Raw genomic sequence first — 57,671 nt, 5'->3', positions numbered from 1 at the left:
ATGGAATGGTAAATGTAGCTGCGGTCACCACTGCGTGATATCGAGACGTAATTAAAAAATCAAATTTTGATATATGTAATAGTGCTTCATCTAAGTTACCTTCATCCCATTCTGAGTATTCGGAGTTGGAGCTATCGAGTGCAGAGCGGAATGCTGAATCTTTAATTGGGCTCATGATGTAAAACGCATAGCTTATATTGCGCTTTTTTAGCGTCTGTTTTATGTTGCTTATGACGTTGTTAAAGTCAAACCCAGGCCAGTCCCTCAAAATAATTAATGCTTTAAGTTTGCGGGTGTCGCTTAATCTTTCTTCGCCTATTTTTTTGGTATTTAATTTTGTGTACAGTTCGGGGGTATAGCCAATATCTGCGCCGTAATAGAAGTTTTTTCCTCTAAAGTTATTACAGTGTTCTAGACTGACTTTGTCTCTGACCGACACAAAGTAGGCGTCGCAGATTTTTTTTTGAAGTCTATCACTTGGCGCGATTTCGAAAGGTCCAAACCCAACGTTCAGCATTATTGATTTTTTCGATAGTATTCGCTTGTGAGTTAAGTGAAATACTATTCGGTCTAAAAGTGGAAATTTTTTTTGGGGTGGTAACGCGAATGTATAAAACTGTGTTCCGCCTGCAAATACATTATATTTTGTTTTAATTATTCCGAATTTATCTTTCTGGATGATTTTGATGTCCGGGAAGCGCGACTGGATTTGCAGGCTTAATTTGTCATTTGTTTTAGAGATGATTTTTATTTCGCGTTGAGGTATGTTGTTTTTTGTAAGGAGGTTTAAGTACCCAAGCAATAATAAGTCGTCGCCAAAGTTCCCCTCTCCAAAAGCACCTGAGATACATATTTGTGAAATGCGGAACATGGTAGGCCTATTTTGAGTCTTTTAGTTGGTGGCGGAAGAGTAATGCGTTGTGCTTTATCTTCAGAAGGTCTTTAAGATCTTTGTCGAGCCAGTCAATTAGGTAGTTGGCGAAGATGGTGCATGTCAGCGTAGCAATGGCTGCGCCGATAATTCCGTATATAGGGATTAAAACGAAATTTAGTATGATGTTTAGAATCGCAGAGGCTATTGTGCGTGTTGCAATTTTTTTCTCCATGCGCTCAGCACTAAAATAGCGAGCGGAAACTGACCCTGTGGCAGAAAAGACAGCAGTCCACATCATTATAGTTAATACTAGTGCTGCTTCTTTATACTCATCGCCAAAAGATAATTTGATAATATATTCGCTTGTGAAAGTAGTGATGATGGCAACAAGCATGCATGTCCATATGATCATGCTGAAAAATTGTGTGAGTCTTAGTTTGTAAAAGGAAGAGTTTTCTTGTTTTAACTTTGAAATGATAGGTAGGAGAGAGATTGTTAGTGTATAAGGCAGAAGAAACCATGCATCAAACAGTTTTGCCGCAGCGGAATATATGCCAACTTCTCGTAATCCAAGCATGTGCCTGATCATTATTTGGTCTATTCGCATATAGATTAATATTGCTACTGAGGATATGACCATGGGCCAGCAACTGGTAAGCATTTCCTTTGCATCTTGCGTGTTGAACTTGAAAAAGAACGTTAATAAATTTGTTCGGGAGAAAACAATTATGAGAAATGTTGCTAGTATTGCCTGCTCTAATGCAGTTATTACAACAAACCAAATTAGATTTGACTTATAAAATATGAGTGCTACTTTGACGCTCGAAGTGATTATTAATGAGGTTGATTTGCATAGTGAGGAGTATTTTGCCTGTATTTGAGATTGAAAATAAAAATCTATAACTAGGAATGATGTGAAAAAAGTGCTGCCAGCGACTATTAGTGCATATAATTTTGTTTCGTTATCTTCTTGTATGTTGTAAATGGTTGTTGCTGTAAGTGCGTAGCATATGGCGGCTGTTATAGTCATGATCCAGAAAGCGGTGCCCATTAACTCTTTCTTTCGATCAGGTTTTTGTACAAGGTCTCTAGTCAGTACTGAGTCCATTCCCATTCTAGACACTCCAATTAAGAGTGCAGAGATAGTAAGGACGTAGCTCAATGCACCAAATTGATCTGGGCCTAAATATCGAGCTACATAAATTCCTACAAATACCCCAGAGAAAAGCCTAAGCAATTGCTCGGTCATCATCCAGGTGCTGTTGCCAAGGTACCGACGAAAATTCGGATTTAATGTTAAGTTCATTAGTTTTCGCAAGCGAAATGCTCTACGGTGAATGTCATGAAAATTAAGTGTGACATTAAAATTGAATTTTTTGGCTTTGAGGTGGAGTTTAGCGCTTGATGGCTGCTTGGCCTTTAATGAGACAAGGCCAAGTCTATATGACGGTTACTTAGATAGTTTTTCTATGAGCGAATTTTTTATTTTTTCACATGCTTTCCCATCACCGTATGGATTATGGGCAAAGCTCATCGTTCGGTATGCATCTGTGTCATTCAGTAGGCGATTCAATTCAATGACAATATTGTTAGTTTCGGTGCCAACTAGTTTCACAGTGCCAGCCGAGACTGCCTCAGGACGCTCTGTTGTATCGCGCATGACCAATACTGGTTTACCCAGTGAAGGCGCTTCCTCTTGAATACCGCCCGAGTCGGTCAATATGATGTGAGAGCGGGTCATCATGTGAACAAACGGAAGGTAATCTAATGGTTCGATCAAATGGACATTGTCGATGCCGGCAAGCAACCGGTTGACAGGTTCGCGAACATTAGGGTTGAGGTGCACCGGATAAACGATATCAACCTCAGGGTTTTGTTGGGCGACTTCAATCAACGCATTACAGATTCGCTCAAACCCGTCACCGAAGCTTTCTCGACGATGCCCGGTTACGAGAATCAATTTCCGGGAAGGATCGAGAAATGCACCAGGCGCGGCGGCTTTTTGATTGAGTTCCTGGTCCTTATCAAGTCGCGCCACTACGTCCAGCAATGCATCAATTACGGTGTTCCCTGTAACGATGATGCTTTCGGGATTGACGCCTTCGCGTAGCAGGTTCGATTGCGAGGTTTCGGTCGGGGCGAAATGCAGGCTGGCCAGCGCACCCGTCAACTTGCGGTTGCCTTCTTCAGGCCAAGGCGAATAGAGATTGCCTGTACGCAGGCCCGCTTCAACGTGCGCGACTGGGATTTGTTGGTAGTAGGCCGCGAGGCTGGCAGCGAAGGTGGTCGCGGTATCACCGTGAACCAGCACAATATCCGGTTTGAATTGTGCAAATACGCCTTTCAAGCCCTGCAGGATGGCTGTGCTGACATCGGTCAGGTCCTGGCCGGACTTCATGATATTCAGGTCGAAGTCTGGGGTTATAGCAAACAGGTCAAGTACCTGATCAAGCATTTCTCGGTGCTGGCCTGTCACACAAACCTTCGCATCGAAGCGTTCGTCAGAGGCAAGGGCAAGAACCAGGGGCGCCATCTTGATAGCTTCGGGCCGAGTGCCGAAGACGCAGAGTGTTTTCATTGAATACGGGCCATTTTTTTGGTGTTCGTTTAAGTCAAGAGTGCATTGCGAAGGAGCACACTACAGATGGGAGTAGCAGACGGGGTCAGTAGATGTTCTTTGACAACAAGGTGAAGGGGGTCTTGATCAAGATCTTGATATCGAGCCACAACGACCAGTTGTTGATGTACGCGAGATCCAGCTCTACACGCTTTTCCATCTTGTCGATGGTTTCTGTCTCGCCGCGACAACCACTGATTTGAGCAAGCCCGGTAATCCCCGGTTTGATTCGGTGTCGAGCCATATAGGCGTCGATTTTACCGGTGTAGTAATCGTTATGCGCCACGGCGTGAGGGCGGGGACCTACCAGTGACATACGGCCTTGCAGGGCATTGAACAGTTGCGGCAGTTCGTCGAGGGACGTGCGGCGGATGAACTGACCGACGCGGGTTACGCGAGGGTCGTCACGGCTGGCCTGTTTGACGTCCTGGTCGTCGTGCATACGCATCGAGCGAAACTTCCAGACCTTGATGATCTTGCCGTTCCAGCCGTGGCGTTTCTGTTTGAACAGGATCGGGCCAGGGGATGAGCATTTGACGGCGATGGCGGTGGCCAACAATACCGGGCTGAGGAGGATGATCGCGATGAGTGCGACGGTCCGGTCCATTATCGCTTTAGAGGCGGCGGCGGTAGGGTAGGACGTCAGTGGGCTTTCGTTCAGGTGAATGGCGGGAAGGCCTTCGATATCACTGACGGAGTGGTTGAGCAGGATCAGGCTTTGCAGGTCCGGGGTCCAGATGACGTCGACGCTGGAGTCCAGCAGGTCGATGTACAGACCTTCGATCTGTTCGGCTTCTGTCAGTGGCAAAGCGATGTAGAGGCGCCGAATACGGTGGGTTGCGATCAGGTCCCGCAGGTGGGCAAGGCTGCCAATCACCGGGTACAGGCCATTGCTGGGCAAGGGTTGGTCGTCCGCGGCCACCAGGCCAACCAGTGGTTCGTTTCTGTTGCGAACCAATTTGTCTGCGAGTTCTTGGGCCAGGTCGCCGGTGCCGATAATCAGAGACGTGCGTTCTGATTGCAGCTTTTGCTGGTAACGCCGGGAGAGGTTATGCAGCGGCACATAAAGACAGGCCTGGAGTACGAAACCGCCGAGGGCGAGGCTAATGATAACTTCGCGGGAAAAAAGCTCACTGGTTTTGGTGATAAACGCCACGATGGTCAAGCCGGAAAGTAGCACCAACCAGCCAGCCAACAATCGGCCTAGCCCGACCAAATAGCCATGGTGTTTATGGTAGACCTGCATCATGGAGTAGGCGGGTACTGAGCCGAGCAGCATGAATGCGGCGAGTATCCGGTAGTGGGCTTCGACTTCCCCGGTCTTAATGGTTGCCAGTGCACAGAGCAGGAGGATGAGTGCGGAGATTGCGCCAAGCCATTGGGTCCAGAACGTAAGACCGCGGCCGGCTGGTAGCTTGGTGTTGCGCTTGCGAATCAAAATAATGTCCCTTGCGTCGATTTGGACATAGCCTTCCTGGGGTATGCCTGCTGCTGGAGTTTTCACTCCATGCCGCTTTGGTTGCTGTTTGAGCCTCTGGCACAAACCGGTCTGTGTCGTGGCGTTTCCCTTATCCGTGACAGGGAACGCACTCGCCTTGGCCAATATCAAGGTTTTGGGCACGCTACCGCCCCAGGATTGACCGTTGGTTTCCTGAGAACGTGCGCCGTGGGTGCGACGAATGAGCCGATGCGCGAGCGCTGGCATTTTTGGGGAAGAGGGTCAATCAGGCAGGCCGAGTCTGCGCTCGGAGGATAATGAGTCTGTCCTTGACTTCTACACAACGCGAGGTTTGTGCAATGGCATCCTGCCGGAATGGGAATATACCTCAGCCGACGGCTTATTCTACGTTTTTGTTAGGAAATGTGAAGGTATAAAACAGGCTCATATGGGGTTCGGACGGACAAAATTACCAATAACCAGTGAAAAGCCGATTGCAGCCGATAGCCCAGTGTTTGTTGGGCGAAGTGCCACTATGCGAGCCATCATGCGATCGATTCTGGGGTATGTGCCGAAGGGGGGAGGGTTTCGATGTTGCGCATGGTTGGGTTGGTTGGCTGAGAGGGAGTCGTAAAGCCGGCAAATGTGTTTTATCTGTAGAGCCGCGGTGGCTGGTTTTAGGGCCGCTGCGCGGCCCAGCGGGGGCAAGCCCCCTCGCCACAGTGGGGATTGATGTTGACTGCTATCAGGTCTTTTCTATGGCGTTGATCGGGATGCTGAGGGTGTGTTCGCGGTGCAGGAGCTGGAGCAGGATCACGATGCGTTCGGCACCGTCGCGGGCCAGGAAAATCGCTTCCAGTTCCTTGTAGCAGCCGCGGTTGATGCGCACCCGGTCGCCGGGTTCGAATGTTGCGGGCTCTGCGGGTGCCTCGTTGAGTTGCTGTTGCAATTGCTCGATCAGATCGTCAGCGACCGCAATCGGTTGTTTGCCGAACGTCACCAGTTGGTTGACCCCGCGGGTAGAGCGGATCGGGTGCCAGTTGTCGTTGAGCTGGTCGAGCTGGATAAACAGGTAGCCGGGGAAGAGAGACTCCACCGAGGTGCTGCGGCGACCGCGTTGAATGCGTTCGACCTGTTGTGTAGGTCGGTAGCAGGTGAAGCTCTGGCGGATCAGGTTTTCCTCGGCGCGGGCATCTTGCCGGGGTTTGCACTGGATCAGGTACCAGCGTGGGGGCGGGTGCGGGCGAGGCATGCTGAGGGCTCTCATGGGTGAATCAGGGCAGCGGCGCTGCCCTGATGTCCGGTGTCACTTCTTGTCCGACGCGTATTCGTATTGATAGTAGCTGTAGCTGCCGTAGCCGTAGGCTGAAGCCTTGCGTTCCACGGCGTTGAAGATCGCACCCTTGACCACGATGCCGTTCTGTTCGAAGCGACGTTTGGTTACGGCGATTTCCTTGGCGGCGTTGACGCCAAAACGGGTCACGATCAGGCTTGTGCCGGCCTGACGGCCCACCAGGGCGGCATCGGTCACTGCGAGGATTGGCGGGGTGTCGATGATCACCAGGTCGTACTGGCTGCTGACTTGCTCCAGGAACCGGGTGAAGTTGCTGTGCATCAGCAATTCCGACGGGTTGGGCGGGATCTGACCGCGGGTGATGACGTGCAGGTTGTCCACTTCGGTGGAGTGGGTTGCCTTGTTCAGATCAATCTTGCCGGCGAGCAGATCGGACAAACCGTTGCTCACGTCCATACGGAACATTTTGTTCAGGTAGCCTTTACGCATGTCGGCGTCGACCAGCAGTACCTTTTGCCCGGTCTGGGCAATGATCGCGGCCAGGTTGCACGATACGAAGGATTTACCCACGGCCGGGCTTGGGCCGGAAATCATCAGGATGTTGTTCTTTGCTTCAAGGGTTGCGAAGTGCAGGCTGGTACGCAGGCTGCGCAACGACTCCACGGCGAGGTCTGCTGGGTTGTTCACGGCTAGCAACAGGGAGCCGGTAGAGGCGCGGTTGTTGCCTTTCAACGTACCTTCAATCTGGGACTGGCCCTTGCTGAGAGGGATCGACGCGTAAACCGGGATGCCGAGTTGCTCGATGACCTCCGGGTCTTCGACGCCACGATTCATCGCTTTACGAACCAATACGTAGGCCACGGCAATCAGGCCGCCGAGCAGCGTTGCGATCAAAACGACCAGCGTTTTTTTCGGTTTGACCGGTTTTTCGATGTTCGCATCCGCCGAGTCGATCACGCGGACGTTACCTACCGTACCGGCTCGGACAATATCCAGCTCCTGGGTTTTGTTCAGCAGTTGCGTGTAGATGTCGGTGGTGACTTGCATGTCACGGGTCAGGCGCAGCAGTTCCTGCTGGGTTTCTGGCAGGTTCTTGACCTTCTTTTCCAGCCCGCGTTTCTGTTGATCGAGCTGACCCATTTGGGTCATCAGTGCCTGGTAGGATGGATGCTCACGGGTGAAGCGGTGTTCCATCTCGGCTTGCTTGAGCTTCAACTCGGAAATCAGGGTCTCCAAGGCTACGATCTGATCGAGTACAGCTTTGGTTTCGATAGTGATGTCTACGGAGCGAGCACTGCTCTGGTAGGCATTCAACTGACCTTCGGCCTTCTCAAGTTGCTTGCGTACATCCGGTAACTGGGTGCGCAGAAACTCCAGGCTTTGTGCGGCTTCAGCGGAGTTACGCTGGACGTTCTGCAGTACGTAGAGACGGTTGATCTCATCCAGCACCTTGTTGGCCAGATCGGGATCTTGGCTTTCCAGCGACAGTGCGATGATGCCGGATTCCTTGCCACGTTCAGCGGCAAGCACATCATCCTGGTATTGCAGAATAGTGTTGAGACGACGCTGTTTGGTGACAGAGAACAGAGCTCCAACATTGGCGTTCAGGTTGGCAACTTGTAGCTTGAAGCCATTTTGCTCCAGTTTTTCACCCACCTGACCCTGGAGGAGGACTTCTTCATCGTCATTCAGCAGGGTGAAGGTGCCATTGCCTTCCGCGCGAAGTGTCAGCCCCTTGCCGAGGTAAGCATCCGGTACTTCCAGTTGGAAGATATCGAGTTTTTCTCCACCCCAAGTGAAGCCGTTGAGGCCGAGCAGTGGCGAGGCCACCTGGTTTTCACTCAAAGGCTTAAAGCGCCGGCTCAAGAATTGGCCAACCAGCGGGAAGTAGTTCGGCTCAACAATAATATCGAGCTTCAGGTTCTCCACAGCCTTGCCCAGAACCGCGCGGGATTTGAGCAGCTCAATCTCGGTCACCGCCGGGGAGGTGCCGCCGAACATCTCACTCATTTCCCCCATGCCGCCCAGCGCGGCCATGCCGCCTTTTTTCTCTTCAACCTGCACCAGTGCATTCGCCTGGTAAATCGGCGTCGACAGCACGGCATACGCAACACCCACCGCGCAAAAGAACGCAGTGATGCCAACAATGATCCACTTGCTGTCGATCAAGGTGCCGAAGAGTGCGAGCAGATCGATGTCGTCATCGTCGTCGCGGTGTTCCTGGATGGGGAGGCTGTTTGGGCTTTGCATGCGGGGTACTTTTGCAAGAGGTGATTATAGTTTTTGCGACCAGCTGTCGACGCCTTGCGTCATCAGTTGATAGACGTGTTCGAAGGCGACCTTCTGTTGGCGATAGGGGTCGGGGATTTCCTGGTTGTTCTGCCACTTGCCCAGCAGGAACGTTTTGCCCTGTGCTTCCGGCGCCATTTGCACGATGCGTTTGACGTGGCCTGTTTCCATGGTGAGGATCAGGTCAGCCTGTTGCAGCAGTTCGCGGGTCAGTTGCCGGCCTTTGTGGTCCGGGTGGTCGCCATTGTGTTCGCGCAAGACTTCCAGCGCGGTGCTGTCCATGGGTTTGTCCACCAGGGCGTGGATGCCTGCTGAACTTACATCAATGCCGCGCTCGGCCAGTCTGCTTTTAAGCAGGGCCTCGACGGTGGGGCTTCGGCAGATGTTGCCGATGCAAACGACCAGGATTTTATTGAACATAGGGGCTGCGCAAGTTGCGATATCAAGTGTGAAAACCGCACAGGCAGGAGGAAGGAAAGGGGGGGTGTGGATTCCATTCCAGCGCAACTGTACGGCTATCTCCGATGGCTCACTGCTATCGGGGCCATTTTAAAAGCGTGCACTCTAGTGACGAAGGGGGGGGAGGGTCAAGGCTCGGCTGTTACTTTCTGTCATACGGTTGTTTGGTTCGTTGCGGTGATTATCCCGCCATCGGGTAGGTGAACAGTGCGAAGTGCATCAGGTTCAAGCCGAAGTGGCTGAGGATGGCAGCGCCCAATCCACCGAAACGGTAGGCAACGCCGTAACCGATCCCGGCCAGACTCGCCAGTACCACCCATTGCCAGCCGGCCCCCGCGTGGGCCAGGCCGAAAATCAGAGACGCCAGCAGCAGGGCGAGGTTTTCACCCTGGGGCAGGTTTTTCATGATCCGGCTCAGGCCGCCCTGGATATAGCCGCGAAACAACGCTTCCTCGACCAGGGTTACCAGCAGCAGATTGTTGAGCATCCATAGCCAGGCCTGGTCCGGCCATTTCGGCGCCCAGGCGATGATGCCCATCAGCAGCGCGCCGCCCAGTGCCAGCACGGTGCTCAAGGTCAGTGCCAGTGCGGTGGCATATAGAAAGGAGCGCAACGGGCAACGACCGACAATCCATGGGCAGACCAACAGCAGCCAGAAGCCGATCAGGGGTTTGTCCAGGTTCAGGAACATGGAAAACGGGATGGCGTTTTCGCTGAAACGCTGCAGCGCAATGCCGCGACCGTTATGGAAGCCCGGTAGCCAGTGCAATGCCAGGGCCAGCGCCAGGACGATGAACAGGCCGTGGCCGAGGTAGCGACCGAACTTAAGCGTTTGCTGGCGAACGGCAAAACCGCAGACCAGTAGTAAAGCGACGGAAATCATCGCTGGCCAACTCATACTGCTGAAACACAGTGCCATGTAGTAGCCGATGGAGAGGAGGATCAGAAAAGTCCATTGCATGGCGACCATGTGAAGTCCTTGAGTCGAAGTCTTGCGAACGCCCCTGATGTTCTGTGGGAGCGGGCTTGCTCGCGAAGAGGCCATGACATTCAACACGTGTGTCGACTGATCCACCGTCTTCGCGAGCAAGCCCGCTCCCACATTTGCTCATGTGTCAGGCATGAAAGGGGGGCATAAGGCGAGCGATTGTACTGGCGGGCTCCCAGACAAAAAACACCGCCCGAAGGCGGTGTTTGTATCAGCGCATGGCTAGGAGGCAATCAACTGCCGCAACACGTAATGCAGAATCCCTCCGGACTTGAAGTACTCCACCTCATTGAGCGTATCGATGCGGCACAGCACCTCGATTTTCTCGCGGCTGCCGTCTTCGCGAGTGATGACCAGTGTCAGGTTCATCCGTGGTGTCAGCTCGACACCGGTCAAGCCGAGGATGTCCAGGGTTTCACTGCCGTTGAGGTTCAGGCTCTTGCGGTTCTGATCCAGCTTGAACTGCAACGGCAGCACGCCCATGCCCACCAGGTTGGAGCGGTGGATGCGTTCGAAGCTTTCGGCGATGACCGCTTTGACCCCCAGCAGATTGGTGCCTTTGGCCGCCCAGTCGCGGCTCGATCCGGTGCCGTATTCCTGGCCGGCAATCACTACCAGCGGGGTACCCGACGCCTGATAGCGCATGGCGGCGTCGTAGATCGGCATTTTTTCCCCGGTGGGAATGTAGCGGGTGTTGCCGCCTTCCTCGCCGCCGAGCATTTCGTTGCGTATGCGGATGTTGGCGAAAGTGCCGCGCATCATCACTTCATGGTTGCCGCGCCGCGAACCGTAGGAGTTGAAGTCCCGCGGTTCCACGCCTTTGTCGCGCAGGTACTGCCCTGCCGGGCTTTCCGCCTTGATGTTGCCGGCGGGGGAGATGTGATCAGTGGTCACCGAGTCGCCGAGCAGGGCGAGAATGTTCGCTGCGCTGACATCCTTGACCACGGGCGGCGGACCGCCGATGTCGTCGAAGAAGGGCGGGTGCTGGATGTAGGTCGAGTCGTCCTGCCAGACATAGGTCGCCGCTTGCGGCACCTCGATCGCCTGCCATTGTTCGTCTCCGGCAAACACTTCGGCGTATTCCTTGTGGAACATGGCGGTGTTGACCTGGCTCACCGCGTCGGCGATTTCTTTGCTGTCGGGCCAGATGTCCCGCAGGTATACCGGTTTACCGTCCTTGTCTTCCCCCAGCGGTTCGCGGCTGAGGTCGGTGCGTACCGTGCCTGCCAACGCATAGGCGACCACCAGTGGCGGGGAGGCCAGCCAGTTGGTTTTCACCAGGGGGTGCACCCGGCCTTCGAAGTTGCGATTGCCCGAGAGTACCGATGCCACGGTGAGGTCGGCTTGCTGGATGGCTTTCTCGATGGGTTCCGGCAGCGGTCCGGAGTTGCCGATGCAGGTGGTGCAGCCGTAGCCGACCAGGGCAAAGCCCAATTCATCGAGGTAGCGGGTCAGGCCGGCCGCCTTGTAGTAGTCGGTGACCACTTTCGAGCCGGGGGCCAGCGAGCTCTTCACCCAGGGTTTGCGTTTCAGGCCTTTTTCCACGGCCTTCTTCGCCACCAGCCCGGCCGCCATCATCACGCTCGGGTTGGAGGTGTTGGTGCAGGAGGTGATGGCGGCAATGACCACGGCGCCGTTTTTCAGGCGATAGGTCTGGCCTTCGTAATCGTAGTCCGCTTCACCGGCCATATCGGCATTGCCGACGGCGACGCCACCACCCCCTTCACTTTCGAGGCGACCTTCTTCCTTGCTGGTGGGTTTGAATTGCAGGTCGACGAAGTCGCTGAAGGCTTGCGCGACATTCGGCAGCGACACCCGGTCCTGCGGGCGTTTTGGTCCCGCGAGGCTGGCTTCGACGCTGCCCATGTCCAGCGCCAGGGTGTCGGTGAACACCGGCTCCTGGCCGGGCAGGCGCCACAGACCCTGGGCCTTGCTGTAGGCCTCGACCAATTGCACTGTTTCAAGGGGGCGGCCGGACAGGCGCAGGTACTCCAGCGTGACGTCGTCCACCGGGAAGAAACCGCAGGTGGCGCCGTATTCCGGCGCCATGTTGGCGATGGTCGCCCGGTCGGCCAGCGGCAGGTCGGCAAGGCCGTCGCCGTAGAATTCGACGAATTTGCCCACCACGCCTTTCTTGCGCAGCATCTGGGTGACGGTCAGCACCAGGTCGGTGGCGGTGATGCCTTCCCTGAGCTTGCCGGTCAGTTTGAAACCGATGACTTCGGGAATCAGCATCGACACCGGTTGCCCGAGCATCGCCGCTTCCGCCTCGATGCCACCGACGCCCCAGCCGAGCACGCCGAGGCCGTTGATCATGGTGGTGTGGGAGTCGGTGCCGACCAGGGTGTCGGGGAAGGCATAGGTGCGGCCGTCCTCGTCCTTGGTCCAGACCGTGCGACCGAGGTATTCAAGATTCACCTGGTGGCAGATCCCGGTGCCCGGCGGCACCACACTGAAGTTGTCGAAGGCGCTCTGGCCCCAGCGCAGGAACGCATAACGCTCGCCATTGCGCTGCATTTCAATGTCGACGTTCTGCTCGAAAGCGCTGCTGCTGGCGAACTTGTCGACCATCACCGAATGGTCGATCACCAGGTCCACCGGCGACAGCGGGTTGATGCGCTGTGGATCGCCGCCGGCCCTGGCCATCGCCGCGCGCATGGCGGCCAGGTCGACCACCGCCGGTACGCCAGTGAAATCCTGCATCAGCACCCGCGCCGGGCGGTACTGGATTTCCCGGTCGGAGCGGCGCTCCTTGAGCCACGCGGCCAGTGCCTTGAGGTCGGCGCCGGTGACGGTTTTCTCGTCCTCCCAGCGCAGCAGGTTTTCCAGCAGGACTTTCAACGACATCGGCAACTTGTCCAGCTCGCCCAGGCTCCTGGCGGCGTCGGACAGGCTGAAGTAGTGGTAGGTCTTGTTGCCGACCTGCAGGGTTTTCAACGTCTTCAGGCTATCGAGGGACGGCATTGCGATCACTCCTTGAAGTCCGCACGGCTACGGACTGAGGGGACGGACAGAGCCTTAAACCTAGCCCTGTTTTCGGTAGCTGGCTAATAACTGGACTCTATGGACAGACCCAGGTTCCGATCTCGGCTATCATGCGCCGGTTTTCGTGACAGGCTTTGCTTCAACGCAAGCGGTCTCTCTTTGTGGGAGCGAGCCTGCTCGCGATGGACGTTAACGATAACGCGTGTTTCCTGAATAAATGCGCCGTCCTTGAGTCCATCGCGAGCACGCTCGCTCCCACAGGGTCCAGGAGTAAGAATGAACACCCTATTCATGCATTGCCGGCCGGGCTTCGAAGGTGAAGTCTGTTCCGAGATTTCCGACCTCGCCGCGCGCTTGAACGTGGCCGGCTACGCCAAGGCCAAAGCCGCCACCGCTTGCGCCGAATTCGTCTGCACCGAAGAAGACGGCGCCGAGCGCCTGATGCGCGGGCAGCGTTTCGCCGAGCTGATCTTCCCGCGCCAATGGGCCCGGGGGATTTTCATCGATCTGCCGGAAACCGACCGCATCAGCGTGATCCTCGATCATATGGCGGACTTTCCGCTGTGCGGCAGCCTGTGGCTGGAAATGGTCGACACCAATGATGGCAAGGAACTGTCGAACTTCTGCAAAAAGTTCGAAGTGCACCTGCGCAAGGCGCTGATGGCCGCCGGCAAACTGGTGGAAGACGCTCACAAGCCGCGGCTGTTGCTGACCTTCAAAAGCGGCCGTGAGGTGTTCATGGGGCTGGCCGAGTCGAACAACTCGGCGATGTGGCCGATGGGCATTCCCCGCTTGAAGTTTCCTCGGGAGGCGCCGAGCCGCTCGACCCTGAAGCTGGAGGAGGCCTGGCACCACTTCATCCCGCGCGACCAGTGGGACGAGCGCCTGCACAGTGACATGACCGGGGTCGACCTCGGGGCCGCTCCCGGTGGCTGGACCTGGCAACTGGTCAACCGCGGCATGCTGGTGACCGCCATCGACAACGGCCCGATGGCCGCAAGCCTGATGGACACGGGGCTGGTGCAACACCTGATGGCCGACGGTTTCACCTTCAAGCCCAAGCAGCCGGTGGACTGGATGGTCTGCGACATCGTCGAGAAGCCGGCGCGTAATGCGGCGATGCTGGAAGAGTGGATCGGTGACGGCCATTGCCGCGAGGCAGTGGTCAACCTCAAGCTGCCGATGAAGCAGCGCTATGCCGAGGTGAAGCGTCTGCTCGAGCGCATTGCCGATGGTTTCAAGGCGCGGGGCATCAAGGTCGAGATCGGCTGCAAGCAGCTGTACCACGACCGCGAGGAAGTGACTTGCCATTTACGCCGGCTGGACGTGAAGAAACCCAAGTCCCGCTGATTTTGGCAAGGGCTTTTGTGGCGAGGGAGCTTGCTCCCGCTGGGCTGCGAAGCAGCCCTAAAGTCATCTATTAGCTATTGGTTGTGTCTGACACACCACATATACAGGTTTTGCGTCGGCTTCGCCGCCGAGCGGGAGCAAGCTCCCTCGCCACAAACCCGGCAATGCGCGACAATGCCGGCCAGTTTCAGGAGTGAATCATGAGTGAAATGCTTGATACGCCGGTAGACGGCACCCTCGATGCCACCGGCCTCAACTGCCCCGAGCCGGTGATGATGCTGCACCAGCACATCCGTGACCTGGTGCCCGGCGGCCTGCTCAAGGTCATCGCCACCGACCCGTCGACCCGTCGTGACATTCCCAAGTTCTGTGTGTTTCTCGACCACGAACTGGTGGCGCAGCACGAGGAGGAGGGCACCTACCTCTACTGGATTCGCAAGAAGTCCGTTTAGGTTCGCATCATGACGCAACTGTAGGAGCGAGCTTGCTCGCGAAAAAAACGAAGGCGCCGTTGGGCATCTGGTTTTACGCGTTACCGTTCACGACCTTCGTCGGAACGCCGCCCGGAAGAAGCTCGCTCCTACAATTTGTGCAATCAGCCGGCCGAGCGGCTGTTACGAATCCGTTTGCGCGCACTGAGCGTCAGGCGGATCGACAACATCAGCGCCGCACAGCTCAAGCCGGCAATCAACCCTTCCCACAGCCCGCTCGGGCCGCTGGCCGGACCGAACCAGTCGGTCAGTCCCAACACGTAGCCGACCGGCAGACCGATGCCCCAATAGGCGAACAAGGTCAGGATCATGGTTGCCCGGGTGTCCTGGTAGCCACGCAACGCGCCCGCGCAAATCACCTGGATGGCATCGGAAAACTGGTACAGCGCGGCATAGACAATCAACATCGACGCAATCTGGATCACGGCCTTGTCAGGCGTGTAGATCGAGGCGATAGGTTCGCGCAGCAGCAGGATCAGGCTCGCCGAGAACGCTGCGAACACCAGTGCCGCGCCGAGCCCGACCTTCGCCGCGAAGCGCGCCTGCCAGGGATTGCCGGCCCCCAGTGCCTGACCGACGCGCACGGTCACCGCCATGCCCAGTGAATAAGGAATCATGAACAGCAACGAGCTGATATTGAGGGCGATCTGATGCCCGGCCACCACGGTCGAGCCGAGACTGCCGATCAACAGCGCGATGACCGCGAAGATGCTGGACTCGGCGAAGACGGCGATGCCAATCGGCAGGCCAATGCCGACCAGGCGCTTGATCACGGCCCATTGCGGGCGGTCGAAGCGCACCAGTACCCGGGTGCGGGCATAGAAGGGGGCCCAGAAGGTCCAGCCGGCCATGCTCAACGCCATGAACCACATCACGATGCCGCTGGCCCAGCCGCAACCGACGCCGCCCAGGGCCGGTGCGCCGAAATGGCCGTAGATCAACGCATAGTTCAGCGGGATGTTCAGCAGCAGGCCGCACAAGCCGATGACCATGCTCGGGCGGGTACGCCCCATGCCATCGCTGTAGCAGCGCAATACGTAATAGAACGCCATGCCGGGAAACCCGAAAGCGATCCCGTGCAGGTAACCCATGCTCGGCTCGATCAATTGCGGATCGACTTTCATCCAGTGCAGGATCGGCTCGGCGCAAAGCAGCAGGCCGCTGCCGATCAAGCCGACACACAATGCCAGCCACAGCGCCTGGCGTACCAGCGGGCCGATCTCGTCGAACTGCGCGGCGCCAAAGCGTTGCGCGACCTTGGGTGTGGTTGCCAGCAGAACGCCGGACATCAACAGGTAGACCGGAATCCAGATCGAGTTGCCCAGGGCCACCGAGGCCAGGTCTCGCGGGCTGACGCGGCCGGCCATCACTGCATCGACGAAGCCCATGGCCGTGGTGGCCAGTTGCGCGATCATGATGGGCAGGGCCAGGCCGAGCAGGCCCTTGAGTTCCAGGCGAACGGGGGTCGTCCGCGAAGGCGCAGTGGCGACGGTACTTTCAATAACAGGATTCAATAGCGAAACGTCCAGGAGGTTTTGATGCACAGCCGCGCATTCTACGCGTTGACGCGGCAGTCAGGAAAAGGCCCGTGTTATGGATTTGTAATCAACCCTCTGTAGGAGCGAGCTTGCTCGCGATGAGCGTCAACGATGGCGCGGGATGCCTGAATGAACGTGGCATCCTTGCGTCCTTCGCGAGCAAGCTCGCTCCTACAGAGAGATGCGTCTAGGCGCGATGCGTCATCTACGCCTACACTGCCGATCCGCCAAAGGAGCCTGCCATGCTGATTGTTGCCGACGAAAATATCCCCCTGCTCGATGCCTTCTTTGAAGGCTTCGGTGAAATCCGCCGGGTGCCGGGTCGCGCCATCGACCGTGCCACGGTCGAGCAGGCCGATGTGCTGTTGGTGCGTTCGGTGACCAACGTCAACCGCGCGCTGCTCGAAGGCAGCAAAGTGCGCTTTGTCGGTACGTGCACCATCGGCACCGATCATCTGGACCTGGATTACTTTCAGCAGGCCGGCATCACCTGGTCCAGTGCACCGGGCTGCAATGCCCGCGGTGTGGTCGACTATGTGCTCGGCAGCTTGCTGACCCTGGCCGAAATCGAAGGGGCCGACCTGACCCGGCGTACCTACGGCGTGGTCGGCGCCGGCGAGGTGGGCGGTCGACTGGTCAAGGTCCTGCAGGGCCTGGGCTGGAAGGTGCTGGTGTGCGATCCACCACGGCAGGCGAACGAAGGCGGTGACTACGTCAGCCTTGAGCGGATCATCGACGAGTGCGACGTCATCAGCCTGCACACGCCGCTGACCAAGCAGGGGCCTCAATCGACCTGGCATCTGTTCGATGAAAAACGCCTCAACCAGCTCAGACCCGGTACCTGGCTGATCAATGCCAGCCGCGGACCGGTGGTCAACAACGCGGCACTGCGCGATGTGCTGTTGGAGCGTGAAGACCTGCAAGCAGTGCTCGATGTCTGGGAAGGCGAGCCTGAAGTCGACGTGGCGCTGGCCGAGCTGTGCGTGCTGGCAACGCCGCACATTGCCGGTTACAGCCTCGACGGCAAGCAGCGGGGCACCGCGCAGATCTATCAGGCCTATTGTGATTTCCTCGGGCAACCGGCCCGCGTCAGCCTGAGGGATTTGCTGCCGGCACCCTGGTTGTCGCACGTGACCCTGAATGCGCAAAGCGACCCGGCCTGGGCCTTGGCGATGCTGTGCCGTGGCGTGTATGACCCGCGTCGTGACGATGCGGATTTCCGTCGCAGCCTTGTCGGCAGTGTCAGCGAGCAGCGCGCGGCGTTCGATGTGCTGCGCAAGAATTATCCTTCGCGCCGAGAGATCGACGGCTTGCAGGTGCGGATCGAGGGGGATGCGCCTGAGTTGCGGCGGATTGTGGCGGCGTTGGGGGCGGCGGCAATCTGATAGACCGTGGCGGCCCCTTCGCGAGCAAGCCCGCTCCCACAGGGGATTTGTGGTGCATGAAGATCCAATGTGGGAGCGGGCTTGCTCGCGAAGGGCACCCCACAATGTCCAGACAGGCACCCATAAAAAACCCGGCCAACAATGGGCCGGGTCAAGAAGACGGTGGCTATATCACTCTTGTTCGGCAGGTTTGACCAATCGCTTTTCCAGTTCGCTGCAAGCTTTCTGGATCATTTCTTCAGTGATCGGTACTTCGCGGCCTTGCTCGTCGATAATCGAGCAGCCCAGAGACTGGTCTGGTTGCGTGCGGATCACTTGAATCTTGTCATCGCTGCTGTGTTGCAAGGACATGGCCTGTCTCCTCATCAGGTAGTGTGCTTACTGTAGAACCGCCAGGTGACCGGGCTATGACAACTCCCTGCGATCTTTCCGGGGGGACAGAACCAGTGCAGCAGAAATGCCTTCGCGTGGCTAGCCGAACTTTAGACCAATAGCGTCTAGCCTCTAGTGTTGGTGGACATAATTAACCTGACTCATTGTGATTTGCAGCGAGCCACCCCATTGAGCGGTGTAGGCTGACCCTAATGATTGTCTTGTCCCGGATGTTTGCGATGCTCTCTGCCCGTCACCGCCGTGCTGTTCGCCTGGCCAGTCGTTTCATTGCGCCGTATCGCTGGCAGGCCTTCGGCGCCTTGCTGGCGTTGATCGTCACTGCCGGCATCACCTTGTCCATGGGGCAGGGCATCCGCCTGCTGGTGGACAAGGGGTTCATGACCCAGTCGCCACACCTGCTCAATCAGTCCATTGGCCTGTTCATGTTGCTGGTCGTGGGGCTGGCGATCGGCACCTTTGTACGGTTTTATCTGGTGTCGTGGATCGGCGAGCGCTGCGTCGCCGATATCCGGCGTGACGTGTTCAATCACCTGATTTACCTGCACCCGGGTTTTTACGAAGACAATCGCAGCTCAGAAATCCAGTCTCGCCTGACCGCCGACACCACGCTGCTGCAATCGGTCATCGGGTCTTCGCTGTCGTTGTTCCTGCGCAATCTGTTGATGGTGATCGGCGGGATCGTCCTGTTGTTCATCACCAACCCCAAGCTCACCAGTATCGTAGTGGTGGCCTTGCCCCTGGTGATCGCGCCGATCCTGATTTTCGGTCGCCGGGTGCGTAACCTCTCGCGCCTGAGCCAGGACCGGATTGCCGATATCGGCAGTTATGTTTCCGAAACCCTGGGGCAGATCAAGACCGTGCAGGCCTACAACCATCAGGTCCAGGACGAGCAACGGTTTGCCGTGACCGTGGAGGAGGCGTTCAACACCGCACGCAAGCGCATCTTCCAGCGGGCGTGGCTGATTACCCTGGTGATCGTGCTGGTCCTGGGCGCGGTCGGGGTGATGCTCTGGGTTGGCGGGATGGACGTCATCGCCGGGCGAATTTCCGCCGGCGAGCTGGCGGCGTTCGTGTTCTACAGCCTGATCGTCGGCAGTGCGTTCGGCACCTTGAGCGAGGTGATCGGGGAATTGCAGCGGGCGGCCGGCGCGGCCGAGCGGATTGCCGAGTTGCTGCGTTCGGAAAACATCATCCTGCCACCAGTCGCAGGCGCGGTGACGCTGCCGGAACGGGTCGACGGCCACCTGCAGCTGCAAAATGTGCGTTTTTCCTACCCGTCGCGGCCGGAAAGTTACGCTGTCGACGGCTTGAGCCTGACAGTCAATGCCGGTGAGACGCTGGCGCTGGTTGGGCCCTCCGGGGCCGGAAAGTCGACGGTGTATGACTTGCTGCTGCGTTTCTACGACCCGGCCGAGGGGCGCATCCTGCTCGATGGCGTGCCGTTGACTCAGCTCGATCCGCTGGATTTGCGCCGCTGCTTCGCCCTGGTGTCACAGACCCCGGCGCTGTTTTTCGGCAGCATTGAAGACAACATTCGCTACGGCAATCCGCAGGCGACGCTGGCCGAGGTACAGGAAGCGGCAAAGATCGCTTACGCCCATGACTTTATCGAAGCCATGCCCAGCGGTTACCAGACTCATCTGGGGGATGGCGGTCTCGGCCTGTCCGGCGGCCAGCGCCAACGCCTGGCCATCGCCCGCGCGTTGCTGGTGGACGCCCCGATCCTGCTCCTCGACGAAGCCACCAGCGCCCTCGATGCCCAGAGTGAGCACCTGATCCAGCAGGCGCTGCCGAGCCTGATGAAGAACCGAACCACTCTGGTGATCGCCCATCGCCTGGCCACGGTTAAAAACGCCGACCGGATCGCGGTGATGGATCAGGGGAAGCTGGTGGCGGTAGGGACGCATCAGGAGCTGATTGCCAGCAATGCCCTGTATGCCCGGTTGGCGGCGTTGCAGTTCAGTGATGGGCAGAATGCCGTTTCCGACCCAATAACCGGCTAAGAAAAGCGCAATAAAAAAACCGCATCTTTCAATGCGGTTTTTTTATTGCGGTTAACCAGAACAGCTTGCGGCTTGTCGCTTAAAGCTTGCCGCTGTTCCACTTATTGATCGTCGAAAAACCGCTCATGCCAATCCACGATCGGCTGTGGCGAGTTGAGCTTCTGGCCGTAGATCACCGAGTACGACAACACGTTTTGCACGTACTGGCGGGTTTCGTCGAACGGGATGCTTTCTACCCACACATCGAAACTCAGGTGGTCGGCACCGCGCAGCCATTGGCGCACGCGACCCGGGCCGGCGTTGTAGGCGGCGGAGGCAAGGACGCGGTTGCCGTTGAACTGGCTGTGCACCTGGCTCAGGTAAGCGGCGCCGAGCTGGATGTTCTTGTCCGGGTTGAACAGTTGCTGTGGCGAGCTATAGGGAATGCTGAACTTGCGTGCGGTTTCCTTGGCGGTGGCGGGCATCAGTTGCATCAGACCCGAGGCGCCGACCCCGGAGCGGGCATCTTCCATGAAGGCGCTTTCCTGGCGAGTAATGGCGAACGCCCAGCTCGGATGCAGGCCGCGATTCTTCGCTTCACGCACCAGCGTGTTGCGGTGGGCCATCGGGAAGCGGATATCCAGATCGTCCCAATACTGCGCCTGGCTGATGGTGCGAATGGCCGGGAAGTACCATTTCAGGTCGTAGGCCAGTTTGGCCTGGGCAACCATCTCGTCACGGCTGAAGTGGCGGCTGACGTGGTACCACTCGCGGCGACCGTCGACGATTTGCCCGCGAGCGTGGAACTCCAGGGCGCGACGTATGCCGGGGGTATTACGCACTTTGTTGATCAGCGCCTGACTCATCACCAGCGGCTTGTTGTTCAGCGAATAGGGTGACTGCGAGCGATCGGCAGCGAGGAAACCATAGAAGTCGCGTTCGCGGGCCAGGTTTTTATAGAGCGTCTGCACTTCCGGGTTTTGCGGTTGCGCCAGTTCCAGGCTGCGGGCCTGCCAGTAGCGCCAGCGGTTGGTGGTGGCCAGGTCCTGGGGCAGGCGGCGGGTCAACTGGTAGGCATCGTCCCAGCGCGCCAGACGCAGGAGCAGGCGCAGGCGCCATTCGGAAACCGTGTTGTCGCGCAGTTCCGGATCGTATTTGGTCATGACGTCCAGGGCTCGGCCGTCGAAACGTTTGGCGAGGGTCAAGCCGATTTCCCGGGCGATTGCGACTTTTTCATCCCGGGAGAAGTGCATGCTGCTGGCGTAGCCGTCGAGCAGGTTCATGGCCCTGTCCGGGTCCTGGCGAGCCAGGCGGCGCAGGCCGAGGCTGACCACGTCGGACATGGCTTCATCGGCCGGGGTGAAGCGTGACGGCTGGTTGAGCAGTTCCGGTTTCTGCGCGACGTCCACCAGCAAGCGACCGCGCGGGGCGAGGGTGGTCAAGCCGTTGACCAGGCTGTTGGCCAGCGGGTAGTTGCGCGCCTGGGCGGCGAGTTTGGCGCGTTCCCAGCGTTTTTGCTCGGTCAACTGGCCTTCGGCGGCCCACATGCCGAACAGGGTATCGCAGGCTTCGGGCTGGGATTTGCCAGTCAGCCAGAGCTTTTCGGTGTTGGCGTAACCTTCGGCCTTGAGGTTGTGGCTGATCTGGTACTGCGCATTCAGGCAGTCCAGTTCGGTGAAGTTCATTTTCGGGTCGTAATACTTGACGAAAGTCGCCCAGTCGCCCCGCTCCGCCAGCCAGCGCAACCAGCGCAGTTTCATCCAGTTGGCCTGGGGCAGGTCGCCGTGTTCGGCGAGGAATTTCTCGATTTCGGCGTTGCTCGCGGTTTTCAGGCGCGCGGTCAGTTCGTCGTAGGCCAGGTACGGTTCCAGCGGATAATCGGCGAGGGCCTGGCTGTAACGGAAATACGGGCCGGTATCACCCTTGGCCAGGGCGCGCTTGGCTTCATCGTAATATTGGCGTTGGGTGGACAGGTCCACCGCCTGGGCGGATTGAAGCGCTGCGGCTGAAAGTAAAAAACACGACAAAAGATTGAAAAGGCGACTGCGCATGAGACGTCCAGGCAGAGAAAACATGACAAGTGCGGGTCAGGCCCGCACTGAATTGTCTGTAGCTTAGCCTTTTGCCAGCAGCCGGCGAAAGCTTTGCGGGTCTTCCCGCATCAGTTCGCAACATTTGTCGTTCAGAGTGCTACGAGAGTGAAATTGCCGGCCTTCTGAAGCCTCAAGTCAGGTAGAATGCGCGCCCGGTTTTTGGAGAAGCTCATGACCCTGCTCAAATTCAGCGATGTGTCCCTTGCTTTCGGCGCTATGCCGTTGTTGGACAAGGTGTCCTGGCAGATCGCCCGTGGTGAGCGGGTGTGCATCATCGGCCGCAACGGCACTGGCAAGTCCAGCATGATGAAGCTCGTCAAGGGCGACCAGAAGCCCGATGACGGCTCCGTTTGGCGCGCACCCGGTCTCAAGATCGGCGAATTGCCGCAAGAATTGCCGGTGGCCGACGAGCGGACAGTGTTCGACGTGGTGGCCGAAGGCCTGGACGGTGTCGGTGCGTTGCTCGCCGAGTATCACCACCTGAGCCAGAACATCGTCACCGATGCCGATCTGGACAAGCTGATGCACGTCCAGCACGACCTCGAAGCCCGCGATGGCTGGCGCTTGCAGACGCTGGTCGACAGCACCCTGAGTCGCCTGCAACTGCCGGCCGACAAGACCCTCGCCGAGTTGTCCGGCGGCTGGCGTCGTCGCGTCCTGCTGGCCCAGGCCCTGGTGTCCGAGCCGGACCTGCTGCTGCTCGACGAGCCGACCAACCACCTGGACATCGGTGCCATCGCCTGGCTTGAAGAGGCGCTGAAGGATTTCCAGGGCGCCGTGCTGTTCATCACGCACGACCGTTCCTTCCTGCAGAACCTGGCAACCCGCATCCTCGAACTGGATCGTGGTGGCCTGATCGACTGGAACGGCGACTACGCCAGTTTCCTCGTGCACAAGGAAGCCGCGCTGGCGGCCGAAGAAACCGCCAACGCGCTGTTCGACAAGCGCCTGGCCCAGGAAGAAGTGTGGATTCGCCAGGGCATCAAGGCCCGCCGCACCCGTAACGAAGGCCGCGTACGCGCGCTCAAAGCCTTGCGCGTCGAGCGCAGCGAACGTCGCGAGCGGACCGGCAAGGCCAACATCCAGCTGGAAACCGCCGACAAGTCCGGCAAGCAGGTCATGGTCCTCGATAACGTGAGCTTTGCTCACCCGGACGGTCCGTTCCTGATCAAGGACTTCTCCATGGTGCTGCAGCGCGGCGACCGTATCGGTCTGCTCGGCGCCAACGGTACCGGCAAGACCACGCTGCTGAAGCTGATGCTCAGCGGCTTGCAGCCAACCAGCGGCAAGGTGGAAGAGGGCACCAGGATCGATGTGGCCTACTTCGACCAGTTGCGCCATCAGCTGGATCTGGAAAAGACCGTGATCGACAACGTCGCCGAAGGTCGCGACTTTATCGATATCGACGGCCAGAGCCGCCACGTGCTGAGCTACCTCGGCGACTTCCTGTTCAGCCCGCAGCGTGCCCGCACGCCGGTCAAGGCGCTGTCCGGCGGTGAACGTGCCCGTCTGTTGCTGGCCAAGCTGTTCAGCAAGCCGGCCAACCTGCTGGTACTCGACGAACCGACCAACGACCTCGACGTCGAAACCCTCGAATTGCTCGAAGAGGTCCTGCTGACCTTCAACGGCACCGTTTTGATGGTCAGTCACGACCGGGCATTCCTCGACAACGTGGTGACCAGCACCCTGGTCTTCGAAGGTGAAGGCAAGGTTCGCGAATACGTTGGCGGTTATCAGGACTGGCTGCGTCAGGGCGGTTCGCCGCGCCTGCTGGGTGTGACCGAGAGCAAGTCCGGCAAGGCTGACCTGAACTCTGCAGTGGTGAAGGCCGAGCCGGCACCGGTTGCGGCGGCAGTCGAAGCGCCAGTGGCGAAGAAGAAGCTCAGCTACAAATTGCAGCGTGAGCTGGAAGCGTTGCCCGGCGAGATCGAAGCCATGGAGCAGCAGATCGCTGCCGTTGAAGCGCAAATGGCCGACGCGGGTTTTTACCTGCGCCCGGCTGCCGAGACGGCTGCAGTGATCGCTCAGCTGGCGCAGTTGCAGGCTGAACTCGACGTGATGGTCGAGCGCTGGGCCGAACTGGATGCCTGATTGATCCTGCAATAAAAAGCCCGGCGCTCAGAGATGAACGCCGGGCTTTTCATATGCAACGCAGTTCCCTGTAGGAGCGAGCTCGCTCGCGATGAACCTGAGAGCGCCGCGGGGCATCAGGTTTCCAGCGTCATCGTTGACGACCATCGCGAGCAAGCTCGCTCCTACAGAGGGGCTGGTGTTATCAGCTTTTGGTTTGCAGGCGCACCGCAAGCACATCACAAGGCGCGCCATGCAGCACGTCGTTGGCGGTGGAGCCCAGCAGCAGTGCCAGGCCATGCCGGCCATGGCTGCCCACCACGATCAGGTCGCAGGTTTGCTCCTTGGCGAAGTGATGGATTTCCTGGCGTGGCTGGCCGTAGGTGAGGTGGCAATTGGAGCTCTCAAGCTCTGAGTATTTGTGCTTCAGGCGGTCAAGGCGCTCCTTGGCCTGATCGAACTGCTGCTGTTGCAGTTGTGACAGGTCCATCGGCACGTCGCCGCCGAAGGCCATCGCCATCGGCTCGACAATGTGCACCAGTGACAATTTCGCGCCGTTGCTCACCGACAGCTCGCGAGCGCGGTGGATCACAGGGTCGCACTCTTCGGTCAGATCTACAGCGACCAGAATATGGTTGTAGGGCATGAGGTGCTCCTCCTGAGGATTGCAATATTGGTAAGTATGGCTGGTTTCAAGCGCATTGGTTCCAAAGTGACACAATGGGCTCATCAAGAATCGGGAGTACAGATATGACGGTGTGGATAGTGGTGTCAATCCTGTTGGTGGTACTCAGCCCACTGGCATGGTTGCGCCCGTCGCGTGCCCAGAGTGGGCGCATCGCCCTGCGCATGGAGGCCCGGCGCATTGGGCTGGCCATGCAGCTGGCGCCCCAGGAGTGGCCACACTGGCTGAGCCAGGAGCCGCCGAGCCCGTGCGCCCAGTACCATCGTCCGCGACGTGGCAGTCAGGCGGCGTGCTGGAGTTACTGGCAAAAATCACCGGGTGTCTGGGTCAATCAATGGCAGGAAACCTGTGAAGACCAGGCGCTGCTCAATCATTTCGAAAAATTGCCGGGTAATGTCTACAAGGTCGAGGCCGACAAGCAAATGATTGCCTTGTATTGGGGCGAGAAGGGCGAGGCCGACGTTTTGCAACAGATCGATGCCACGCTGAAAGCCCTTGCCTGAACCCCGATCCCCTGTAGGAGCGAGCTCGCTCGCGATGGGCGTGAACGATGATGCTTGAAACCTGACACCCCGTGGCGCTCTCAGGTTCATCGCGAGCAAGCTCGCTCCTACAGAGTACAGAGGAGCGCATTTGCCGTTTTTTCGCAGGCAATAAAAAGCCCGACATTCATCATCGGGCTGGAGTTGGCCAGGCAGGCCGGTAAAACGGTGTGGGCTGATCTTACGCTGGGCATTCGCCAAAAGCGTTCACAATTTCCCCTTGGTTCCGCCAGCGTAGCTTGTTAAACACGGGCTGCAGCGAATTAGGGCGCATTTTCTAACAATTGATTCTATGAATGACCCTGCATGCTTCGGCGTGTTTAAGGTCTTCACAGTACGGATATGACCGGAAAGTCGCGTTTCAACCCGTGTTTCAGGCGATTGACAATTGTCGGAAATTCCGTGAAGGTGACGTACCCAAATCAAACGGGCGTATGAATTGAGCGTTTGTATTTCAGACCGCTCCTACAGAATCCCGACTATCGCGTTGGCGGGTGTGCCGGGGGAATGGGCGTAGCATTGACGATCAACGTCCCTGCCAAGCCATTCGCCTGCGTCCGACGTGTACTGTTCAGCTTCCATATCGTGGAGATCAGTTGATGATTTACGAAGGTAAAGCCATCACGGTTAAGGCTCTTGAAAGTGGCATCGTCGAACTGAAGTTCGACCTCAAGGGTGAGTCCGTCAACAAGTTCAACCGTCTAACCCTGAACGAACTGCGTCAGGCCGTAGACACCATCAAGGCAGATGCTTCGATCAAGGGCGTGATCGTCAGCAGTGGCAAGGACGTGTTCATCGTCGGCGCCGACATCACCGAATTTGTCGACAACTTCAAGCTGCCGGATGCAGAGCTTGTTGCTGGCAACCTCGAAGCCAACAAGATTTTCAGCGATTTCGAAGACCTCAACGTTCCGACCGTTGTCGCGATCAATGGCATCGCGCTGGGTGGTGGTCTGGAAATGTGCCTGGCGGCGGACTACCGCGTCATGTCCACCAAGGCCAAGATCGGCCTGCCGGAAGTCAAGCTGGGCATCTACCCGGGCTTCGGCGGTACCGTTCGTCTGCCGCGTCTGATCGGTGCCGACAACGCCATCGAGTGGATTGCCGCCGGCAAGGAAAACCGTCCTGAAGACGCGCTCAAAGTTGGCGCTGTCGATGCAGTGGTTGCTCCAGAGAAGCTGCAAGAGGCCGCGCTGGAACTGATCAAGCGCGCCATCGGCGGCGAGTTCGACTACAAGGCCAAGCGCCAGCCGAAGCTGGAAAAGCTGAAGCTGAACGCTATCGAGCAAATGATGGCTTTCGAAACGGCCAAGGGTTTCGTGGCCGGTCAGGCTGGCCCGAACTACCCGGCGCCGGTTGAGGCGATCAAGACCATCCAGAAAGCCGCGAACTTCGGTCGCGACAAGGCCCTGGAAATTGAAGCCGCAGGTTTCGTCAAACTGGCCAAGACTTCTGCCGCGCAGAGCTTGATCGGTCTGTTCCTGAACGACCAGGAACTGAAGAAAAAGGCCAAGGCCTACGACGAAATCGCCAAGGACGTGAAGCAGGCCGCCGTACTGGGCGCCGGCATCATGGGTGGCGGTATCGCCTATCAGTCGGCCTCCAAAGGCACGCCGATCCTGATGAAGGACATCAACGAGCACGGTATCGAGCAGGGTCTGGCCGAAGCCGCCAAACTGCTGGTTGGCCGCGTTGATAAAGGCCGCATGACCGCCGCGAAAATGGCTGAAGTGCTCAACGGCATTCGTCCGACCTTGTCCTACGGTGATTTCGGTCACGTGGACCTGGTGGTGGAAGCAGTCGTCGAGAACCCGAAGGTCAAGCAGGCCGTACTGGCTGAAGTTGAAGACCAGGTCAAAGAGGACACCATCCTCGCGTCCAACACCTCGACCATTTCCATCACCTTGCTGGCCAAGGCCCTCAAGCGTCCGGAAAACTTCGTCGGCATGCACTTCTTCAACCCGGTGCACATGATGCCGCTGGTGGAAGTGATCCGTGGCGAGAAGTCCAGCGAGCTGGCCGTTGCCACCACCGTTGCCTACGCCAAGAAAATGGGCAAGAACCCGATCGTCGTCAACGACTGCCCGGGCTTCCTGGTCAACCGCGTACTGTTCCCGTACTTCGGCGGTTTCGCCAAGCTGGTCAGCGCCGGTGTGGACTTCGTCCGTATCGACAAGATCATGGAAAAATTCGGCTGGCCTATGGGCCCGGCCTACCTGATGGACGTGGTCGGCATCGACACCGGCCACCACGGCCGTGACGTGATGGCTGAAGGCTTCCCGGACCGCATGAAGGACGACCGTCGCTCGGCCGTTGACGTGCTCTACGAAGCCAAGCGCCTGGGCCAGAAGAACGGCAAGGGCTTCTACGCCTACGAGACCGACAAGAAGGGCAAGCAGAAGAAAGTCGCCGATCCTTCGGTGCTGGAAGTGCTCAAGCCAATCGTCTTTGAACAGCGCGAAGTCACTGACGAAGACATCATCAACTGGATGATGATCCCGCTGTGCCTGGAAACCGTGCGTTGCCTGGAAGACGGCATCGTCGAAACCGCTGCCGAAGCCGACATGGGTCTGGTCTACGGCATTGGTTTCCCTCCATTCCGTGGCGGTGCGCTGCGTTACATCGATTCGATCGGTGTGGCAGAGTTCGTTGCCCTGGCTGACCAGTACGCTGATTTGGGCGCGCTGTACCACCCGACCGCGAAGCTGCGCGAAATGGCCAAGAACGGCCAGAGCTTCTTCGGTTAAGCGCCCCCAACTAGAGTGAGAGTGAACTTATGAGCTTGAATCCTAGAGACGTCGTGATTGTCGACTTCGGTCGTACTCCGATGGGCCGCTCCAAGGGCGGCATGCACCGCAACACCCGCGCCGAAGACATGTCGGCGCACCTGATCAGCAAATTGCTGGAACGCAACGTCAAGGTCGACCCGAACGAAGTCGAAGACGTGATCTGGGGCTGTGTGAACCAGACCCTGGAGCAGGGCTGGAACATCGCGCGCATGGCGTCGCTGATGACCCAGATCCCGCACACCTCGGCCGGCCAGACCGTCAGCCGTCTGTGTGGCTCGTCCATGAGCGCCTTGCACACTGCTGCGCAAGCGATCATGACTGGCAATGGTGACGTGTTCGTCGTTGGTGGCGTCGAGCATATGGGTCACGTGAGCATGATGCACGGTGTCGATCCGAACCCGCACATGTCGCTGTACGCGGCGAAAGCCTCGGGCATGATGGGCCTGACCGCGGAAATGCTGGGCAAAATGCACGGCATTACCCGCGAGCAGCAAGATGCTTTCGGCATGCGCTCCCACCAACTCGCCCACAAGGCGACCGTGGAAGGCAAGTTCAAAGACGAAATCATCCCGATGCAGGGCTACGACGAGAACGGTTTCCTGAAAACCTTCGACTACGACGAAACCATTCGTCCGGAAACCACCCTGGAAAGCCTGGCGGCTCTCAAGCCAGCGTTCAATCCGAAGGGCGGCACCGTGACAGCAGGTACTTCGTCGCAGATCACCGATGGTGCTTCGTGCATGATCGTGATGTCGGCGCAGCGCGCACAGGACCTGGGCATCCAGCCTATGGCGGTGATTCGCTCGATGGCGGTAGCAGGTGTGGATCCGGCAATCATGGGCTATGGTCCAGTACCGGCCACACAAAAAGCACTGAAGCGCGCGGGTCTTGGCATCTCCGACATCGACTTCTTCGAGCTCAACGAAGCTTTCGCCGCACAGGCCCTGCCAGTGCTGAAAGATCTGAAAGTGCTCGACAAGATGAACGAGAAGGTTAACCTGCACGGCGGCGCGATCGCCCTGGGCCACCCGTTCGGTTGCTCCGGTGCGCGTATCTCCGGCACTTTGCTCAATGTGATGAAGCAGAATGGCGGTACCTTCGGGGTAGCCACCATGTGCATTGGTCTCGGCCAAGGCATCTCCACCGTCTTCGAACGCGTTTAAGCGTTTCGTTGATGGAAGCCGGGGCCAAGTGCCCCGGTTTTTGTTTTTCCGGATTTATTTTGTTTTTATTTTGAAAAAATTTGAGTGAGGGCCAAAGCATGCCGATACAACCTGGGCTCTACCAACATTACAAAGGTCCGCAGTACCGCGTATTCAGTGTTGCGCGGCATTCGGAAACCGAAGAAGAAGTGGTCTTCTATCAAGCCCTGTATGGCGATTACGGCTTTTGGGTGCGTCCCTTGAGCATGTTCCTGGAGTCCGTCGAAGTTGACGGCGAACAGGTGCCACGCTTTGCTTTGGTGCAGGCCGAGGAAAGCCTTTTTACCAAGCCATAAGCTGAGTGCGCGCAATACCCTGCGCTTGACCTCACCTTGTAGCCACTATATATAGCGGTGCCGCGTCAGGCGCCAACCGCCTTTCACTTCTCGAATTCAGGAATTTTCTGATCCATGGGCAAATCGCTGGTCATTGTGGAATCCCCGGCTAAGGCCAAGACCATCAACAAGTATTTGGGCAACGAATACGTGGTGAAGTCGAGTATCGGCCATATCCGAGACCTGCCCACCAGCGGTTCGGCTAGCGCCAGCAAAGAGCCGGCCGCCAAGCGCGGCAAGGCTGTTGCGGGTGAAGTGCCGGCACTGTCGCCTAAAGAAAAAGCGCGCAAGCAGCTGGTCGCGCGCATGGGGGTCGATCCGGACCATGGCTGGAAAGCCAAGTACGAGATCCTCCCGGGCAAGGAAAAAGTCATCGAAGAGCTGCGCCGGCTCGCCAAGGATGCTGACACCATCTATCTCGCAACCGACTTGGACCGCGAGGGGGAAGCCATTGCCTGGCACCTGCGCGAAGCCATCGGTGGTGACGACAGCCGCTACAAGCGCGTGGTGTTCAACGAAATCACCAAGAAGGCGATCCAGGAAGCCTTCTCCCAGCCGGGCGAGCTGGATATCGACCGCGTCAACGCCCAGCAGGCCCGTCGTTTCCTCGACCGCGTCGTGGGCTACATGGTTTCGCCGCTGCTGTGGGCCAAGATCGCTCGCGGCCTGTCCGCCGGTCGCGTGCAGTCGGTTGCCGTGAAGCTGGTGGTCGAGCGCGAACGTGAAATCCGCGCGTTCATCCCGGAAGAGTACTGGGAAGTGCACGCCGACCTCGGCACCGCAAAAGGCGCGACCGTGCGTTTCGACGTGGCCCGCGAAAAAGGCGAAGCCTTCAAGCCGCTCAACGAAGCCCAGGCCATGGCCGCGCTGGAGAAGCTCAAGGCTTCCAGCTACAGCATCGTCAAGCGCGAAGACAAACCGACCAGCAGCAAGCCGTCGGCGCCGTTCATCACCTCCACCCTGCAACAGGCCGCAAGCAACCGCCTGGGCTTCGGGGTGAAGAAAACCATGATGATGGCCCAGCGTCTGTACGAAGCCGGCTACATCACTTACATGCGTACCGATTCGACCAACCTCTCGGTTGATGCCGTGGCGATGGCGCGTACTTATATTGAAGGCGAGTTCGGCAAGAAGTACCTGCCGGAAACCCCGAACGTCTACAGCAGCAAGGAAGGCGCACAAGAGGCTCACGAAGCGATTCGTCCCTCCGACGCCAACACCGAGCCAAGCAAGCTGTCGGGTATGGAGCGTGACGCTGAGCGCCTCTACGAGCTGATCTGGCGCCAGTTCCTGGCTTGCCAGATGCTGCCGGCGCAATACCTGTCGACGACCGTCACTGTGGGCGCTGGCGACTTCGAGCTGCGTGCCAAGGGCCGCATCCTGAAGTTCGACGGTTACACCCGTGTCATGCCGCAAATCGCCAAGCCAGGCGACGACGATGTGCTGCCGGACATGGCCCAGGGCGACGCGATGAAGCTGATCAAGCTTGATCCGACCCAGCACTTCACCAAGCCGCCGGCGCGTTACTCGGAAGCCAGCCTGGTCAAGGAAATGGAAAAACGCGGCATCGGTCGTCCTTCGACCTACGCAGCGATCATTTCGACTATTCAGGACCGTGGCTACGTGGCGTTGCACAACCGTCGCTTCTACTCGGAAAAGATGGGCGACATCGTCACCGAACGCCTGGCCGAGAGCTTCTCGAACCTGATGGACTACGGTTTCACCGCCGGCATGGAAGAGCATCTCGATGACGTGGCCCAGGGCGAACGCGACTGGAAAAACGTACTCGACGAGTTCTACGGCGACTTCAAGAAAAAGCTCGAAGTAGCCGAAAGCCCGGAAAACGGCATGCGTGCCAACCAGCCGGTGATGACTGACATTCCGTGCACGACCTGCGGTCGTCCGATGCAGATCCGCACCGCGTCGACCGGCGTGTTCCTTGGTTGCTCGGGCTACAGCCTGCCGCCGAAAGAGCGCTGCAAGGCCACCGTCAACCTGGTGCCGGGCGACGAAATCGCCGCGGACGACGAAGGTGAGTCGGAGTCGCTGGTATTGCGTGGCAAGCACCGCTGCCCGATCTGCAGCACGGCGATGGATGCCTACCTGCTGGACGAGAAGCGCAAGCTGCACATCTGCGGTAACAACCCGGATTGCGACGGCTACGAAATCGAAGAGGGCACCTATCGCATCAAGGGCTATGAAGGTCCGAGCCTGGAATGCGACAAGTGCGGCAGCGAGATGCAGCTCAAGACCGGCCGTTTCGGCAAGTTCTTCGGCTGCACCAACGCGACCTGCAAGAACACCCGCAAGCTGCTGAAAAGCGGTGATGCGGCGCCGCCGAAGATGGACCCGGTGAAGATGCCTGAGCTGAAATGCGAAAAGGTCAACGACACCTATATCCTGCGCGACGGTGCATCCGGCCTGTTCCTGGCGGCCAGCCAGTTCCCGAAAAACCGTGAGACGCGTGCTCCGCTGGTTATCGAGATCGTGCCGCACAAGGATGAGATCGATCCGAAGTATCACTTCCTCTGCGAAGCGCCGAAGAAAGATCCCGATGGCCTCCCGGCTGTGATTCGTTACAGCCGCAAGACCAAGGAACAGTACGTGCAGACCGAAGTTGACGGTAAGCCGACTGGCTGGAAAGCGTTCTACGACGGCGGCAAGTGGACGGTTGAAGACAAGCGCCCGGCTGCGAAGGCGTAGAATCGCAAGACCCCTGTGGGAGCGAGCTTGCTCGCGATGGTCGTCAACGATGACGCGGGCCTTCAGGATGCCCGCGTTGCTCTCAAGTCCATCGCGAGCAGGCTCGCTCCTACAAAAGGCGCATGGGAACTGCGAAGGCGTAGAATCGCAAGACCCTTGTAGGAGCGAGCTTGCTCGCGATGGTCGTCAACGATGACGCGGGCCTTCAGGATGTCCGCGTTGCTCTCAGGTCCATCGTCGGAACGCCGCCCGGAGCAAGCTCGCTCCTACAGGACCTGCGTGAAGCAATTATTTCGTTGTGGAGGCTGCCGTCATGGCCCACGAACTTTATACCCGCACCAATCAGAAGATTTATTTCGCCGGCTTGTCGCTGGAAGCACTGGCGCGCACTGAAGAGGGGCGGGCGATGAATTCGCTGGCGCTGATCCAGGCCGGACGCGAATCGGCGCTGTTTCACCTGTACGGCGCGCTGTTGGGCCTGTGCCACGAAATCGCCGGCTTCTATCGCCTGCCTCAGGCCAATGCACCCCGTGCGGAGCTGCTGCTGACCCGCGAAGTGCTGGAAACCATCGCCATTCCGGAAATGGCCGAGCTGGTGGAGCTGGCCAATAACCCGCAGACCTGGCTGGCCAGGTTGTTGGCTGCCCATGCTGCGTTGTTTCAGCCGCCGCGCGCGCCCCGCAAGCCAAAAGGGGACGTGACCCAGCCACTGATTCAGGCGGTCAATCTGGATGAAGCGGATGAGCCAGAGGAACTGAGTCGGGAAGAGCTGGAGAGCTGGCGCCAGAATCTGAAAGGATTGGCGATCCGCTTTCGCGAAGGCCTGAACGAGTGCTGACAGAAACAGTTTTGGGGTGGCATCTGGTCAAGATCCCGAGCGAAGCCTGGCCGATGCCTATATAATCCCCGCCTTTCGTGGAGAACAGTCCTTTATGCCAACGTCCTTTCTAGAAATTGTCGAGTTACCAGACGGCCGTATCGAGCTACGCAGGGCCGAGGACGAGGGTTCTCTGGTTACTTTGGATTTCTCCGAGGACGCCAAAGCGTTCCTGCAAGGGCAACACGTGGAAGTCGCCAAGGCGATGTTGAGCGTGGGAGTCCAGATGGCAGGTCGCCTGGTTGAAGGCGAATTCGACAAGGACGAGGGGTCACGGGTTCTTCATTGATCCCCGTCCGTCGGTTTTCTTGATGTCGCTATACATCGGCTTCTCTCTCCCTGGAGAAGCCTCGCGCGGTGAAGCTCGCGCCCCGGCTGTCAGTTATCCCAAACGAATATTCAGGCTCTGAGCGTCCCCGGTCCGGGCGGCGCTGATCAGCTGTTGCCGGGATTGGCTGCTCAACGGGTTGAGCCAGCTGACAACCGTATGGCTGCGCCCAAGACGCAGGGCTTCGCAGGTCAGTTGCTGAGCACTTTGGGTGCCTCGGGGGTGAAGCAACAGAATGCGCTCGCGGTTGAGGCCGGCATCTCGCAGCCAGGCTTGAGTCAGGCTGGCGGGCGGCGCGATCAGTGTCAGCCAGCGTGCGTCCTGGTCCTGGCTCAATTCCCTGAGGATCGGTGCCAGAAGGCTCAGGCAGTTCCCGGCTGCACCACGCAGTGACAGCTCGCTGAAAACGTCAGGTTCGGCGCTCCAGGGGGACTCGACTACGTCTTTCAGGATCGGCGCCAATGGCTGTGCCATGAACGCTTCGAACAACGGCAGTTGGGTTTGCTGTGGTGATGGCTGTGGGAACTGCATGGAGCCTCCTTTAGCGGCGAATCACGCCGACACTCAAGCCTTCGATCACCAGTTCCTGATCTTGAAGGTTCACTTCGATAGGGGCGAACTCGGGGTTCTCGGCGATCAGCCAGACTTTGCTGCCATCACGCTTGAAGCGCTTGACGGTCACTTCGTCGCCGATTCGTGCAACCACGATCTGACCGTTACGGGCTTCGCGGGTGGTGTGGACGGCCAGCAGGTCGCCGTCGAAAATGCCGACATCCTTCATGCTCATCCCGTGGACGCGCAGCAGGTAGTCGGCGCGCGGGTGGAAGAAGGCAGGATTGATGTTGCAGGACTCTTCGATGTGTTGCTGCGCTAGAATCGGGGCACCGGCTGCGACCCGGCCAATGATCGGCAGGGTGGAATCATCGGCCTTGGCTTCGAAGCCGGGGATGCGAATGCCACGGGAGGCGCCAGGCGTCATCTCGATGGCACCTTTGCGGGCCAGCGCCTTGAGGTGCTCTTCCGCCGCATTGGGTGACTTGAAACCCAGTTCCTGAGCGATTTCCGCACGGGTGGGGGGGTATCCGTTGTCTTCCAGGCAGCGTTTGATGAAAGCCAGAATCTCTGCTTGTCGTGGCGTCAGCTTTAGCATATTGATCGCTCTGTTTTTTTATACAGTGACTGGGATTATATACAGTAAGGCGGTCTTGGCAATGCTCCATTTTTCAGTCGCCGCCAGACGGTCAATCAGTCAGTGGATTCAAGCTTCGCCGTTGTGTGGTTAAATATCTGACCGACCATTCCCGAAACGAACTGCCAGACTTGACAAGGCACAGGCTGAAACGTATGTTTCAAACAAGTGTTTGTCAGGCGGAGTAGCCATGGCCCAGTCGGAAACCGTTGAACGCATTCTTGATGCAGCCGAGCAGTTGTTCGCGGAAAAAGGTTTCGCCGAAACCTCGTTGCGCCTGATCACCAGCAAGGCCGGTGTCAACCTGGCGGCGGTGAACTATCACTTCGGTTCAAAGAAGGCGTTGATCCAGGCGGTTTTCTCGCGGTTCCTCGGGCCGTTCTGCATCAGCCTCGACAAAGAGCTGGAGCGGCGTCAGGCCAAGCCTGAAATCAAGCCGACCCTCGAAGAGTTGCTGGAAATCCTCGTCGAGCAGGCCCTGGTGGTGCAGCCGCGCAGCGGCAACGACCTGTCCATCTTCATGCGTTTGCTGGGGCTGGCGTTCAGTCAGAGCCAGGGGCACTTGCGTCGTTATCTGGAGGACATGTACGGCAAGGTATTCCGCCGCTACATGATGCTGGTCAACGAAGCGGCGCCGCGTATTCCGCCCATCGAACTGTTCTGGCGGGTGCACTTCATGCTGGGTGCGGCGGCGTTCAGCATGTCCGGTATCAAGGCCTTGCGTGCGATTGCCGAAACCGACTTCGGCGTGAACACCTCGATCGAGCAGGTCATGCGCCTGATGGTGCCGTTCCTGGCTGCCGGCATGCGTGCCGAGTCCGGTGTGACCGATACCGCCATGGCCACTGCCCAGTTGCGTCCACGCAGCAAATCGACACCGGTTGCCGCCAAGGTTTAACCGCGCACGGGTGGGCGCGGCAGCTGACATCCGCTAAGCTAGCCGCCCATGCCGACTCTCGTTCTGAACCCGTTTTCCATCGAACTCGCCAATCTGCCAGGCCTTGCCCCTGGCGGCGAATTCGTGTGGGCAGGGTTTTCTGTTATCAAGGAATTTTTATGACTGCTGGCTTGCAAGGCTCGTTGATGGTGGACGTCGCCGGTACCTGGCTGACGGCTGAAGATCGCCAATTGTTGCGCCAGCCCGAAGTGGGCGGCCTGATCATTTTTGCCCGTAACATTGAACATCCGCGTCAAGTGCGCGAGCTGAGTGCAGCGATTCGCGCCATTCGCCCCGATCTGCTGTTGGCGGTGGATCAAGAGGGCGGCCGCGTGCAGCGCCTGCGCCAGGGGTTCGTGCGCCTGCCCGCCATGCGCGCCATTGCCGACAACCCGAACGCCGAATACCTGGCCGAGCAGTGTGGCTGGATCATGGCGACCGAAGTGCTGGCCGTTGGCCTGGACCTGAGTTTCGCCCCTGTGCTCGACCTCGATTACCAGCGCAGCGCCGTTGTCGGCACCCGTTCGTTCGAAGGTGATCCCGAGCGCGCTGCCTTGCTCGCGGGTGCATTCATCCGTGGCATGAACAGCGCCGGGATGGCCGCTACCGGCAAGCATTTTCCGGGTCACGGCTGGGCCGAGGCTGATTCCCATGTCGCGATCCCGAATGATGAGCGCAGTCTCGACGAGATCCGCGCCAACGACCTGGTGCCGTTTGCCAAATTGAGCAAGCAACTGGCCGCGGTCATGCCGGCCCACGTTATTTATCCACAGGTCGATTCCCAGCCCGCAGGCTTCTCCCGCCGCTGGTTGCAGGACATCCTGCGCGGCGAGTTGCAGTTCGATGGCGTGATCTTCAGTGACGACCTGTCCATGGCAGGCGCCCACGTGGTCGGCGATGCCGCCAGCCGTATCGAAGCAGCGCTGACGGCCGGTTGCGAGATGGGCCTGGTGTGCAACGACCGTGCGGCCGCCGAACTCGCTTTGAGCGCTGCCCAGCGTCTGAAGGTCAAGCCTTCCGAGCGCATTGCGCGGATGCGCGGCCAGTCGTTTGCCAGCACCGAATACCGTCAAGACCCGCGTTGGCTGGCCGCTGTCGGCGCGCTCAAAGAAGCTCAATTGATTGATTAAGGACTGTTCGTTATGACGGTTTACGCGATTATCGGTGGCACCGGCCTGACTCAACTCGAAGGCCTGAGCATTCGCCAGTCACTGGCGGTGGACACGCCTTACGGTGCACCTTCGGCCGACGTGCAAATCGGCGAGTATGCCGGCAAGGAAGTGCTGTTCCTCGCGCGTCACGGCCATCCCCATCGTTTCCCGCCGCATCAGGTCAACTATCGCGCCAATCTCTGGGCGCTGAAGCAGGCCGGTGCCGAAGCCATTCTGGCCGTCAATGCCGTGGGCGGCATCCATGCGGCCATGGGCACCGGGCACTTTTGCGTGCCGCATCAGTTGATCGACTACACCAGCGGTCGCGAGCACACCTACTTTGCCGATGACCTGGAACACGTCACCCATATCGACTTCAGCTACCCCTATAGCGAGCCGTTGCGCCAGCAATTGATCGCGGCGCTGGCGGCGGAGGGTGTGGGCTACAGCAGTCATGGCGTGTATGCCTGCACTCAAGGGCCGCGCCTGGAGACGGTGGCTGAAATCGCCCGGCTGGAGCGCGACGGCTGCGACATCGTCGGCATGACCGGTATGCCGGAAGCGGCCCTGGCCCGCGAGCTGGAACTGGATTACGCCTGTCTGGCACTGGTGGTGAACCCGGCGGCGGGCAAGTCGACGGCGGTGATTACCATGGCCGAGATCGAGCAGGCGTTGCATGACGGCATGGGCAAGGTGAAATCGACGTTGGCGCGGGTGCTCAAGGGCTGAGTCTGGCGGTATACCGAGTCGCTCCCTTCGCGGGCAAGCCCGCTCCCACAGTGACCGCGTCGAACACAAACTCTACCTGTGGGAGCGGGCTTGCTCGCGAAGAGGCCGGTTCAAGCGCCAAAAATCTCAGCGCTTTCCGAGATTTTCCGGCAACGGCGCAAACAGCGCCTCGATATCATCATTCTGCAGTTTCCAGTCCCCGGCCTTGCGCCCATCCAGCACGCCGGCCGCGAGGTCGGACTTTTCCTTCTGCAGGTGCTGGATCTTCTCTTCCACCGTGCCGCGCGCTATCAGTTTGTAAACAAATACCGGCTTCTCCTGGCCAATGCGATACGCCCGGTCGGTCGCCTGGTTTTCAGTCGCCGGGTTCCACCACGGATCGTAATGAATCACCGTGTCCGCTTCAGTCAGGTTCAGGCCAACGCCACCCGCCTTCAGGCTGATCAGAAATATCTGACGCTTGCCACTCTGGAATTCCTTCACCGGAGTGCGGCGGTCGCGGGTCTGGCCTGTCAGCAGGGCGTAGGCGATTCCACGCTTGTTCAGCTCATCCTCAATCAGCGACAACATTGACGTGAACTGCGAGAACAGCAGGATCCGCCGACCTTCCTCGAACAATTCCTCGAGCATTTCCATCAGGCTGTCGAGTTTGCCCGAGGTGCTGCCACGGCTTGGCAGGGTCGCCTCGTTGACCAGGCGCAAATCGCAGCACACCTGACGCAGCTTGAGCAGCGCTTCGAGAATGATGATCTGGCTGCGGGCTACGCCTTTGCGGGTGATCTCGTCGCGGACTTTCTTGTCCATGGCCAGGCGCATGGTTTCGTAAACGTCACGCTGGGCCTCGTTGAGTTCGACCCAGTGGATGATCTCGGTTTTCGGCGGCAACTCGGTGGCCACCTGTTCCTTGGTGCGGCGCAGCAGGAAGGGTTTGATCCGGCCGTTGAGGTGCTGAAGCCTGACCTCGCTGGTGCGTTTTTCAATCGGTACGCGGTAATCGCGGTTGAAGCTTTTGACGTCACCGAGCCAGCCGGGCAAGAGGAAGTGAAACAGTGACCAGAGTTCGCCGAGGTGGTTTTCCAGCGGTGTGCCGCTCAGGCACAGGCGCTGCCGGGCATTGAGCTCGCGGGCAGCCTGGGCGGCCTTGCTGGTCGGATTCTTGATGTACTGCGCTTCATCCAGCACCAGGATGTGCAAGGGCTGCGCCGCCAGGCGTTCGACATCCTTGGGCAGTAGCGCATAGGTGGTCAGGATCAGGTCGTAGTCAGCCAGCTTGTCGAAGTGTTTTTTGCGGCTGGCACCGTACAGCGCCAGTACCTTGAGCTGCGGCGTAAAGTGCGCTGCTTCGTCGAGCCAGTTGGGAATCAGGCTGGTCGGCATCACCACCATGCACGGCCGGTCGAGACGGCCGGCGTTTTTCTCGCTCAGCACGTGCGCCAGTGTCTGCAGGGTTTTGCCCAGGCCCATGTCGTCGGCGAGAATGCCGCCCACTTCCAGCTGCCGCAGCGATTGCATCCAGCTCAAGCCCTCAAGCTGATACGGGCGCAGCGTCGCATTCAAGCCTTGCGGGGCGGCGGCCGTGTGGTCCTTGATGTCACGCAGGCGCTGGGCAAAGGTGCGGATCTGTTCGCCACCCTCCCAGAGCAGTGGCATGTCTTCCAGCGGGTTCAGGCGCGTGGCATCGGCCTTGCTCAGGCGCAGCGTGGTGTCACCGGGTTCCTGCAGGTAGAACTCGCCGAGGGTGGCCAGCACCGGTTTCAAGCGGCCGAAGGGCAGGGCGACTTGCAGCGGGCCGTGCTCGGAGTTCGGGCGATGGGGGATGTTGACCAGGATCAACTCGTCGTCGCGGCGTCGGGCAAGGCGCTCCGGGTTGAGGATTTCGGTGTGGGAGCGCATCAGGTTGAGCAGGATCGGCAGCAGGCTCAAGCGCTCGCCGTTGACGATGATCCCCAGTTCCAGGTCGAACCAGTCGCGCTCCGGTGCCTGTTCGACCGTGGCGTACCAGTCGTCTACCGCCGTCAGGTCGAAACCGAAGTCCTCGTCGATCTGCAATTCCCAGCCCTGGGTGCGCAACTTTGGCAGTTCATTGAGGGTAAAGGTCAGCCAGGCGCTGTCATTGACCATTTCGAACAGCTCGCCAGCGCTTTCCGGCAAGGCCTTGCTTTGTCGGGTGGCGACTTTGAAGCCGAGGATTCGCAACTGTTCCCGGTAGGACTGTTCCACGTCCGGGTGGCGTTTTATCCGCAGTGTCTGGGTTTCCTGACGAATCAGGATGTCGGAATTCTTCTGTCCGCTAACGTATTCGTCCAGATAGCTGAAGGACAGCGCCGCACGATGCTGGATGTAACGCTGCATTCGGCCGTTGCGCGGTTCGAAGGCGCTGAACTCGATGCTGGCCAGCCACAGGCGCGGTACCGGCTGCACATTGTCCACCAGCACTTGCGGCGGGGCTTTCGGGCTGCGGTTTTCCAGGACGGCCTGGAGTTTTTCCAGGAGTTCGGCGTCTTTGGCGGCAGCGGGGTAGTCGAGGGTTTCCTGCACTTGCAGCAGCACCGCTGCGCAATGTTTGCAGTTGTTGTGGACCGGGCAGGAGCAGATGGCATCGACCATCAGCAGCGTGCCTTTGGCTGACTCGCGCAGGCGAATGGTCTGACGGTAAACGTTACCGCCCGAGCCTTCGCACGCGGCGACGATGGTTGCGTCGCCGGCCTCGACGATCCTGACACGATTCTCCAGCGCGTAACGGCGACCACGCTCCAGGCTCTGTTCCTTGAATCGGCTGACCCAGGATGGTGCCAGGGGTTTGCTCAGGGTCGCGGACATAGGGAATCAGTCCGGAATTTCTTCGGGAGCTGCTCGGGGGGCGGGGGCGGTCAGCGAAGTGATCTTGATCAGCAGGCCGAGGTGGCCGTTGTCGAGGAAGTTCAACTGGCCGTTCTTGGTGTGGCTTTCCTGTTTCAAGCGCTCGCTGGCAGTCACCATGCCATTGGCATCGATCTGATTGACCCAGAAGTCGGCGTCGACGTCGGTAAATCGTCCCAGTTTCATGCTCAGCGTGCCCTCGATCGGGAACTGACCATATTGTTCCTTGCCGTCGCTGATCGCCACTTTGCTGGCGTTTTCGCCGAGCGTCTGTTGCCAGGCCTTGTGCAGCAACACCGTGTAGTCGGCGCTGCTGGTGAGTTTTTCCACCTCGCCATTGAGGCTTGGCGTACGCAGGCTGTCGGGGCTGACGGGTTGGGCGCCAGCAGCCCAGTCTTCCGGTGCGGCGCGGCTGACAATCGCCGGCACGGCGTTTTGCCGGACCAGAATCATTTCGACCTGATACAGGTCATCGGCAGATGCCGTGGGGGCGGCCAGCGCTGGCATCAAAAGGGTCAGCAGGGTCAGTGAGCGGAACAGGCGCATGCGGCGTCCTTCAAGCAGTTTTCGGAACGAGGCGCTCGAACAGCGCCTCTACAGTATTAAAGCGCTCTTCCGGGCGCTCCATCGGAACCATGAACTTGAACATCGTGGCCCCTTCGAATTTGTAGCGTTTTGGCTGGCTCTGGATCAGCTTGATCAGGGTCAGCGGGTCGACCGGCGTCTGCGCAGCGAACTCGACGCGACCGCCTTGCGGGCCGCCATCGACTTTCTTGATGCCCAGTTGCTCGGCCTGCAGCTTCAATGCAGTGATGCGGATCAGGTTCTTGGTTGGTTCCGGCAACAGGCCGAAACGATCGATCATCTCCACCTGCAAATCCTTGAGGCCGTCCTCATCGGTGGCCGAGGCAATGCGCTTGTAGAGAATCAGGCGGGCGTGGACATCCGGCAGGTAGTCTTCCGGAATCAGCGCCGGTACCCGCAAATTGACTTCAGGACCACCGCCGAGCGGTTGATCGAGGTTCGGCTGCTCGCCCTTGCGGATCGACTTCACCGCGCGTTCGAGCATTTCCATGTACAGCGTGAAGCCGACCGCCTGGATCTGCCCGCTCTGACCGTCACCGAGCAGTTCGCCGGCACCACGGATTTCCAGGTCGTTGGTGGCGAGCACGAAGCCCGCGCCGAGGTCCTGGGTGTTGGCGATCGCTTCCAGGCGCTTTTCCGCGTCCGGCGTGATTTGCTGGCGCGGTGGCGTCAGCAGGTAGGCGTAGGCCTGGTGGTGACTGCGTCCGACTCGGCCGCGCAGCTGGTGCAACTGGGCCAGGCCGAACTTGTCGGCACGCTCGATGATGATGGTGTTGGCGCTCGGTACGTCGATGCCGGTCTCGATGATGGTCGAGGCGATCAGCACGTTGAAGCGCTTGTGGTAGAAGTCGCTCATCACCTGTTCGAGTTCGCGCTCGCGCATCTGTCCGTGACCGATGCCGATCCGTGCTTCCGGTACCAGCTCGGCGAGGTCGGCGGCGCATTTCTCGATGGTCTTCACGTCGTTGTGCAGGTAATAGACCTGGCCGCCACGCAGCAGCTCACGCAGCAAGGCCTCTTTGACCGTGCTCTTGTTCTGCTCCATGACGAAGGTGCGTACCGACAGGCGGCGGGCCGGCGGGGTGGCGATGATCGACAGGTCACGCATGCCCGACACCGCCATGTTCAGCGTGCGCGGAATCGGCGTGGCGGTCAGGGTGAGGATGTCGACTTCGCTGCGCAGCGCCTTGAGCTGTTCTTTCTGGCGCACGCCGAAACGGTGTTCCTCGTCGATGATCACCAGGCCCAGGTTTTTGATCTTCACGTCGTCCTGCAGCAGCTTGTGCGTGCCGATGACGATGTCGATCTTGCCTTCGGCCAGATCGGCGACGGCGGCATTCACTTCCTTGGCCGACTTGAAGCGGCTCATCACTTCCACGGTCACCGGCCAGTCGGCGAAGCGGTCGCGGAAGCTGTTGTAATGCTGCTGGGCGAGCAGGGTGGTCGGCACCAGGATCGCCACCTGGCGACCACCGTGCACCGCGATGAACGCGGCGCGCATCGCCACTTCGGTCTTGCCGAAGCCGACGTCGCCGCACACCAGGCGATCCATTGGCTTGGGCGCGAGCATGTCTTCGCGCACCGCTTCGATGGTGGTTTGCTGGTCCGGGGTTTCTTCGAACGGGAAGCCGGCGCTGAAGGTGGCGTAGTCGGCTTTCGGGTCGGCGAAGGCGTAGCCTTCACGGGCGGCGCGGCGTGCATAGATGTCGAGCAACTCGGCAGCCACGTCGCGGACCTGTTCGGCGGCTTTGCGCTTGGCTTTCTGCCAGGTCTCGGAACCGAGGCGGTGCAGCGGGGCCAGGGCATCGTCGCTGCCGGTGTAGCGGGCGATCAGGTGCAGGTTGGCCACCGGCACGTAGAGCTTAGCGCCTTCGGCATATTCCAGGGCAAGGAATTCGGCGGTCTGGTTGTCGATTTCCAGGGTGGCCAGGCCCAGGTAGCGGCCGACACCGTGGTCGATGTGCACCACCGGCGCCCCTTCGCGCAGCTCGGTGAGGTTCTTGATGACGGCGTCGTTGTTGGCATCGGCGCGCTTTTCGCGGCGACGGCGCTGCATCACGCGCTGGCCGAACAGCGGGCTTTCGGCGACCAGGGCCAGGGCTGGATCGTCCAGCACCAGGCCTTCGTCGAGCGGTGCGATGGTGATCGCCAGGCGTTCTTTGCTGGCGACGAAGTCTGGCCAGCTGTCGACGGTTTTCGGTCGCAGCTTCAGACGCTCCAGCAGCTCCAGCAGCACTTCGCGGCGGCCTGCGGATTCGGCGGTGAACAGCACGCGACCGGGGAACTGGTCGAGGAAGTCCGCCAATGCCGCCAACGGCTGGGTAGCCTTGGCTTCGATGGCCAGGTTCGGCAACTCGCGGGCCGGGAAGCGCTCGCGACCACCACCGCTTTCCACATCCTGTTGACTGGCCACCACACGCGGCCAGTTCTTCAGGCGTGCGAAGCAATCTTCCACCGGCAGGAACAGTTCGGCGGGTGGCAATAAAGGACGGGACGGGTCGACGCGGCGTTCTTCATAGCGATTGCGCACGTCGTTCCAGAAGTTTTCCGCGGCTTGCTCGATGCCCGGCAGGGAAAACACTTGCGTGTCCTGGGGCAGGTAATCGAACAGCGTCGAGGTTTCCTCGAAGAACAGCGGCAGGTAGTACTCGATGCCGGCCGGGGTAATCCCGCTGCTCAAATCCTGGAAGATCGGGCAACGGCGGAAGTCGACGTCAAAACGCTCACGGAAGCGCGCCTTGAAACGGGTGACCGCTTCTTTTTGCAGCGGGAATTCCTTGGCCGGCAACAGCTTGACCGAGTCAACTTTATCGATGGAGCGCTGGTTCTCCGGGTCGAAGGTGCGCAGGGTTTCGATTTCGTCGTCGAACAGGTCGATGCGATACGGCAACTTGCTGCCCATCGGGAACAGGTCGATCAACGAGCCGCGAACGGTGAACTCGCCGTGTTCATACACCGTATCGACGTAGCGATAACCCGTGGCTTCAAGCCGGGTGCGCATTTGCTCGACGTCGAGTTTCTGGCCGATGTCCAGCACCAGGCTGCTGCCGAGCAGGAATTTGGTCGGTGCCAGGCGATGCAGGGCGGTTGTGATCGGCACCACCAGTACGCCATGGCTCAGCTCCGGCAACCGGTACAGGCTGGCGATGCGCTGGGAAATGATGTCCTGATGCGGTGAAAACAGGTCGTAGGGCAGGGTTTCCCAGTCAGGAAAGTGCAGTACGGGCAAATCCGGGGCGAAGAAACCCAGCTCCTGTTCCAGCCGTTCGGCACTTTGGCTGTCGGCGGTCAGCAGCAGGGTAAAGCGCTTGGCAGCGCTGGCGGCCTCGGCGATGGCCAGGCTCAGGGCGGCACCGGGCAGATTGCCCCAGTGCTGTTTACCTGCCGCGGCAGGGAGAAGCGGTAGACGCAGAACGGGCACGGAAGGTTGAGCTCCAAGCGTTGCGACAAAGTCGGTAATTGTAGCGGCCTACGATGCCGCCTGTCAGTTGCTGACTGCGTCTAAAGCACGGGTTTGGTGAAATGTAGTGGTAAAGACAAAATTCGGCGGTTATTTGCCGGAAATTATTGAATATGTAGTGGCAAATACAACGAGTGTTACGGAGGGTTACGGATAAGGTAGCGCGACCTCCAAAAAATTGACTGCGCTGAAAGCCCCGGTTTTATTGGGTTTGCGCGAGGCGCAATTTTTTTGAACGACGAATTGTTACGTAAAGCACGACGGGCGCGCATTGCTACGGCTGTCACTCGGCGGCATAATGTAGCCCCTTTTTTCTGCCCCTACATGTGGAAGGTTCCCGTGACTCAGAAGCCCGACCAGTGTCTTGGTGAATGGATCGACCGTGAAGCACTCGCAGAAGCGATGATTCCGCTTATCGGTCAGCTCTACCGCAATAACAACGTGGTGAGCTCGATCTATGGCCGCAGCCTGATCAATCGTTCAGTCATTGCGATTCTCAAAGCTCACCGCTTTGCTCGTCACCGTCAGTCCGACGAAAGCGAGCTGTCCGTCCACGAAACATTCCCGCTGATCAAGGCGATGAGCGAACTCAAGCTCGGCGCCGCCTCGGTGGACCTGGGCAAGCTGGCGGCCAAATTCAAGGCCCAAGGCAATGGCCGCACTGCCGAGCAGTTCGTCCGTGAAGAACTGGCCGACGTGGTTGGCCAGCAAAACGCATCGGCCCGCAAAGGCACCGACGTTGTCCTCTACGGCTTCGGTCGTATCGGCCGTCTGCTGGCGCGCATCCTGATCGAGAAAACCGGTGGCGGCGACGGCCTGCGCCTGCGTGCCATCGTTGTCCGCAAGGGCGCCGAGAACGACCTGGTCAAGCGCGCCAGCCTGCTGCGTCGTGACTCGGTGCATGGTCCGTTCGATGGCACCATCACCATCGATGAAGCCAACAACACCATCACCGCCAACGGCAACCTGATCCAGGTTATCTACGCCAAGAGCCCGACGGAAGTCGACTACACCCAGTACGGCATCGAAAACGCTCTGATCGTCGACAACACCGGTGTATGGCGTGACGCCGACGGCCTGGGCCAGCACCTGGCCTGCCCGGGCGCTGCCCGCGTGATCCTCACCGCACCTGGCAAGGGCGCGCTGAAGAACATCGTGCACGGCATCAACCACGGCGACATCACCCCTGACGACAAGATCATCTCGGCGGCGTCCTGCACCACCAACGCCATCGTGCCGGTGCTCAAGGCAGTCAACGACAAGTACGGCATCGTCAATGGCCACGTCGAAACCGTTCACTCGTTCACCAACGACCAGAACCTGATCGACAACTTCCACAAGGGCAGCCGTCGTGGCCGCGCCGCGCCGCTGAACATGGTTATCACCGAGACCGGTGCCGCCACCGCAGCCGCCAAGGCGCTGCCAGTGCTCAAGGGCAAGCTGACCGGCAACGCGATTCGCGTTCCTACGCCGAACGTGTCGATGGCCATCCTGAACCTGAACCTGGAAAAGGCCACCACTCGCGAAGAGATCAACGAGTACCTGCGCCAGATGGCCATGCACTCGGATCTGCACAAGCAGATCGACTACGTGAGCTCCCAGGAAGTGGTTTCCACCGACTTCGTTGGCTCGCGCCACGCAGGCGTAGTGGACGCTGAAGCGACCATCACCCAGGATAACCGCGTTGTTCTGTACGTTTGGTACGACAACGAGTTCGGTTACAGCTGCCAGGTGGTTCGCGTGATGGAAGACATGGCCGGTGTAAACCCGCCAGCATTCCCGCGCTAAGCCTTAGCCGCACATGAAAACGCCCCGGCCTTGGTCGGGGCGTTTTTGTTTGTGGGCTTGTCAGTAGGGATATGTTGCCTGTGCTGGCCTCTTCGCGAGCAAGCCCGCTCCCACGGTTCTATCGCATAATGGCTGGCCCTGGCGGCGTGCCAGGGGATGTATTGGGGAGCTCGGGAATTGTTGATCAGGTGGCAGGGGGTGGCATTTTTGCTGCTCGGCGCACTATCAGGCTGTGGCAACAACGACGCCCTCGAAAGCTTCGGCGGCCCGGCCATGGGCAGCACTTATTCGGTCAAGTACGTACGCCATGCCGGCCTTCCGGCACCTGGCGAAGTCCGTGTCCAGGTCGAGCAAATCCTCGCTGACGTGGACCTGCAAATGTCGACCTACCGCAGCGACTCTGACATCGAGCGCTTCAACGCATTACCGGCCAACGGCTGTCAGGCAATGCCGGCGTCGATCCTCGAGTTGGTCCGCGTGGGCGAGCAACTGTCAGTGCAAAGCGACGGTTCCTACGACCTGACAGTGGAGCCGTTGCTCAACCTATGGGGATTTGGTCCGCAGGCGCGGGAGGAGAAGGTCCCGGCCGCCGAAGCGCTCGCTGAAGCCCGCCAGCGTGTCGGACACCAGCACTTGCGCATCGATGGCGACAATTTGTGCAAGAACGCCGCCGTCGAGGTCGATTTCAACAGCATCGCCGCCGGTTATGCCGTGGACACGATTGCTACAAGGCTCGAGGCGATGGGCATCCACGACTACCTCGTGGAGGCGACGGGCGAGCTCAAGGCGGCTGGCAGGAAACCCGACGGTTCGCCATGGCGCATTGCACTGGAAGAGCCGCGGGATGATCGGCAGGTGGCCGAGCGCATCATTGTGGTCGACGGTTATGGCCTTTCCACTTCCGGCGACTACCGGAATTATTTCGAGCAGGGCGGCCAGCGTTTTTCCCACACCTTCGATGCCCGTACCGGTGCGCCGGTCTCACACGCTCTGGCGTCCGTCACGGTCATTCATCCTTCAGCGTTGATGGCCGATGGCTTATCGACGCTGTTGCTGATTCTCGGCCCGGAACGCGGTTGGGACTACGCGGAAAAACACGGTATCGGCGCATTTTTTGTGATTCGTGCCGATACAGGTTTCGTCACACGCAGCAGTCACGCTTTTGAGCGCCTCAGTGGCAAGAAAACCGAGTGATTGTGGCGATTTGAGCATTGAAAACTGGCGTTGTAGTGCAGGCAAAAGTAGCCTACGACGCGACCAAGGGTTAATGTGCCCGGCGTTGACGCTTCTATAGACTGTGTCCGGGTTCTGCACTGGCCCCAAATTGTTCCTTCATGCCACAGATTGGCGTGATTTAGCCGCAGGTGCCGAGGGTGCCGCGGCCTGTTCTGAGGAGTACGCATGGCTGTCTACAACTACGACGTGGTGGTGTTGGGTTCCGGCCCGGCGGGGGAAGGCGCGGCAATGAACGCCGCCAAGGCAGGGCGCAAGGTGGCGATGGTCGATAGCCGTCGCCAGGTCGGCGGCAACTGCACTCACTTGGGCACCATCCCCTCCAAGGCACTGCGTCACTCGGTGCGGCAGATCATGCAGTTCAACACCAACCCGATGTTCCGGGCCATTGGTGAGCCGCGCTGGTTCTCGTTCCCGGACGTGTTGAAAAGCGCCGAGAAAGTCATCTCCAAGCAAGTCGCTTCGCGTACCGGCTACTACGCCCGCAACCGCGTCGACGTGTTCTTCGGCACCGGCAGTTTCGCCGACGAGCAAACCATCGAAGTGGTCTGCGCCAATGGCGTGGTCGAGAAACTGGTGGCCAAGCACATCATCATCGCCACCGGTTCGCGTCCGTATCGCCCGGCGGACATCGATTTCCACCACCCGCGTATCTACGATAGCGACACCATCCTCAGCCTCGGCCACACCCCGCGCAAACTCATCGTTTACGGCGCAGGCGTGATCGGTTGCGAATATGCCTCGATCTTCAGCGGCCTGGGTGTGTTGGTCGAACTGGTGGACAACCGTGGTCAGTTGCTGAGCTTCCTGGACTCGGAAATTTCCCAGGCCCTGAGCTATCACTTCAGCAACAACAACATCACCGTTCGCCACAACGAAGAGTATGACCGCGTCGAAGGCGTGGACAATGGCGTGATCCTGCACCTCAAGTCCGGCAAGAAGATCAAGGCCGACGCCTTGCTCTGGTGCAACGGCCGTACCGGCAACACCGATCAGTTGGGTCTGGAAAACATCGGCGTGAAGGTCAACAGCCGTGGCCAGATCGAAGTCGACGAGGCCTATCGCACCTGCGTGCCGAACATCTATGGCGCCGGTGACGTGATCGGCTGGCCGAGCCTGGCCAGTGCCGCCCACGACCAGGGTCGCTCGGCCGCCGGCAGCATCGTTGATAACGGCAGCTGGCGTTTCGTCAATGACGTGCCGACCGGCATCTACACCATTCCGGAGATCAGCTCGATCGGCAAGAACGAGCAGGAGCTGACCCAGGCCAAGGTGCCGTACGAAGTCGGCAAGGCGTTCTTCAAGAGCATGGCGCGGGCGCAGATTGCCGGCGAGCCGCAAGGCATGTTGAAGATCCTGTTCCACCGTGAAACCCTGGAAGTGCTGGGCGTTCACTGCTTCGGTTATCAGGCGTCGGAGATCGTGCACATCGGTCAGGCGATCATGAACCAGCCGGGCGAACAGAACACCCTGAAGTATTTCGTCAACACCACGTTCAACTACCCGACCATGGCCGAAGCCTATCGGGTCGCGGCGTACGACGGCCTCAACCGGCTTTTTTGAGCGGCTCCGGCCGGTGGCCTGAGCCGGCCGGGGAGACCGATTTCAGCAATTCTCGAGCGTGGCGGTGGCCAAACCGGGAAAGTCTGTAATCAGGCTGTCAACGCCGAAGTCGGCGAGTCTGCGCATCAGCGCAGGCTCGTTGACGGTCCACACCGACACATGCAACCCCTGACGCTGCGCCTTTTGCAGGCGTTCCGGCGTACACAGGGTCCAGTTCAGCGCCAGAATCTCACAGCCATAACTGGCCGCGACCTTCAGCGGGTCGAGCCAGGCGTACTCGGCCACCAGTCCGCGGGACACGTCCGGCACCAGCTCCAATGCAGCCTTGAGCACTTCACGGGAGCTCGAGGTGATGGTCACCTTGTCCATCAGGCCGTGACGCTGGACCATTTCGCGAATCGCCAGCACGGTGGTCGCGGCACGCATCCGTGATGCGCTCTTGACTTCCAGCTGCCAGTGATCGAAGTCGCACTTCTCGAACAGTTCTTCCAGCGTCGGAATCGGGCACGGCTTGATCCAGCCCGGGCCACCCTTGCGCGCGTCATAGGTCACAAGCTCTGCCGCCGTGTGTTCGACGACCTTGCCGCGACGGTCCGTGGTGCGCTTGAGGGTCGGGTCGTGGATGACCATCAACTCGCCGTCGCTGGACAGGTGCAGGTCCAGTTCGCAGCGACGCACGCCGTGCTTGAGACATTCCTGAAAGCTGGTCAGGGTATTTTCCGGTGCTTCGCCCTTGGCGCCGCGATGGCCGTAGATGAGGGTCACGGTTCTTCCTTAAATTAATTGCCTGATTCGAGTTGTTCGCGGGCCAGGCGTCGTTCCTGGGCCTGCTTCTGCAAGATGTGGCGGGCCAACAGTTGGCGCTGGGCGTCGGTCAGGTGTTCGAACTCGGTGCCAACGTCATAGCCATCGCCCTTGCGGTCGCAATGGGTGACGCGGGCGCGCAGCAGCAGGCCCAGGGCTTGCGGCATCAGCACCAGCTTGACCGACAGGTGTGCGCCGGCGGCGATGGGCGATGGGTGCTGAAAGTCGATGCCGCCTTCGGAGATGATCACCGGCTGCGGTTCGCCGATCTGCCCGAGCACGGTGATGGCGATCACCTGGCTCAGCAGATCGATGCGTTTGTTCTGGGATTTCAAGAATGCCGCAATGTTGCGGTCGCGCTCATTGATCTGGCGCAACAGGTGCTGCGACTCGAATTCACTGAGGTGCAGTTCGCTGAGCAAGTTGAAGAGTGGAGAAGCATCCTGCAACACTTCCTGGCCTGCGGCTTCAGAAGCGGACAGGGGCCGAATTTCCAGTGCGATCGTATCCTCGATACGGTAGTATTCGCGGCGATCTTCTTCATCTAATGTCGACATGGCGAACCCATGGTAGCGGCGGTGGTCTGAGTGTAAAGCTGGTTATCGACCCCCGCCACAAGGACGTTCCTTTTCCCTCCGAACAAGCCCCGACATGTTCAGACCTCTCTTCGTATTTATCGGCACGCGTTACACCCGTGCAAAGCGTCGCAATCATTTTGTGTCATTCATTTCCCTGACTTCGATGATCGGGCTCGCCCTTGGCGTGGTCGTGATGATCGTGGTGCTGTCGGTGATGAACGGCTTCGATCATGAGATGCGCACCCGCGTGCTGGGCATGGTGCCCCACGCGACCATCGAGTCCGGCGAAGCAATCAGCGATTGGCAAAGCCTGGCCGCCAAAGTCAGGCAGAACCCGCAAGTGACGGCCGTGGCGCCGTTTACGCAAATGCAGGGGTTGCTGACCAATAACGGCAAGGTCTCGAAGGTCCTGCTCAATGCCATCGACCCGGCGCAAGAGCGCCAGGTGTCGATCATCGATCACTTCATGACCCAGGGCAAACTCGACGATTTGGTGCCGGGTGAGTTCGGCATCGTTATCGGCGACAAGGCCGCGGCCAAGCTCGGTGCGGTCATCGGCGACAAGCTGACCTTCGTCGCGCCGGAGGTCACCGTGACCCCGGCCGGGATGTTCCCGCGCATGAAGCGCTTTACCGTGGTCGGCATTTTCCATGTCGGCGCCGGTGAGCTCGATGGCTACCTCGGCGTCACCAACCTGCAGGACCTGGCCCGGCTGCATCGCTGGAAACCGGATCAGGTCCAGGGCCTGCGCCTGAAGTTCGACGACCTGTTCCAGGCGCCGCGCACCGCGTGGAGCATCGCCCGCGACCTCGGCGAAGACCGCTTCTACGCCCGCGACTGGACCCGCACCCACGGCAACCTGTATCAGGCCATCCGCATGGAAAAAGCCATGATCGGCCTGTTGCTGCTGCTGATCGTTGCCGTCGCGGCGTTCAACATCATTTCCACACTGGTGATGGTGGTGAACGACAAGAAGGGTGACATCGCGATCCTGCGCACACTGGGCGCCACGCCGGGCACGATCATGCGCACCTTCATGGTGCAGGGCACGGTGATCGGCGTGGTCGGTACCGCGATCGGCGCCGTGGTCGGGATCTTCGCTGCGCTGAATGTCAGTGCCGCGATCTCGGCCCTCGAAGGCCTGATCGGCCACAAATTCCTCAACGCCGACGTGTACTTCATCGATTACCTGCCGTCGCAAGTGCAGAGCCAGGACGTTGTCATGGTCTGCGCCGCCGCGTTGATCCTGAGTTTCCTCGCCACCCTGTATCCAGCCTGGCGTGCCGCGCGCACCCAGCCTGCGGAGGCGCTACGTTATGAGTGAGTCGGGCATGAGTGATAAAGCAATCTTGAGCTGCCGCAACCTGGGCAAATCCTACGAGGAAGGTCCGGAGTCGGTAGAGGTCCTGGCCGGGCTGCAACTGGAAATGCATCCGGGCGAGCGTGTGGCGATTGTCGGCAAGTCGGGCTCGGGCAAAAGCACCTTGCTCAACCTGTTGGGCGGCCTCGATACGCCGACCAAGGGCAGCGTCTGGCTCGATGGCGAAGAACTGTCGGCGCTGAGCGAGAAGAAACGCGGCCTGCTGCGTAACCGGGCCCTGGGCTTCGTGTACCAGTTCCACCACCTGCTGCCGGAATTCACCGCGCTGGAAAACGTCTGCATGCCGCTGCTGATCGGCAAGACCGCGATCCCGCAAGCGCGCCAGCGTGCCACGGCGCTGCTGGAGCGGGTAGGGCTGGGCCACCGGCTGGAACACAAGCCGGCCGAATTGTCCGGTGGTGAGCGTCAGCGCGTGGCCATCGCCCGCGCCCTGGTCAACACACCGGGCCTGGTGATGCTCGACGAGCCGACCGGCAACCTCGACGCCCACACCGCCCAGGGCATTCAGGACTTGATGCTGGAACTCAGTACCTCGATGCGCACGGCGTTCCTGGTGGTGACCCACGACATGAACCTGGCCCGCCAGATGGACCGAGTCCTGCACCTGCAGGAAGGTTGCCTCACGCCCATCTGATTGGCTGCAACCCGATGCCCGGAAAGGCATCGGGTCTTTAATATTTATACGGTGCCCCAGCGAATGTTCAGACCGTTATCGATCTTTATCGGCACGCGCTATACCCGCGCCAAGCGTCGTAATCGCTTTGTTTCCTTCATCTCGATGACCTCGATGATCGGCCTCGCCCTGGGCGTGCTCGCCATGATCGTGGTGTTGTCGGTGATGAACGGCTTCCAGCGCGAAATGAGCTCGCGCATCCTCGGCATGGTGCCGCATGCCACCATCGTCGGCGTCAACCCGATTGACGACTGGAGGCCCGTGGCAGCGGCCGCCATGAAAAACCCGGAAGTGACGGCAGCGGTGCCGTTCACCGAAATGGAAGGCATGCTGTCCTACAAGGGCACGATGCAACCCATCCAGGTCAGCGGTGTCGACCCGGCGCTGGAAGGCCAGGTGTCGATCGTCGCCAAGCACATCGTCCAGGGCAGTCTCGAGGCCCTGAAGCCGGGCGAATTCGGCGTGGTGATCGGCGAGATCACGGCCCGGCGCTTCCGCCTGAACGTCGGCGACAGGATCACCCTCATCGTGCCGGAAGTCAGCAATGCGCCGGGCGGCATTACCCCGCGCATGCAACGGTTGAATGTGGTCGGCGTGTTCAAGGTCGGTGCCGAGCTGGATGGCACCATGGCCCTGATCCACATGGCCGACGCCGCGCAGATGCAGCACTGGGAGCCGGATCAGGTGCAGAGCGTGCGCCTGGCGGTGAAGGACCTGTACGCCGCACCGCAAGTGTCGAGCGACATCGCCACGGGGCTGGGTGCCGCCTACAAGGCTGACGACTGGACCCACACCCAGGGCAGCCTGTTCAGTGCGATGAAGATGGAAAAAACCATGATCGGCCTGCTGTTGCTGATGATCGTCGCAGTGGCGGCGTTCAACATCATCGCGACCCTGATCATGGTGGTGAACGACAAGGGCGCGGACATCGCGATCCTGCGCACCATCGGAGCCACGCCGCGACAGATCATGGCGATCTTCATGGTGCAGGGCACGGTGATCGGTATTGTCGGCACCCTGATTGGCGGTGTGCTGGGCGTGATTGCCGCGCTGAACGTCAGCCAGATCGTGGGCTGGATCGAGCGGGTCAGCGGGCAGCACATCTTCAGTTCCGACGTGTATTTCGTCAGCAACCTGCCGTCCGAGCTGCAAGGCGGGGATGTCGTGTTGATCTGCTCTGCAGGTTTTGTATTGAGCTTCCTCGCCACTGTTTACCCGGCGTGGCGTGCGGCGAAAATCGAACCGGCTCACGCGTTGCGGTATTCGTAAGCCGTTGCACCGCTTTCGCGAGCAAGCCCGCTCCCACATTGGAATGCGTTCCCCTGTGGGAGCGGGCTTGCTCGCGAAGAGGCCGCAACTGCCGGCCTCAATCCCCCTTTGGCAACTCGATCATAAACCGCGTCCATCCATTCTCCGATTCGCAACGAATCTGCCCGCCATGGGCGCGAATGATCGACTGCGTAATCGCCAACCCCAACCCCGCATGTTCACTGCTGCCTTCGCGACGTGCAGGATCGGCCCGATAAAACCGGTCAAACAGGCGCGGCAATAGATCTTCGGAAATCTGTTGGCCCGTATTTTCAACGCTCAGGCACAATGCTTTCGGCTGTTCGACAATCCGCACCCGGACCTCGCCCTCAACCGGTGTAAACCGCAACGCATTGTCCAGCAAATTGGAAAGCGCCCGACGCAACATGCTGCGATCACCTTCCATGCGCGCATTACCGTCACGGCTCAACTTCACCCGGGCATCCTCTGCCAGCGGCGCAAAAAACTCCAGCAGCAGATCCGCTTCGTGTCCCAGCTCCAAGGGCTCGCGCTTGGGCATCAACAGGCCATGGTCAGCCTTGGCCAGATACAGCATGTCGTTGACCAGTTGCGCCATCCACTGCAGTTCTTCGAGGTTACTGTGCAGGGCTTCGCGGTAGTCCTCGATGGGGCGGGGGCGGGTGAGGGTGACCTGGGTGTGGGTCAGCAGGTTCGACAATGGGGTGCGCAGTTCATGGGCAATGTCGGCAGAGAACGCGGACAGGCGCTGAAAAGAATCGTCGAGGCGTCCGAGCATGGCATTGAAGTTGTGGGCCATTTCCGCCAGTTCCGGTGGCATGTTTTCTTCAGGCAACCGCATGTTCAGCGATTGCGCGGAAACCCCGCTGGCGACCGCACTGATGCGCCGCAACGGGCGCAAGCCGCTGCGCGCCGCCCAGGCCCCCAGCAGTGCGGTGGCCAGGGCTGACAGGCCGACGGTCAGCCAGATCAGATGCTGCATGCGTTGCAGAAAGTGCTGGTGGTGGGTGATGTCCAGCATCAGGGTCAGTTGCGGTGAGTCGGGTTTGTTCGCATCGAGCGGCGCATTCAGCACGCGGTAATCCATGCCTTCGTGGCTCACCGTCGACAATCCGGGCTGGCGCGGCAATAGCAGCGGAAGGTTTGCCGAGCTGTCATACCAGCGCTGACCGTCGCTGCCGGTGATGCGCAGTGACAGATCAGCCTGTCGGCTCAGTTCCTCCGTCAGCTTCACTTCGCTGTCACTCGATTGAAAGTCGTGCAGGGCCCGACGCAGGCCCGTCAGCTTGGCGCTCAGCAATTGCTGGTCGAGCTCAACAAAGTGCGCCTCACTGGCGCGGCTGAACAGCACGCCGGCGAACAGCGATACCACGGCGGTGCAGGCGGCAAACAACAGCGCCAGGCGGCTGCTCAAGGAGAGACGGCGCATCAGGCGGGGCGCTCTTCAAGCACGTAACCCATGCCGCGCACAGTGTGGATCAGCTTGTTGGGGAATTCATCGTCGATCTTCAGGCGCAGCCGGCGGATCGCCACCTCAATGACATTGGTGTCGCTGTCGAAATTCATGTCCCAGACCTGGGACGCAATCAGCGACTTGGGCAGGACTTCGCCCTGACGGCGCAGGAGCATTTCCAGCAGGGCGAACTCCTTGGCGGTCAGGTCGATCCGCTGGCCGCTGCGTTCGACCCGACGTCGGATCAGGTCCAGGCGCAAATCGGCCAGTTGCAGGCTGGTCTCCTGAGGCGTGGCGCTACCGCGACGCAACAGGCTGCGGACCCGGGCCAGCAGTTCGGAGAACGCAAACGGCTTGACCAGATAGTCGTCGGCGCCCAGTTCGAGGCCGTGAACCCTGTCTTCCACGGCGTCGCGCGCTGTCAGAAAAAGTACCGGCGTGTCCAGGCCGGCGCCGCGCACGGCTTGCAGAATCTGCCAGCCATCGCGACCGGGCAGCATCACATCGAGAATCAGCAGGGCATACTCGCCGCTGAGGGCCAGTTGCTGGCCGGTGCTGCCGTCGGCCACCAGTTCCGTGTTGAACCCGGCCTCGGCCAGACCCTGACGCAGGTAGTGACCGGTTTTCGGTTGGTCTTCGACAATCAGCAGTTTCATGGGCGACTCATGGCAAATGGAACGAACGCTTTATACCGTGGGCAGCGTTCATACAGGTCAACCTGACAAAGTTGTAATCTGGCTGTCAGGTTACGGGCAGTGGCAGCAGTTTAGAGTTTTCCTCATGCCGAGCCTTATCTTGTTGGAGTATGACGATGTTTTTACGCAAATCCCTGGCGCAAATCCTGTGTTTGCTGGCGCTGAGCTCACCGGTGTGGGCGGACGGCGGGCATGCCTACGATTTCGGCCAGCCGGCCCCGGCGGCCAAGGCGACCCGCAGCGTCGAAGTGGTCATGGGGGACATGTCCTTCGCGCCGAAGGCCATCGACATCAAGGCCGGAGAAACCGTGCGCTTCGTGCTGGTCAATAAAGGCCGGTTGCTGCATGAGTTCAACCTGGGGGATGCGGCGATGCACGCCAGGCACCAGCAGGAAATGTTGCAGATGCAACAGAGCGGCATGAAGGCCATGGACCACGGCAACATGGCCGGCATGGATCACGGCAAAATGGATCACGGCATGAAGCATGACGACCCCAACAGCGTGCTGGTGGAGCCGGGCAAGACCGCCGAGCTGACCTGGACCTTCAGCAAGGCCACCAGCCTTGAGTTTGCCTGCAACATCCCCGGTCATTATCAGGCCGGCATGGTCGGCAAACTGACTGTCAGTCAGTAAGCACTCAAAGGCGGGAGCAAAGGCTGATAGAATCCGCTGATTCTTCAGTCAGGTTTCCGCCATGCATCCCGCAGCCGAACACTCGCCGCTGGGCAAGTCCAGCGAATACATCGCCACCTACACGCCGTCCTTGCTGTTCCCGATCCCGCGCACCGCGAAGTGGGCGGAGCTGGGCCTGACGGCTGAAACCCTGCCGTATAAAGGCGTGGACTTCTGGAACTGCTTCGAACTGTCCTGGCTGCTGCCTTCGGGCAAGCCGGTGGTGGCGATCGGCGAATTCAGCATTCCGGCGGATTCGCCGAACATCATCGAGTCGAAATCGTTCAAGCTCTACCTCAACTCCCTGAACCAGACGCCGTTTGTCGACACCGCGAGCCTTGAGGCGACGCTGGCCAAGGACTTGTCGGCGGCTGCCGGCAAGCCGGTGGGGGTGCGCATTCGCAGTCTCAAGGATGTCGAGCGCGAAGGCGTCGTGGCCTTGCCGGGCGTGTGCATCGACGAACTGGATATCAGCGTCAGCAACTACGAGCATCCACGGCCGGAACTGCTGCGTTGCGATGATTCGCGCATCGTCGAGGAGAGCGTGCACAGCCATTTGCTCAAGTCCAACTGCCCGGTCACCAGCCAGCCGGACTGGGGCAGCGTGGCGGTGGAGTACCGGGGCGCGGCGCTGGATCACGCGAGTCTGCTCGAGTACATCGTCAGCTTCCGTCAGCATTCGGACTTCCATGAGCAGTGCGTGGAGCGGATCTTCCTCGACCTGCAGCGGTTGTTGAAACCGGAGAAACTGACGGTGTACGCGCGTTATGTGCGTCGTGGCGGGCTGGATATCAACCCGTATCGCAGCACTGAAGCGGTGCAGTTGCCGAACCATCGCCTGGTCCGCCAGTAACGAAACCCTGTAGGAGCGAGCTTGCTCGCGATGGTGGGTCAGTCGACGCCAAGGTAGCTGACACTCCATCGC

At 59.4% G+C, this 57,671-nt stretch carries 45 protein-coding genes (1 of these 45 cut by a window edge); 23 read left to right on the top strand and 22 right to left on the bottom strand.

From position 1 onward, the window contains the following. From AC3WN7_RS01525 to acnA, 9 genes are all read right to left on the bottom strand, one after another. Positions 1-871 carry the 5' portion of a polysaccharide pyruvyl transferase family protein gene (locus AC3WN7_RS01525; RefSeq protein ID WP_102675084.1) on the bottom strand. It extends 245 nt beyond the left edge of the window, so only the first 871 of its 1,116 coding nucleotides appear in the window; its start codon is at positions 869-871; its stop codon lies off the left edge, out of view. Between the two features lie 7 nt (positions 872-878). Next, positions 879-2,126, bottom strand: coding sequence for a flippase (locus AC3WN7_RS01520; protein WP_207258423.1), 1,248 nt, complete (start codon positions 2,124-2,126; stop codon positions 879-881). Positions 2,127-2,324: 198 nt separating this feature from the next. Beyond that, on the bottom strand, positions 2,325-3,452 hold the full coding sequence (gene wecB, locus AC3WN7_RS01515; protein WP_102675086.1) for a non-hydrolyzing UDP-N-acetylglucosamine 2-epimerase: 1,128 nt from the start codon (positions 3,450-3,452) through the stop codon (positions 2,325-2,327). Between the two features lie 85 nt (positions 3,453-3,537). Further along, a complete protein-coding gene (locus tag AC3WN7_RS01510; RefSeq protein WP_102675087.1) occupies positions 3,538-4,929 on the bottom strand; it encodes an undecaprenyl-phosphate glucose phosphotransferase in 1,392 nt (463 codons plus the stop codon). A 745-nt stretch (positions 4,930-5,674) separates the two neighbouring features. Next, a complete protein-coding gene (rfaH, locus tag AC3WN7_RS01505; RefSeq protein WP_102675088.1) occupies positions 5,675-6,181 on the bottom strand; it encodes a transcription/translation regulatory transformer protein RfaH in 507 nt (168 codons plus the stop codon). Between the two features lie 54 nt (positions 6,182-6,235). Continuing rightward, the gene (locus tag AC3WN7_RS01500; protein ID WP_102675089.1) at positions 6,236-8,473 is read right to left on the bottom strand and encodes a polysaccharide biosynthesis tyrosine autokinase; all 2,238 of its coding nucleotides are present in this window, start codon (positions 8,471-8,473) and stop codon (positions 6,236-6,238) included. Between the two features lie 24 nt (positions 8,474-8,497). Beyond that, positions 8,498-8,932 (bottom strand): low molecular weight protein-tyrosine-phosphatase, encoded by a 435-nt coding sequence (locus AC3WN7_RS01495; RefSeq protein ID WP_007974078.1) that lies wholly within the window; start codon positions 8,930-8,932, stop codon positions 8,498-8,500. A 220-nt stretch (positions 8,933-9,152) separates the two neighbouring features. Continuing rightward, positions 9,153-9,941 carry a CPBP family intramembrane glutamic endopeptidase gene (locus tag AC3WN7_RS01490; protein ID WP_102675090.1) on the bottom strand — a complete coding sequence of 263 codons (789 nt, stop codon included), beginning with the start codon at positions 9,939-9,941 and terminating at the stop codon, positions 9,153-9,155. Positions 9,942-10,181: 240 nt separating this feature from the next. Further along, positions 10,182-12,923 carry an aconitate hydratase AcnA gene (gene acnA, locus AC3WN7_RS01485; RefSeq protein ID WP_102675091.1) on the bottom strand — a complete coding sequence of 914 codons (2,742 nt, stop codon included), beginning with the start codon at positions 12,921-12,923 and terminating at the stop codon, positions 10,182-10,184. A 297-nt stretch (positions 12,924-13,220) separates the two neighbouring features. Here acnA and rlmM point away from each other — a divergent pair, with 297 nt between their 5' ends. Then, complete coding sequence (gene rlmM / locus AC3WN7_RS01480; RefSeq protein WP_102675092.1) at positions 13,221-14,294, top strand: 23S rRNA (cytidine(2498)-2'-O)-methyltransferase RlmM; 1,074 nt, start codon at positions 13,221-13,223, stop codon at positions 14,292-14,294. A gap of 200 nt (positions 14,295-14,494) precedes the next feature. After that, the gene (tusA, locus tag AC3WN7_RS01475) at positions 14,495-14,746 is read left to right on the top strand and encodes a sulfurtransferase TusA (protein ID WP_015095965.1); all 252 of its coding nucleotides are present in this window, start codon (positions 14,495-14,497) and stop codon (positions 14,744-14,746) included. Positions 14,747-14,889: 143 nt separating this feature from the next. On the opposite strand, the gene AC3WN7_RS01470 is transcribed toward tusA, so the two are convergent. Beyond that, positions 14,890-16,299, bottom strand: coding sequence for an MATE family efflux transporter (locus AC3WN7_RS01470; protein WP_102675093.1), 1,410 nt, complete (start codon positions 16,297-16,299; stop codon positions 14,890-14,892). Between the two features lie 266 nt (positions 16,300-16,565). On the opposite strand from AC3WN7_RS01470, the gene pdxB reads away from it, so the two are divergent. Next, positions 16,566-17,708, top strand: coding sequence for a 4-phosphoerythronate dehydrogenase PdxB (pdxB, locus tag AC3WN7_RS01465; RefSeq protein WP_102675094.1), 1,143 nt, complete (start codon positions 16,566-16,568; stop codon positions 17,706-17,708). Between the two features lie 171 nt (positions 17,709-17,879). Here the strand turns inward: pdxB and AC3WN7_RS01460 are convergent, their stop codons facing one another. Continuing rightward, entirely contained in the window at positions 17,880-18,059 is a 180-nt protein-coding gene (locus tag AC3WN7_RS01460; RefSeq protein ID WP_007974065.1) for a PA1571 family protein, read from the bottom strand. 251 nt (positions 18,060-18,310) lie between these two features. Here AC3WN7_RS01460 and AC3WN7_RS01455 point away from each other — a divergent pair, with 251 nt between their 5' ends. After that, positions 18,311-20,104, top strand: coding sequence for an ABC transporter transmembrane domain-containing protein (locus AC3WN7_RS01455; protein ID WP_173862135.1), 1,794 nt, complete (start codon positions 18,311-18,313; stop codon positions 20,102-20,104). 101 nt (positions 20,105-20,205) lie between these two features. Here the strand turns inward: AC3WN7_RS01455 and AC3WN7_RS01450 are convergent, their stop codons facing one another. Then, on the bottom strand, positions 20,206-22,134 hold the full coding sequence (locus AC3WN7_RS01450; RefSeq protein ID WP_095965232.1) for a transglycosylase SLT domain-containing protein: 1,929 nt from the start codon (positions 22,132-22,134) through the stop codon (positions 20,206-20,208). 213 nt (positions 22,135-22,347) lie between these two features. On the opposite strand from AC3WN7_RS01450, the gene AC3WN7_RS01445 reads away from it, so the two are divergent. Further along, positions 22,348-24,267 carry an ATP-binding cassette domain-containing protein gene (locus AC3WN7_RS01445; RefSeq protein ID WP_007974055.1) on the top strand — a complete coding sequence of 640 codons (1,920 nt, stop codon included), beginning with the start codon at positions 22,348-22,350 and terminating at the stop codon, positions 24,265-24,267. A gap of 184 nt (positions 24,268-24,451) precedes the next feature. Here the strand turns inward: AC3WN7_RS01445 and AC3WN7_RS01440 are convergent, their stop codons facing one another. Continuing rightward, entirely contained in the window at positions 24,452-24,892 is a 441-nt protein-coding gene (locus AC3WN7_RS01440; protein ID WP_095965235.1) for a universal stress protein, read from the bottom strand. Between the two features lie 104 nt (positions 24,893-24,996). Here AC3WN7_RS01440 and AC3WN7_RS01435 point away from each other — a divergent pair, with 104 nt between their 5' ends. The 7 genes from AC3WN7_RS01435 to AC3WN7_RS01405 all read left to right on the top strand — a co-directional run bounded on the left by AC3WN7_RS01435 (position 24,997) and on the right by AC3WN7_RS01405 (position 33,668). After that, entirely contained in the window at positions 24,997-25,434 is a 438-nt protein-coding gene (locus tag AC3WN7_RS01435; protein WP_102675096.1) for a hypothetical protein, read from the top strand. A gap of 638 nt (positions 25,435-26,072) precedes the next feature. Next, on the top strand, positions 26,073-28,220 hold the full coding sequence (fadB, locus tag AC3WN7_RS01430) for a fatty acid oxidation complex subunit alpha FadB (protein WP_095965236.1): 2,148 nt from the start codon (positions 26,073-26,075) through the stop codon (positions 28,218-28,220). A 29-nt stretch (positions 28,221-28,249) separates the two neighbouring features. Beyond that, positions 28,250-29,425, top strand: a complete 1,176-nt coding sequence (gene fadA, locus AC3WN7_RS01425; RefSeq protein WP_095965237.1) for an acetyl-CoA C-acyltransferase FadA — start codon at positions 28,250-28,252, stop codon at positions 29,423-29,425. A gap of 98 nt (positions 29,426-29,523) precedes the next feature. Beyond that, complete coding sequence (locus AC3WN7_RS01420; protein ID WP_007986363.1) at positions 29,524-29,760, top strand: DUF1653 domain-containing protein; 237 nt, start codon at positions 29,524-29,526, stop codon at positions 29,758-29,760. 114 nt (positions 29,761-29,874) lie between these two features. Further along, positions 29,875-32,502, top strand: a complete 2,628-nt coding sequence (gene topA / locus AC3WN7_RS01415) for a type I DNA topoisomerase (RefSeq protein ID WP_102675097.1) — start codon at positions 29,875-29,877, stop codon at positions 32,500-32,502. Between the two features lie 313 nt (positions 32,503-32,815). Continuing rightward, positions 32,816-33,340 carry a DUF6586 family protein gene (locus AC3WN7_RS01410; protein ID WP_095965239.1) on the top strand — a complete coding sequence of 175 codons (525 nt, stop codon included), beginning with the start codon at positions 32,816-32,818 and terminating at the stop codon, positions 33,338-33,340. A gap of 94 nt (positions 33,341-33,434) precedes the next feature. Next, positions 33,435-33,668 (top strand): hypothetical protein, encoded by a 234-nt coding sequence (locus AC3WN7_RS01405; protein ID WP_015095953.1) that lies wholly within the window; start codon positions 33,435-33,437, stop codon positions 33,666-33,668. 93 nt (positions 33,669-33,761) lie between these two features. On the opposite strand, the gene sulA is transcribed toward AC3WN7_RS01405, so the two are convergent. After that, complete coding sequence (sulA, locus tag AC3WN7_RS01400) at positions 33,762-34,238, bottom strand: SOS-induced cell division inhibitor SulA (RefSeq protein WP_095965240.1); 477 nt, start codon at positions 34,236-34,238, stop codon at positions 33,762-33,764. A gap of 10 nt (positions 34,239-34,248) precedes the next feature. Then, positions 34,249-34,857 carry a transcriptional repressor LexA gene (gene lexA / locus AC3WN7_RS01395; RefSeq protein ID WP_007974043.1) on the bottom strand — a complete coding sequence of 203 codons (609 nt, stop codon included), beginning with the start codon at positions 34,855-34,857 and terminating at the stop codon, positions 34,249-34,251. Between the two features lie 229 nt (positions 34,858-35,086). Here lexA and AC3WN7_RS01390 point away from each other — a divergent pair, with 229 nt between their 5' ends. The 3 genes from AC3WN7_RS01390 (at position 35,087) to AC3WN7_RS01380 (ending at position 37,713) form a co-directional block, all read left to right on the top strand. Next, entirely contained in the window at positions 35,087-35,794 is a 708-nt protein-coding gene (locus AC3WN7_RS01390; protein WP_007974041.1) for a TetR/AcrR family transcriptional regulator, read from the top strand. Between the two features lie 158 nt (positions 35,795-35,952). Beyond that, the gene (gene nagZ, locus AC3WN7_RS01385) at positions 35,953-36,963 is read left to right on the top strand and encodes a beta-N-acetylhexosaminidase (protein WP_102675098.1); all 1,011 of its coding nucleotides are present in this window, start codon (positions 35,953-35,955) and stop codon (positions 36,961-36,963) included. A 12-nt stretch (positions 36,964-36,975) separates the two neighbouring features. Continuing rightward, the gene (locus AC3WN7_RS01380) at positions 36,976-37,713 is read left to right on the top strand and encodes an S-methyl-5'-thioinosine phosphorylase (RefSeq protein WP_007974037.1); all 738 of its coding nucleotides are present in this window, start codon (positions 36,976-36,978) and stop codon (positions 37,711-37,713) included. Positions 37,714-37,839: 126 nt separating this feature from the next. Here AC3WN7_RS01380 and AC3WN7_RS01375 read toward each other — a convergent pair whose 3' ends face one another. Genes AC3WN7_RS01375 through mfd form a run of 3 tightly spaced genes read right to left on the bottom strand, consistent with a single transcriptional unit; the run spans position 37,840 to position 44,578 of the window. Beyond that, positions 37,840-40,533, bottom strand: coding sequence for a DEAD/DEAH box helicase (locus AC3WN7_RS01375; RefSeq protein WP_102675099.1), 2,694 nt, complete (start codon positions 40,531-40,533; stop codon positions 37,840-37,842). A 6-nt stretch (positions 40,534-40,539) separates the two neighbouring features. After that, positions 40,540-41,118: a CsiV family protein gene (locus AC3WN7_RS01370; RefSeq protein WP_015095948.1), complete on the bottom strand. Its 579-nt coding sequence runs from the start codon at positions 41,116-41,118 to the stop codon at positions 40,540-40,542. 10 nt (positions 41,119-41,128) lie between these two features. Beyond that, a complete protein-coding gene (mfd, locus tag AC3WN7_RS01365) occupies positions 41,129-44,578 on the bottom strand; it encodes a transcription-repair coupling factor (RefSeq protein ID WP_102675100.1) in 3,450 nt (1,149 codons plus the stop codon). A gap of 363 nt (positions 44,579-44,941) precedes the next feature. Between mfd and AC3WN7_RS01360 the strand changes: the two genes are divergently transcribed. The 3 genes from AC3WN7_RS01360 to sthA all read left to right on the top strand — a co-directional run bounded on the left by AC3WN7_RS01360 (position 44,942) and on the right by sthA (position 49,201). Further along, the gene (locus AC3WN7_RS01360; RefSeq protein WP_095965247.1) at positions 44,942-46,405 is read left to right on the top strand and encodes a glyceraldehyde-3-phosphate dehydrogenase; all 1,464 of its coding nucleotides are present in this window, start codon (positions 44,942-44,944) and stop codon (positions 46,403-46,405) included. Between the two features lie 156 nt (positions 46,406-46,561). Beyond that, positions 46,562-47,599, top strand: coding sequence for an FAD:protein FMN transferase (locus AC3WN7_RS01355; protein WP_173862131.1), 1,038 nt, complete (start codon positions 46,562-46,564; stop codon positions 47,597-47,599). Between the two features lie 207 nt (positions 47,600-47,806). Then, a complete protein-coding gene (sthA, locus tag AC3WN7_RS01350; RefSeq protein ID WP_007972111.1) occupies positions 47,807-49,201 on the top strand; it encodes a Si-specific NAD(P)(+) transhydrogenase in 1,395 nt (464 codons plus the stop codon). 42 nt (positions 49,202-49,243) lie between these two features. On the opposite strand, the gene AC3WN7_RS01345 is transcribed toward sthA, so the two are convergent. Beyond that, positions 49,244-49,966 (bottom strand): glycerophosphodiester phosphodiesterase, encoded by a 723-nt coding sequence (locus tag AC3WN7_RS01345; RefSeq protein ID WP_102675102.1) that lies wholly within the window; start codon positions 49,964-49,966, stop codon positions 49,244-49,246. Positions 49,967-49,980: 14 nt separating this feature from the next. Then, positions 49,981-50,562: a PilZ domain-containing protein gene (locus AC3WN7_RS01340; protein WP_095965249.1), complete on the bottom strand. Its 582-nt coding sequence runs from the start codon at positions 50,560-50,562 to the stop codon at positions 49,981-49,983. Positions 50,563-50,656: 94 nt separating this feature from the next. Between AC3WN7_RS01340 and AC3WN7_RS01335 the strand changes: the two genes are divergently transcribed. The 3 genes from AC3WN7_RS01335 to AC3WN7_RS01325 all read left to right on the top strand — a co-directional run bounded on the left by AC3WN7_RS01335 (position 50,657) and on the right by AC3WN7_RS01325 (position 53,906). Beyond that, complete coding sequence (locus tag AC3WN7_RS01335; RefSeq protein ID WP_095965250.1) at positions 50,657-51,907, top strand: lipoprotein-releasing ABC transporter permease subunit; 1,251 nt, start codon at positions 50,657-50,659, stop codon at positions 51,905-51,907. A gap of 7 nt (positions 51,908-51,914) precedes the next feature. Beyond that, a complete protein-coding gene (lolD, locus tag AC3WN7_RS01330) occupies positions 51,915-52,598 on the top strand; it encodes a lipoprotein-releasing ABC transporter ATP-binding protein LolD (RefSeq protein WP_167399534.1) in 684 nt (227 codons plus the stop codon). A 63-nt stretch (positions 52,599-52,661) separates the two neighbouring features. Then, positions 52,662-53,906 carry a lipoprotein-releasing ABC transporter permease subunit gene (locus AC3WN7_RS01325; RefSeq protein WP_102675103.1) on the top strand — a complete coding sequence of 415 codons (1,245 nt, stop codon included), beginning with the start codon at positions 52,662-52,664 and terminating at the stop codon, positions 53,904-53,906. A 97-nt stretch (positions 53,907-54,003) separates the two neighbouring features. Here the strand turns inward: AC3WN7_RS01325 and AC3WN7_RS01320 are convergent, their stop codons facing one another. Both AC3WN7_RS01320 and AC3WN7_RS01315 read right to left on the bottom strand, forming a co-directional pair. Next, positions 54,004-55,353 (bottom strand): heavy metal sensor histidine kinase, encoded by a 1,350-nt coding sequence (locus AC3WN7_RS01320; protein WP_095965253.1) that lies wholly within the window; start codon positions 55,351-55,353, stop codon positions 54,004-54,006. Beyond that, positions 55,353-56,033 (bottom strand): heavy metal response regulator transcription factor, encoded by a 681-nt coding sequence (locus AC3WN7_RS01315; RefSeq protein ID WP_015095939.1) that lies wholly within the window; start codon positions 56,031-56,033, stop codon positions 55,353-55,355. Before AC3WN7_RS01315 ends, AC3WN7_RS01320 begins: the two co-directional genes overlap by 1 nt. A gap of 155 nt (positions 56,034-56,188) precedes the next feature. Here AC3WN7_RS01315 and copI point away from each other — a divergent pair, with 155 nt between their 5' ends. Together copI and queF are read left to right on the top strand one after the other, a co-directional pair. Next, positions 56,189-56,707, top strand: coding sequence for a copper-resistant cuproprotein CopI (gene copI, locus AC3WN7_RS01310; RefSeq protein ID WP_095965254.1), 519 nt, complete (start codon positions 56,189-56,191; stop codon positions 56,705-56,707). A gap of 61 nt (positions 56,708-56,768) precedes the next feature. Beyond that, positions 56,769-57,599, top strand: a complete 831-nt coding sequence (gene queF / locus AC3WN7_RS01305; protein ID WP_102675104.1) for an NADPH-dependent 7-cyano-7-deazaguanine reductase QueF — start codon at positions 56,769-56,771, stop codon at positions 57,597-57,599. The last annotated feature ends 72 nt before the right edge of the window (positions 57,600-57,671 follow it).

This window comes from Pseudomonas sp. FW305-70 (genome assembly GCF_058783925.1).
The sequence above is the reverse complement of the archived record's forward strand: the minus strand, read 5'-3'. Positions and strand labels throughout refer to the sequence as shown.

Coding starts and splice junctions, on each gene's coding strand:
- AC3WN7_RS01520 (WP_207258423.1), bottom strand. CDS start 2,126: ATGATGACCGAGCAATTGCTTAGGCTTTTCTCTGGGGTATTTGTAGGA.
- wecB (WP_102675086.1), bottom strand. CDS start 3,452: ATGAAAACACTCTGCGTCTTCGGCACTCGGCCCGAAGCTATCAAGATG.
- rfaH (WP_102675088.1), bottom strand. CDS start 6,181: ATGCCTCGCCCGCACCCGCCCCCACGCTGGTACCTGATCCAGTGCAAA.
- AC3WN7_RS01500 (WP_102675089.1), bottom strand. CDS start 8,473: ATGCAAAGCCCAAACAGCCTCCCCATCCAGGAACACCGCGACGACGAT.
- AC3WN7_RS01495 (WP_007974078.1), bottom strand. CDS start 8,932: ATGTTCAATAAAATCCTGGTCGTTTGCATCGGCAACATCTGCCGAAGC.
- AC3WN7_RS01490 (WP_102675090.1), bottom strand. CDS start 9,941: ATGGTCGCCATGCAATGGACTTTTCTGATCCTCCTCTCCATCGGCTAC.
- acnA (WP_102675091.1), bottom strand. CDS start 12,923: ATGCCGTCCCTCGATAGCCTGAAGACGTTGAAAACCCTGCAGGTCGGC.
- rlmM (WP_102675092.1), top strand. CDS start 13,221: ATGAACACCCTATTCATGCATTGCCGGCCGGGCTTCGAAGGTGAAGTC.
- tusA (WP_015095965.1), top strand. CDS start 14,495: ATGAGTGAAATGCTTGATACGCCGGTAGACGGCACCCTCGATGCCACC.
- pdxB (WP_102675094.1), top strand. CDS start 16,566: ATGCTGATTGTTGCCGACGAAAATATCCCCCTGCTCGATGCCTTCTTT.
- AC3WN7_RS01460 (WP_007974065.1), bottom strand. CDS start 18,059: ATGTCCTTGCAACACAGCAGCGATGACAAGATTCAAGTGATCCGCACG.
- AC3WN7_RS01455 (WP_173862135.1), top strand. CDS start 18,311: ATGTTTGCGATGCTCTCTGCCCGTCACCGCCGTGCTGTTCGCCTGGCC.
- AC3WN7_RS01450 (WP_095965232.1), bottom strand. CDS start 22,134: ATGCGCAGTCGCCTTTTCAATCTTTTGTCGTGTTTTTTACTTTCAGCC.
- AC3WN7_RS01445 (WP_007974055.1), top strand. CDS start 22,348: ATGACCCTGCTCAAATTCAGCGATGTGTCCCTTGCTTTCGGCGCTATG.
- AC3WN7_RS01440 (WP_095965235.1), bottom strand. CDS start 24,892: ATGCCCTACAACCATATTCTGGTCGCTGTAGATCTGACCGAAGAGTGC.
- AC3WN7_RS01435 (WP_102675096.1), top strand. CDS start 24,997: ATGACGGTGTGGATAGTGGTGTCAATCCTGTTGGTGGTACTCAGCCCA.
- fadB (WP_095965236.1), top strand. CDS start 26,073: ATGATTTACGAAGGTAAAGCCATCACGGTTAAGGCTCTTGAAAGTGGC.
- fadA (WP_095965237.1), top strand. CDS start 28,250: ATGAGCTTGAATCCTAGAGACGTCGTGATTGTCGACTTCGGTCGTACT.
- AC3WN7_RS01420 (WP_007986363.1), top strand. CDS start 29,524: ATGCCGATACAACCTGGGCTCTACCAACATTACAAAGGTCCGCAGTAC.
- topA (WP_102675097.1), top strand. CDS start 29,875: ATGGGCAAATCGCTGGTCATTGTGGAATCCCCGGCTAAGGCCAAGACC.
- AC3WN7_RS01410 (WP_095965239.1), top strand. CDS start 32,816: ATGGCCCACGAACTTTATACCCGCACCAATCAGAAGATTTATTTCGCC.
- AC3WN7_RS01405 (WP_015095953.1), top strand. CDS start 33,435: ATGCCAACGTCCTTTCTAGAAATTGTCGAGTTACCAGACGGCCGTATC.
- sulA (WP_095965240.1), bottom strand. CDS start 34,238: ATGCAGTTCCCACAGCCATCACCACAGCAAACCCAACTGCCGTTGTTC.
- lexA (WP_007974043.1), bottom strand. CDS start 34,857: ATGCTAAAGCTGACGCCACGACAAGCAGAGATTCTGGCTTTCATCAAA.
- AC3WN7_RS01390 (WP_007974041.1), top strand. CDS start 35,087: ATGGCCCAGTCGGAAACCGTTGAACGCATTCTTGATGCAGCCGAGCAG.
- nagZ (WP_102675098.1), top strand. CDS start 35,953: ATGACTGCTGGCTTGCAAGGCTCGTTGATGGTGGACGTCGCCGGTACC.
- AC3WN7_RS01380 (WP_007974037.1), top strand. CDS start 36,976: ATGACGGTTTACGCGATTATCGGTGGCACCGGCCTGACTCAACTCGAA.
- AC3WN7_RS01375 (WP_102675099.1), bottom strand. CDS start 40,533: ATGTCCGCGACCCTGAGCAAACCCCTGGCACCATCCTGGGTCAGCCGA.
- AC3WN7_RS01370 (WP_015095948.1), bottom strand. CDS start 41,118: ATGCGCCTGTTCCGCTCACTGACCCTGCTGACCCTTTTGATGCCAGCG.
- AC3WN7_RS01360 (WP_095965247.1), top strand. CDS start 44,942: ATGTGGAAGGTTCCCGTGACTCAGAAGCCCGACCAGTGTCTTGGTGAA.
- AC3WN7_RS01355 (WP_173862131.1), top strand. CDS start 46,562: ATGTATTGGGGAGCTCGGGAATTGTTGATCAGGTGGCAGGGGGTGGCA.
- sthA (WP_007972111.1), top strand. CDS start 47,807: ATGGCTGTCTACAACTACGACGTGGTGGTGTTGGGTTCCGGCCCGGCG.
- AC3WN7_RS01340 (WP_095965249.1), bottom strand. CDS start 50,562: ATGTCGACATTAGATGAAGAAGATCGCCGCGAATACTACCGTATCGAG.
- AC3WN7_RS01335 (WP_095965250.1), top strand. CDS start 50,657: ATGTTCAGACCTCTCTTCGTATTTATCGGCACGCGTTACACCCGTGCA.
- lolD (WP_167399534.1), top strand. CDS start 51,915: ATGAGTGATAAAGCAATCTTGAGCTGCCGCAACCTGGGCAAATCCTAC.
- AC3WN7_RS01325 (WP_102675103.1), top strand. CDS start 52,662: ATGTTCAGACCGTTATCGATCTTTATCGGCACGCGCTATACCCGCGCC.
- AC3WN7_RS01320 (WP_095965253.1), bottom strand. CDS start 55,353: ATGCGCCGTCTCTCCTTGAGCAGCCGCCTGGCGCTGTTGTTTGCCGCC.
- AC3WN7_RS01315 (WP_015095939.1), bottom strand. CDS start 56,033: ATGAAACTGCTGATTGTCGAAGACCAACCGAAAACCGGTCACTACCTG.
- copI (WP_095965254.1), top strand. CDS start 56,189: ATGTTTTTACGCAAATCCCTGGCGCAAATCCTGTGTTTGCTGGCGCTG.
- queF (WP_102675104.1), top strand. CDS start 56,769: ATGCATCCCGCAGCCGAACACTCGCCGCTGGGCAAGTCCAGCGAATAC.